Source organism: Candidatus Stoquefichus massiliensis AP9 (assembly GCF_000455285.1).
GTDB classification, from domain to species: Bacteria; Bacillota_I; Bacilli_A; order Erysipelotrichales; family Coprobacillaceae; genus Stoquefichus; species Stoquefichus massiliensis.
The window spans coordinates 249,766-293,029 of sequence record NZ_HG005288.1 but is presented as its reverse complement, the minus strand read 5'-3'; the positions used below and the strand labels follow the sequence as shown (position 1 = coordinate 293,029).

48 protein-coding genes are annotated in these 43,264 nt (G+C 28.1%); 38 read left to right on the top strand and 10 right to left on the bottom strand.

What is annotated here, in order from left to right; genetic code table 11:
* From BN350_RS09380 to BN350_RS09370, 3 genes are all read left to right on the top strand, one after another.
* On the top strand, positions 1–279 hold a 279-nt coding region (locus BN350_RS09380), incomplete at its 5' end, for a hypothetical protein (RefSeq protein ID WP_028043369.1).
* A gap of 88 nt (positions 280–367) precedes the next feature.
* Positions 368–1,996 carry a GH25 family lysozyme gene (locus BN350_RS09375; RefSeq protein ID WP_028043368.1) on the top strand — a complete coding sequence of 543 codons (1,629 nt, stop codon included), beginning with the start codon at positions 368–370 and terminating at the stop codon, positions 1,994–1,996.
* A 68-nt stretch (positions 1,997–2,064) separates the two neighbouring features.
* Positions 2,065–2,397, top strand: a complete 333-nt coding sequence (locus tag BN350_RS09370; RefSeq protein ID WP_147573559.1) for a hypothetical protein — start codon at positions 2,065–2,067, stop codon at positions 2,395–2,397.
* Between the two features lie 359 nt (positions 2,398–2,756).
* Here the strand turns inward: BN350_RS09370 and BN350_RS21660 are convergent, their stop codons facing one another.
* The gene (locus tag BN350_RS21660) at positions 2,757–3,140 is read right to left on the bottom strand and encodes an HAD family hydrolase (RefSeq protein ID WP_261797175.1); all 384 of its coding nucleotides are present in this window, start codon (positions 3,138–3,140) and stop codon (positions 2,757–2,759) included.
* A 14-nt stretch (positions 3,141–3,154) separates the two neighbouring features.
* Positions 3,155–3,607, bottom strand: a complete 453-nt coding sequence (locus BN350_RS21655; RefSeq protein WP_261797174.1) for an HAD-IIB family hydrolase — start codon at positions 3,605–3,607, stop codon at positions 3,155–3,157.
* A gap of 128 nt (positions 3,608–3,735) precedes the next feature.
* On the opposite strand from BN350_RS21655, the gene BN350_RS09355 reads away from it, so the two are divergent.
* Positions 3,736–5,091 carry an MATE family efflux transporter gene (locus BN350_RS09355; protein ID WP_044600228.1) on the top strand — a complete coding sequence of 452 codons (1,356 nt, stop codon included), beginning with the start codon at positions 3,736–3,738 and terminating at the stop codon, positions 5,089–5,091.
* A 6-nt stretch (positions 5,092–5,097) separates the two neighbouring features.
* Here BN350_RS09355 and BN350_RS09350 read toward each other — a convergent pair whose 3' ends face one another.
* Complete coding sequence (locus BN350_RS09350) at positions 5,098–6,009, bottom strand: 4-hydroxy-3-methylbut-2-enyl diphosphate reductase (RefSeq protein WP_028043364.1); 912 nt, start codon at positions 6,007–6,009, stop codon at positions 5,098–5,100.
* Positions 6,010–6,104: 95 nt separating this feature from the next.
* Between BN350_RS09350 and BN350_RS09345 the strand changes: the two genes are divergently transcribed.
* Positions 6,105–6,680, top strand: a complete 576-nt coding sequence (locus BN350_RS09345; RefSeq protein ID WP_028043363.1) for a MerR family transcriptional regulator — start codon at positions 6,105–6,107, stop codon at positions 6,678–6,680.
* Between the two features lie 56 nt (positions 6,681–6,736).
* Positions 6,737–8,314 carry a MutS-related protein gene (locus BN350_RS09340; RefSeq protein ID WP_028043362.1) on the top strand — a complete coding sequence of 526 codons (1,578 nt, stop codon included), beginning with the start codon at positions 6,737–6,739 and terminating at the stop codon, positions 8,312–8,314.
* Here BN350_RS09340 and BN350_RS09335 read toward each other — a convergent pair.
* Entirely contained in the window at positions 8,311–8,658 is a 348-nt protein-coding gene (locus tag BN350_RS09335) for a hypothetical protein (RefSeq protein ID WP_028043361.1), read from the bottom strand. The two genes, BN350_RS09340 and BN350_RS09335, sit on opposite strands and share 4 nt — an antisense overlap.
* A 232-nt stretch (positions 8,659–8,890) precedes the next feature.
* Here BN350_RS09335 and BN350_RS09330 point away from each other — a divergent pair, with 232 nt between their 5' ends.
* Both BN350_RS09330 and BN350_RS09325 read left to right on the top strand, forming a co-directional pair.
* A complete protein-coding gene (locus BN350_RS09330) occupies positions 8,891–10,264 on the top strand; it encodes a DEAD/DEAH box helicase (protein ID WP_028043360.1) in 1,374 nt (457 codons plus the stop codon).
* Complete coding sequence (locus tag BN350_RS09325; RefSeq protein ID WP_028043359.1) at positions 10,264–11,127, top strand: deoxyribonuclease IV; 864 nt, start codon at positions 10,264–10,266, stop codon at positions 11,125–11,127. Before BN350_RS09330 ends, BN350_RS09325 begins: the two co-directional genes overlap by 1 nt.
* Here the strand turns inward: BN350_RS09325 and BN350_RS09320 are convergent.
* Positions 11,100–11,360 carry a hypothetical protein gene (locus BN350_RS09320; RefSeq protein WP_028043358.1) on the bottom strand — a complete coding sequence of 87 codons (261 nt, stop codon included), beginning with the start codon at positions 11,358–11,360 and terminating at the stop codon, positions 11,100–11,102. The genes BN350_RS09325 and BN350_RS09320 overlap by 28 nt on opposite strands.
* Positions 11,361–11,504: 144 nt before the next feature.
* Here BN350_RS09320 and BN350_RS09315 point away from each other — a divergent pair, with 144 nt between their 5' ends.
* From BN350_RS09315 to BN350_RS09305, 3 genes are read left to right on the top strand one after another with little or no spacing between them, the layout of a single operon-like run.
* Positions 11,505–11,879, top strand: a complete 375-nt coding sequence (locus BN350_RS09315; RefSeq protein WP_028043357.1) for a GntR family transcriptional regulator — start codon at positions 11,505–11,507, stop codon at positions 11,877–11,879.
* Position 11,880: 1 nt separating this feature from the next.
* Positions 11,881–12,741, top strand: coding sequence for an ABC transporter ATP-binding protein (locus BN350_RS09310; RefSeq protein ID WP_028043356.1), 861 nt, complete (start codon positions 11,881–11,883; stop codon positions 12,739–12,741).
* Positions 12,738–13,382, top strand: a complete 645-nt coding sequence (locus BN350_RS09305; protein WP_028043355.1) for an ABC-2 transporter permease — start codon at positions 12,738–12,740, stop codon at positions 13,380–13,382. The genes BN350_RS09310 and BN350_RS09305 overlap by 4 nt, the downstream gene beginning before the upstream one ends.
* Positions 13,383–13,395: 13 nt before the next feature.
* Here the strand turns inward: BN350_RS09305 and ispG are convergent, their stop codons facing one another.
* Positions 13,396–14,454: a flavodoxin-dependent (E)-4-hydroxy-3-methylbut-2-enyl-diphosphate synthase gene (gene ispG, locus BN350_RS09300; RefSeq protein WP_028043354.1), complete on the bottom strand. Its 1,059-nt coding sequence runs from the start codon at positions 14,452–14,454 to the stop codon at positions 13,396–13,398.
* 173 nt (positions 14,455–14,627) lie between these two features.
* Here ispG and BN350_RS09295 point away from each other — a divergent pair, with 173 nt between their 5' ends.
* From BN350_RS09295 to BN350_RS20625, 5 genes are all read left to right on the top strand, one after another.
* Positions 14,628–15,140 carry an RNA polymerase sigma factor gene (locus BN350_RS09295; protein ID WP_028043353.1) on the top strand — a complete coding sequence of 171 codons (513 nt, stop codon included), beginning with the start codon at positions 14,628–14,630 and terminating at the stop codon, positions 15,138–15,140.
* Positions 15,133–16,329, top strand: a complete 1,197-nt coding sequence (locus tag BN350_RS09290) for a hypothetical protein (protein ID WP_028043352.1) — start codon at positions 15,133–15,135, stop codon at positions 16,327–16,329. The genes BN350_RS09295 and BN350_RS09290 overlap by 8 nt, the downstream gene beginning before the upstream one ends.
* 61 nt (positions 16,330–16,390) lie before the next feature.
* Positions 16,391–16,870: a DUF6512 family protein gene (locus tag BN350_RS09285; RefSeq protein WP_028043351.1), complete on the top strand. Its 480-nt coding sequence runs from the start codon at positions 16,391–16,393 to the stop codon at positions 16,868–16,870.
* 51 nt (positions 16,871–16,921) lie between these two features.
* Positions 16,922–18,058: a hypothetical protein gene (locus BN350_RS09280; protein WP_028043350.1), complete on the top strand. Its 1,137-nt coding sequence runs from the start codon at positions 16,922–16,924 to the stop codon at positions 18,056–18,058.
* Between the two features lie 171 nt (positions 18,059–18,229).
* A complete protein-coding gene (locus tag BN350_RS20625; RefSeq protein ID WP_155849099.1) occupies positions 18,230–18,385 on the top strand; it encodes a hypothetical protein in 156 nt (51 codons plus the stop codon).
* A gap of 108 nt (positions 18,386–18,493) precedes the next feature.
* Here BN350_RS20625 and pepF read toward each other — a convergent pair whose 3' ends face one another.
* Complete coding sequence (pepF, locus tag BN350_RS09270) at positions 18,494–20,269, bottom strand: oligoendopeptidase F (protein WP_028043349.1); 1,776 nt, start codon at positions 20,267–20,269, stop codon at positions 18,494–18,496.
* Positions 20,270–20,463: 194 nt separating this feature from the next.
* On the opposite strand from pepF, the gene BN350_RS09265 reads away from it, so the two are divergent.
* Both BN350_RS09265 and BN350_RS09255 read left to right on the top strand, forming a co-directional pair.
* A complete protein-coding gene (locus BN350_RS09265) occupies positions 20,464–21,297 on the top strand; it encodes a PD-(D/E)XK nuclease family transposase (protein ID WP_028043348.1) in 834 nt (277 codons plus the stop codon).
* A gap of 154 nt (positions 21,298–21,451) precedes the next feature.
* Complete coding sequence (locus tag BN350_RS09255) at positions 21,452–21,691, top strand: hypothetical protein (RefSeq protein WP_028043347.1); 240 nt, start codon at positions 21,452–21,454, stop codon at positions 21,689–21,691.
* A 105-nt stretch (positions 21,692–21,796) separates the two neighbouring features.
* Here BN350_RS09255 and BN350_RS09250 read toward each other — a convergent pair whose 3' ends face one another.
* A complete protein-coding gene (locus BN350_RS09250) occupies positions 21,797–22,174 on the bottom strand; it encodes a hypothetical protein (RefSeq protein WP_028043346.1) in 378 nt (125 codons plus the stop codon).
* 68 nt (positions 22,175–22,242) lie between these two features.
* The gene (rpsT, locus tag BN350_RS09245; protein WP_028043345.1) at positions 22,243–22,506 is read right to left on the bottom strand and encodes a 30S ribosomal protein S20; all 264 of its coding nucleotides are present in this window, start codon (positions 22,504–22,506) and stop codon (positions 22,243–22,245) included.
* A gap of 123 nt (positions 22,507–22,629) precedes the next feature.
* Here rpsT and gpr point away from each other — a divergent pair, with 123 nt between their 5' ends.
* From gpr to BN350_RS09155, 18 genes are all read left to right on the top strand, one after another.
* Positions 22,630–23,598, top strand: a complete 969-nt coding sequence (gene gpr / locus BN350_RS09240) for a GPR endopeptidase (RefSeq protein WP_028043344.1) — start codon at positions 22,630–22,632, stop codon at positions 23,596–23,598.
* 223 nt (positions 23,599–23,821) lie between these two features.
* Positions 23,822–24,766, top strand: a complete 945-nt coding sequence (locus BN350_RS09235) for a tyrosine-type recombinase/integrase (RefSeq protein WP_028043343.1) — start codon at positions 23,822–23,824, stop codon at positions 24,764–24,766.
* A 165-nt stretch (positions 24,767–24,931) separates the two neighbouring features.
* Positions 24,932–25,435: a transcription termination/antitermination NusG family protein gene (locus BN350_RS09230; RefSeq protein WP_028043342.1), complete on the top strand. Its 504-nt coding sequence runs from the start codon at positions 24,932–24,934 to the stop codon at positions 25,433–25,435.
* Positions 25,432–25,929 carry a transcription termination/antitermination NusG family protein gene (locus BN350_RS09225; RefSeq protein WP_028043341.1) on the top strand — a complete coding sequence of 166 codons (498 nt, stop codon included), beginning with the start codon at positions 25,432–25,434 and terminating at the stop codon, positions 25,927–25,929. The genes BN350_RS09230 and BN350_RS09225 overlap by 4 nt, the downstream gene beginning before the upstream one ends.
* A gap of 149 nt (positions 25,930–26,078) precedes the next feature.
* On the top strand, positions 26,079–26,312 hold the full coding sequence (locus tag BN350_RS09220) for a hypothetical protein (protein ID WP_028043340.1): 234 nt from the start codon (positions 26,079–26,081) through the stop codon (positions 26,310–26,312).
* Positions 26,313–26,324: 12 nt separating this feature from the next.
* Positions 26,325–27,548 carry a DegT/DnrJ/EryC1/StrS family aminotransferase gene (locus BN350_RS09215; protein ID WP_028043339.1) on the top strand — a complete coding sequence of 408 codons (1,224 nt, stop codon included), beginning with the start codon at positions 26,325–26,327 and terminating at the stop codon, positions 27,546–27,548.
* Positions 27,539–28,231 (top strand): sugar transferase, encoded by a 693-nt coding sequence (locus BN350_RS09210; protein ID WP_044600227.1) that lies wholly within the window; start codon positions 27,539–27,541, stop codon positions 28,229–28,231. Before BN350_RS09215 ends, BN350_RS09210 begins: the two co-directional genes overlap by 10 nt.
* Positions 28,232–28,239: 8 nt before the next feature.
* Positions 28,240–28,836: a GNAT family N-acetyltransferase gene (locus BN350_RS09205; RefSeq protein WP_028043337.1), complete on the top strand. Its 597-nt coding sequence runs from the start codon at positions 28,240–28,242 to the stop codon at positions 28,834–28,836.
* A 56-nt stretch (positions 28,837–28,892) separates the two neighbouring features.
* The gene (locus tag BN350_RS09200) at positions 28,893–30,029 is read left to right on the top strand and encodes an FAD-dependent oxidoreductase (RefSeq protein ID WP_044600226.1); all 1,137 of its coding nucleotides are present in this window, start codon (positions 28,893–28,895) and stop codon (positions 30,027–30,029) included.
* Positions 30,026–30,916 carry a glycosyltransferase gene (locus BN350_RS09195; RefSeq protein ID WP_028043335.1) on the top strand — a complete coding sequence of 297 codons (891 nt, stop codon included), beginning with the start codon at positions 30,026–30,028 and terminating at the stop codon, positions 30,914–30,916. Before BN350_RS09200 ends, BN350_RS09195 begins: the two co-directional genes overlap by 4 nt.
* Positions 30,917–30,919: 3 nt before the next feature.
* Positions 30,920–31,675, top strand: coding sequence for a glycosyltransferase family 2 protein (locus BN350_RS09190; protein WP_028043334.1), 756 nt, complete (start codon positions 30,920–30,922; stop codon positions 31,673–31,675).
* Between the two features lie 22 nt (positions 31,676–31,697).
* Entirely contained in the window at positions 31,698–32,558 is an 861-nt protein-coding gene (locus BN350_RS09185; RefSeq protein ID WP_028043333.1) for a Gfo/Idh/MocA family protein, read from the top strand.
* A 282-nt stretch (positions 32,559–32,840) separates the two neighbouring features.
* Positions 32,841–33,650: a hypothetical protein gene (locus tag BN350_RS09180; protein ID WP_028043332.1), complete on the top strand. Its 810-nt coding sequence runs from the start codon at positions 32,841–32,843 to the stop codon at positions 33,648–33,650.
* A 16-nt stretch (positions 33,651–33,666) separates the two neighbouring features.
* Entirely contained in the window at positions 33,667–34,710 is a 1,044-nt protein-coding gene (locus tag BN350_RS09175; protein ID WP_028043331.1) for a polysaccharide biosynthesis protein, read from the top strand.
* Positions 34,707–35,429 (top strand): NAD-dependent epimerase/dehydratase family protein, encoded by a 723-nt coding sequence (locus tag BN350_RS09170; RefSeq protein WP_028043330.1) that lies wholly within the window; start codon positions 34,707–34,709, stop codon positions 35,427–35,429. The genes BN350_RS09175 and BN350_RS09170 overlap by 4 nt, the downstream gene beginning before the upstream one ends.
* A complete protein-coding gene (locus BN350_RS09165) occupies positions 35,426–36,379 on the top strand; it encodes a glycosyltransferase (RefSeq protein WP_028043329.1) in 954 nt (317 codons plus the stop codon). The genes BN350_RS09170 and BN350_RS09165 overlap by 4 nt, the downstream gene beginning before the upstream one ends.
* Entirely contained in the window at positions 36,376–37,431 is a 1,056-nt protein-coding gene (locus BN350_RS09160; protein WP_028043328.1) for an EpsG family protein, read from the top strand. Before BN350_RS09165 ends, BN350_RS09160 begins: the two co-directional genes overlap by 4 nt.
* A gap of 639 nt (positions 37,432–38,070) precedes the next feature.
* Entirely contained in the window at positions 38,071–39,417 is a 1,347-nt protein-coding gene (locus BN350_RS09155) for an MATE family efflux transporter (protein WP_147573557.1), read from the top strand.
* Between the two features lie 135 nt (positions 39,418–39,552).
* On the opposite strand, the gene BN350_RS18895 is transcribed toward BN350_RS09155, so the two are convergent.
* On the bottom strand, positions 39,553–40,869 hold the full coding sequence (locus tag BN350_RS18895) for an ISNCY family transposase (RefSeq protein WP_044600247.1): 1,317 nt from the start codon (positions 40,867–40,869) through the stop codon (positions 39,553–39,555).
* 495 nt (positions 40,870–41,364) lie between these two features.
* On the opposite strand from BN350_RS18895, the gene BN350_RS09145 reads away from it, so the two are divergent.
* A complete protein-coding gene (locus BN350_RS09145) occupies positions 41,365–42,189 on the top strand; it encodes a hypothetical protein (protein ID WP_028043326.1) in 825 nt (274 codons plus the stop codon).
* 521 nt (positions 42,190–42,710) lie between these two features.
* Positions 42,711–43,264: tyrosine-type recombinase/integrase (locus BN350_RS20970; RefSeq protein ID WP_187117128.1), on the top strand; the 554-nt coding region annotated here is incomplete at its 3' end.

The following is a 43,264-nucleotide window of genomic DNA, read 5'->3' as shown; positions in this document are numbered from 1 at the left end:
GTTTATCTTGTGTATGATAGAGAAAAAGATAAGAAAAAAGTAGTTAAAAAAAATAGTCATATTAATGATTCACTGATGGATTTTGTTGGAGAATATTGTGAGATTGATTTAAAAGAATGGCTTGTGAGTCTTGATGATTGTTATGAAATTAATGGTTTCATTAAAGAAATGGATGATGAGTGGGTTCTTATTGAAACAATCAAGAAAGAAAAAACAAGGACAATCATTATAAGAAAATCTCTCATTAACAGTATTAAAATTGTAAAACAGAAAGTATAAAGGGGTTTGTCAAAAAACAAACCTTTTCTAGTTAAACTTCTCTTTTATAAACGAATCGTTTATAATAGATTTAAGGGGGAATTTAATGATGGACTTTATTAGAAATAATAAGAAATGGTTAATGATAGGATTAACTGGTATGACGATGCTCATAGTTGTTTCTTTATTCTTTCTTTTACCTCATCATGAAACAAAAGATAATGATGAAAAACAGATAGATACAACTTTAGTTGGTGATGCATCTATTGATCCAGAGAATGTTGACGAAATGGAAGAGGGGCAATCTATTCAAGCTAATCAATTAAATATGGTTCAAGGAAAAAGTAATGGAATTGATGTTTCCAAATGGCAAGGAAAGATCGACTGGAGTCAAGTCAAGAAAGATCGAATAGATTTTGCTTTTATTCGTATTGGCTATCGTGGTGAGAATGGTGTCATATATAAGGATGATAATGCTGATTACAATATTCAACAAGCCTCAAAAGCTGGAGTTCTTGTAGGCGTCTATTTTTATTCTACTGCTGTTAATCAGCAGGAAGCTATTGAAGAAGCTAAATGGACATTGCAATGCATCAAGAGTTATAGCATTTCATATCCTGTTGTTTATGATTGTGAAGGTTATAAACATTCATCAAGTCGTACATATAATCTTTCAACAAATGAACGTACAAAAAATGCCATTGCATTTTTAGATACAATTGCAAAAGAAAAATACGAAACTATGTTTTATACATCATTGAGTGATTTAGAATCACATTGGAATATCAATGATATAAAAAATAAGCATAAAATATGGATTGCTCAATATTCAGATGTTATCTATCCAAAGAAACAAACGCCTGATTATGATGGAACATGCCATGCATGGCAATATACAAATAAAGGTCAAGTCAAAGGAATCAGTGGTAATGTAGATATGGTTGTGTGTTATTTTAAAAATGAGAAATCAACTCCTAAGGACACCAATGCCTCAACACCTAAAGTATCTACACCATTAACTGAAGAAGATAAAATATATTCATCAGTTAATGAAAAGGTTACGGCTAAAGAGGTTACAAATTTAAGAACACTTGCTACAACAAAAAGTGATATCGTCACAACGCTTAAAAATGGAGAATCAATAACAAGAATTGGTGTTGGATCAAATGGCTGGTCTAAACTCAAATATAAAAATAAAACAGTTTATGCAATTACCAGTTATTTGACAACGGATTTAACTGTTAAAGAAAAGAAAACAGAAACAGAAGATATTGTATCAGGGCAAGTTTTTGATGCTAAAAAAGATAAAGTCACTGCTAAAGATGAGGTCAATTTACGCTCATTGCCTACGACATCAAGTGATATTGTCGGAACATTGAAAAGTGGAGCATTCTTAGAGCGTACTGCCATTGGACGTAGTGGCTGGTCTCGATTGATCTATAATGGTCAAAGTGTATATGCCATAACAAATTATTTAAGTAATGAAGTTGTCAAAAAACCTGAAACACAACCTGAAGTGTCAAAACCGAGTGATGGATTTAGCGATATCAATGAACAAGTCACAGCAAAGTCAGAAACAAATTTACGAGATAAGCCATCAATGGAAGGAAGCCAAGTTGTTTATACACTTAAAAATGGTGAGTATGTCAAACGTATTGGTGTGAATAGTAATGGCTGGTCAAAGATAGAATATAATGGAAAAGTAGTTTATGCTATTTCATCTTATCTGACTAATTAGGATTATCGAAATATGATAATCCTTTTTTTGATTATTTGTCATTTTTATATGATATGATTGTTATAAAAATGAGGGGAGGGAAAAATGCGAGAAATGATGAATTAGAAATTGTGTATCAGAAGTATTATCGTTCTTTGTTCTTGTTTACATTATCTTTTACTCAAAATCAGGAAGATGCTAAAGATTTATTTGAATTTGGTTCAAGTACACTAAAAGGAATAGAAGATTTACTAGATTCATCTCAATTTAATGTAACTATAACTTTTGATAAAGCATATATAGATATGACTGTATTATGGATGGCTATTGATAGTTATTTAATAGATTTATCACTTGCTGATGGAATCAGTTTATGGAAAAGTAGTATGTATGATTTGACGTTAGAAGCAAAGAAAAAGTAACCATACTTTTATATTGAGAATCAACAACAAATGACTCTTGAAGTCATTAAACAATATTATTTATCCCATTTAAAATTACTACTAGATCATCCAAAAGAAGTCAACATGATAGCAGAAATGTTGAATACAAAAGAAAACACTTCAAGTATAGAAAAAATATATGATTATGTACAAAACGATTTTCAGGTTATTGGTTTAAGAATAAATATCAGAAAAAATGAATGACCTAAAATGTTAAGTGAGAAAAATATACATTATATGTACATTCATGATGTAAAGTGAAGTTATTTGCAAGAATAATAATGCATTTCAACTATATATGAAAATAACGACTACCTACAAAGATAGTCGTTATTATTTTAAATAAGTCCATGTTTTTTCATAGATTCATAAATTGAGTCATCAGCAATATCACCAATGACCTCATCAGCAATATCTTTTAAACCTTGTTTCGCATTCCCCACAGCAATGCCATATTGGCAGTATTCTAACATATCAATATCATTTAAACCATCTCCATAAGCATAAGTATTTTCTCTAGGAATATTTAAATGTTTAATTAAAGCTTCAATTGCAGATGCTTTATTGACGCCAGGAACTGAAAGTTCACCACTTTCATCACCAAACATTGGAACAGTACAATGAATAACATTAAATTCTGACTCAAATTCTTTTTTTATATTTATAAAAGGGAACCCTTCTTTTTCTAAAAAGCAAATTTTATTTACATCACATCTATGCATATCATAACCAGTTTTTAATGATGGAATAAAATGACTTGGTTCTTTTTCTTTTTTTCTCTAGCTTGAGGGTCATTTTCTAAATCTCCATATATAATTGATTCTAATCTAGGAATAAGGTTTTGACTTGCATAGAGACCACCATTACTTTCGATATAGTAATCAAAATGATTTTCTTCAAAGTAATCAATGACATGATTGATTGCTTGACTTGAGACCATATGATGATAGAGCATATCATTACCAATTTCAACAAAACCACCACCAGCTCCTATAATACCATCAAAACCAACTTCTAAGATATGTGAATATATTTCAGCTTTACTTCTTCCTGTACATAAGAAGCAAAGATGACCATTTTGTCTTGCTTGTTGAACAGCTTGAATTGTTGACTCAGGAACATATTCTCGTGCTGGTCTTACATCTACAAGTGTTCCATCAACATCAAAAAATATAATACTTTTTTCCATAATTATCCTCCTCGTGATTGTATTATAACGAAATAATAAAGAAAATAAATTTATTTTCATATTCTGTAATTATTCTTTTCTTTTTCTTTAATTGGAGTAGAATAATGACTAAGTAAGGGGAAATGGTTATGAGGAAAAGTGAATCTAGTGATTTAATACATGGGAGTATTGCAAAATCAATTTTTTGGTTTTCGATACCTCTTTTGGTTGGAAATTTATTTCAGCAATTATACAATACTGTAGATGCGTATGTTGTTGGAAATTATGTGGGTAAAGAGGCTCTGGCTGCAGTGGGAGCATCTTCACCAATAATTAATATGCTCATTGGTTTTTTTATGGGACTAGCAACAGGTGCAGGTGTTATTATTGCCCAATATTATGGAGCAGAAGATAGTGGACGTCTTAAAAAAGCCGTCCATAGTTCTGCTGCTTTGACTTTAGTGATGTCCTTATTATTGACGGTTATAGGACTTTTGGGAACAAATCCAATGTTACATGCTGTGGGGATACCGGCTGATGTTTTTCCTGAATCATCTACATATTTATTAATTTATTTTGCAGGGATAACTTTTAATTTAATTTATAATATGGGATCAGGAATATTAAGAGCAATTGGAGACTCTAAGCGACCTTTATATTTCTTAGTGATTGCCTGTTTGATTAATATTGTTTTAGATTTCTTATTTGTTAAATTCTTTCACTGGGGTGTAGCAGGAGCAGGCTATGCAACACTTATTGCCCAGGCAATTGCTGCAGCATTGGTGACTATCGTATTAATGAAAACGGATGGATCACACCGATTAGAGATGAAACAGATTCGTTTTGATTTTCCAATTCTGAAGAAAATTATTATGATTGGGTTGCCTACTGGAATTCAACAGAGTATTGTTTCTTTATCTAATGTTATTGTTCAATCATATGTTAATGCTTTTGGATCAAATGTTGTTGCAGGATATTCTGCTTCCATTCGTATTGATGGCTTTGTTAATTTACCATTACAGAGTTTTAATATGGCTATTACAACATTTGTTGGACAAAATATTGGAGCAAAACAATATGATCGTGTTAAAAAAGGAAGTCGTTCAGCTTTATGGATGACAGTTGGCGTTATCGGGGCTATGGCTATTTCACTGTTCTTTTTTGGAGAAGAGTTTATAGCAATTTTCAATAATGAACCTGCTGTCATACAAGCAGGACGTACAATGCAGTTAGCATTTGTTCCATTCTATATTGTTTTACCTATTGTACAAATCTACAATGGTGTATTAAGAGGTGCTGGAAAATCTTCTATACCAATGTATATTATGGTTTTTAATTTTGTTATTTTAAGACAAATCTATTTATTCTTTGTTACACAAATAACAAATGAGGTTTTCTATGTCTTTCTAGGATGGCCAGTGACATGGATAACATGTGCTATTATGTTTATTATTTATTATCATAAAGTAAATTGGTTACCCGGATATGAAACAACAAAAGGATAGAGCAATCTATCCTAAAATTTGTTTTTTATCTATTGTCGGTTTTTGATGAGTTTTAGGTTTGTTTTCATCAAACTGTTTGAGAAATTCAATAACCTGATTTGTTAAATATGTTGGTGTTGAAGCACCTGATGATACTGCGACTTTCTTTTTGCCTTTTAAGGTATTGATATCTAAATCTTTGATACTTTCAATCATATAGACTTTTTTCTTGTTTCCTGCAATGGAAGCAAGTTTTTTTGTGTTATTTGAATGAGGGTCGCCAATAATAAAGACGATATCTATGTCTTCATCAATATTTTGAATGGCTTCCTGACGAACTTTTGTTGCAGTACATGTTTCTTTCTCTATTTCAACATGGGGTAAGACGTCTTTAGCATACTCACAAAGATCATAGACATCATATAATGACATAGTTGTTTGATTGGTCATAGTGTATGATTTTTGTGGATCTATTTGATCGATGTCATCTTGATTAGAAATGAGATGAATATGCTGACTATCAATAGAAATAGCACCTTCTGCTTCTGGATGCCCTTTTTTGCCAATATACAAAATTTCGTATCCTTGATTTAATTTATCTTTTATTAAAGTATGAGTTTTAATCACATCAGGACATGATGCATCAATGATATGAAGTCCTTTTTTCTTTGCTTTTTCAAAGACATTATCACCAGCTCCATGAGCTGTAATAATAACTGTTCCTTGATCTATCTGATCAAGAAGTTCCTCTCTTGTTTTATCTTTTTGATCAATGGTATGAATACCTAAATCTTCTAAAGCATTAACAATATATTGATTATGCACAATCATACCTAATATATAAACAGGCTCTTTTTCCTGACTTGCTTTTTTTGCTATCTCGATAGCTCTCACAACACCTTTGCAATATCCTCTTGGAACAATTGCTTTCACTTCCATGTATTATCACCTCATTGCTATTATAGCACAGAAGTGAATATTGTTTATAAGAAATAATTGGTATATAATGAGAAAAAATAGAGAGGTTAGGAATTATGTATATTCAAGAAATATCAAAAGAATTAAATATGTCAAGAAAGGCTATTCATGTTTATGAGGAAAAAGGAATTATTTTTCCTAAACGGGATACATTAGGATATCGTGTTTATACAGATGAAGATAAGCAAACCTTATTAAAAGTGAAGCAACTGAGAAATCTTGATTTTACAGTTCAAGAGATTAAAGAAGTACTCATTGATAAAAACTATCAAATATTTGATATCAAGAAAGATGAATATCAAAAAAAGATGTATGATTTAGAAACATCAGTTCAATTTATTGATGATGTTAAAGAATGTATTATAACTTCAAAAGATATCACATCAATTGCTCAAGATTTAGATGATATTTTTGCATTAAAAAAAGTCACTCCAGTTAAAAATCTTTCGATTGATTTTGATAAAGTTATTATGTGCTTAACAGTATTCGGTTTTTGTTTTGCTTTGAAAGCAGAAAATAATGAAATATTTGAAATCATTGCATGTTTATGTTTTGGTTTGATTTTAGCGCTTTATTATTCTTCTCAATTAAGACTTTTTATATTTCATTTACTAGAGAAATTTCAAAAATAACTTGACTACCCCTTAGGGATAAGCAGTAAAGTAAGTGTGTAAAGGGGGAAATGATTATGATATTTCTTGTTGCTGCTTTGATTTTAGTGGGGTTTGTTATTGCGATTATATGTGCACGATTTGTTCATAAGTGGATTGTTATTAAAAGGTTAATGCGATTATTTGGTTATCCAGTGAATGATGAGAGTTATTCATATTTAAATAAAGAGTATTTTCATAAATTATCTGAATATGATATCAATCAAACAACTGCTGATGATTTTGAATTAGATAAAATTTTTAATCTGATGAATAGAACGTATACTGATGTTGGTAGAGAGTACATGTATGCACAATTATTTACAAAAGAACATAATCATGAATTGTTAGAAAGTCTTATAGAACAATTAGGTACGCAAAAGATATTTGAGAATGTTATTTATGAATTGTATTGCTTAAGTCAAACTTATAGTGAATCGTTAGAGTTATTTGATGATTTGACATTTTTATCTTCATTTGATATGTTGATTGTTATCATGACATCTTTATGTCCATTTTTACTTATTGGTTTATCTTTTATATATGGATTACAAGTTCTACAATATCTTTTTATGTGGTTAGCAGTACAAGGTATGTTATATGCCCATTATACGAAGAAAACCAACCATGCCATGAGTAAAGCATTAAGTTATTGTTATTTAGTCACAACATTGGATCACCTCAATAATTTGCATGTATATCCAGAAAATGAATCAAAAAAAATTCGCCAAATGTCTCATCAGGCATTACGATATACATATATCAATAAAATATGTGATTCGATAGCTATTATTGACGTGTTTTATTTGATGGAATTAATTAAGGGTATCTTTTCTTTACCAATTTATCAATGTTATCTTTTATTAAAACATAAAGATGAATTAAAAAAATCTTATCTGGAAATGTATGAGTATGTTGGTATGGTAGATATGGCTATATCAATGATGTCAATCAGACAAAGTTATCAAACATGTATTCCTAAAGAATTGCAAACATTTGGAATAACATTTGAAGAATGTTATCATCCATTGTTAGAAGTTCCAGTAAAAAACTCTTTTTCAACAACATCATCTTGTATAATTACAGGCTCTAATGCATCAGGTAAGTCTACTTTTCTAAAGATGATAGGTGTTAATATTATTTTGGCTAAGGCATATCATACCTGTTTTGCTGATGCATTTTCTTATTATCCTTATCATCTTTGTAGTTCAATTCATATGAAGGATGATATTGAGTCTGGTGATAGTTATTATGTAAAGGAAATCAAAACATTAAAAGATATTTTAGATCAGGTACAGCAACAACAATGTATTGTATTTATTGATGAGATATTAAGAGGTACAAATGAAAAAGAAAGAGTATGTATTGCAAAAGTTATTTTAAAATATTTATTTGAATCCTCATCATTAATTTTTGTCACAACGCATGATTTATCAATTGTGAAGACTTTTGATGAGATAAATAAGTATTGTTTTAATGATTATGTTCATGGCGAAGAACTTTGTAGTGATTATAAGATTCATAAAGGTATATGTTCTGTTGGTAATGCAATTGCATTATTAGAAGTTTATGGATTTAACCAAGAAATTATAAAAGAACTGAAAAAGCCTAACTAGGCTTTTTCTTGTGGCATCATATTTTCAAAAACTTGGTTTGGCTCATTCACACTGTTATCAATTTCTTGATCTATATCATCAAAATCAAATTGTTTGACTGCTTTAACAACTCTAAAGGCTGTTTTTGCATTGTGTAATACAGGTCTTAATTGATTCACAATAGGAATGATTTGGTTCATTGTATAGAGTGTTTTTTGAGCAGTACGGATGGTTGATGACATAGACATTTGGTTCATTGAATATTTCATCGACTGCAACAAAGATGGTTTTTGGGGCATCATAGGATACATAGGTTGATTATAATACTGATATGAATATGGATCTTGAGGAAATTGTGGATACATAGTAACACCTCCTATACCAATATATGTCATTTTTCATAAGATGTTATTAGAAAAAAATTGTTTAGACTAAAATAATGACAGGAATATATTAATAAATTTATTCATCACTGAATCTTTTATGTTTATTTACAAATAATATTGGTATCATTAAAAAAGTGACTATTTAAGCAAAGTATTTTGCAATTTCATATCATTTATAGTATAATCAAAAGGCTTGAAAGGAGGCGTTATTATGAAATTATTTGAACAATATCAATTGAATCCTTTTGTTAAGGAAACATTAAGAGATTTAAAATTTGAAACACCTACAAAAATACAAAAAGAAATTATTCCACTTGTCTATAAGCATCGAGATTTAATTGGAATATCTCAAACAGGGACAGGAAAAACACATGCGTTTTTAATTCCTATTATGGATATGATAGATATAAATAGAGATTGTGTTCAGGCTGTTATTACAGCACCAACACGTGAATTAGCTACTCAAATTTATGAACATGCCAAATTATTTGTAGAAAACAATCCAGAGATACGTGTATCTCTTATTATTGGTGGAAGTGATAAACAAAAAGCTATTGATAAATTATCAGTGCAGCCACATATTGTGATTGGAACACCAGGGAGAATAAAAGATTTATCTTTAGATGAACATGCCTTAAAGATTACGACAGCTGATAAATTTGTTATTGATGAAGCAGATATGACTTTAGAATTTGGTTATTTAGAAGATATAGATGCAGTACTTGGAAAAATGAAAGAAGATTTACAGATGATGGTATTCTCTGCAACAATACCACAAATGTTAAGACCATTTTTACAAAAATATATGGATAATCCAAAGATTATTGAAATAGATGATGATTTAACAACATCTCGAAATATTTCACATTACTTAGTTCCAACAAAACATCGTAATCGTTATGAAGTTTTAAAAGATATTATGAAAATTATTGATCCATATATCTGTTTGATTTTCTGTAATAAACGTACAGAAGTTGCGGAGGTTGCTCATCACTTAAGAGAAGATGGCTATAAAGTTGGGGAAATTCATGGTAATTTAGAACCAAGAGAAAGACGTCAAATGATGAGACGTATTAAGAATATGGAATATCAATATATTGTTGCAACTGATATCGCAGCTAGAGGGATTGATATTGATGGAGCAAGTCATATTATCAATATGGAATTTCCAACTGAATTAGATTTCTATATTCATCGAAGTGGACGTTGTGGACGTGGTAAATATACTGGTGAATGTTATAGTATGTATGATACAACAAATCAAAATATTGTTGAAACATTAGAGAAAAAGGGAATCACTTTTGAAGTGAAAGAGTTAAGAGGAAATCAATTTGTTGAATCTCAGAGTCGTGAGAAACGTAAATCTAGAGAAAGACAACAAACGGATTTAGAAAAGAAGATTAATTCAATTGTGAGAAAACCTACAAAAGTGAAACCAGGTTATAAAAAGAAAAGAAAAAGAGTGATTGAGAAAATGGTTAAGCAAGAAAAACGTGCAATTATTAAACAAGATATTAAACGCCAAAAGAAAGAACGTGCGAAACAATCACAAAGGGAAAAACGTGAAAGAGAGGCTCAAGATTAATGTTAAAAATTGGTAGTCATGTTTCTATGAGCGGAAAAGAAATGATGTTAGGTTCTGTAAAAGAGGCATTATCTTATGGTTCTACAACATTTATGTTTTATACTGGTGCACCTCAAAATACAGCAAGAAAACCAATAGATCAATTACGTATTGATGAAGCAAAAGAACTTATGTCACAAAACAATATTGATATTAATGATGTTGTGATTCATGCTCCCTATATCATTAATTTGGCTAATACACTCAAACTTGAAACGTTTGATTTAGCAGTTCGTTTCTTAAAACAGGAAATTGAACGTTGTGAAGCGATTGGAGTATCTAGACTTGTCTTGCACCCAGGATCACATGTGAAGGCAGGCGATGAAGCTGGACTTCAGCAAATTGTCAAAGGTTTAAATGAAGTATTAACAGAAAATCAGAAGGTACATATTGCACTTGAAACAATGGCTGGAAAAGGTAGTGAACTTGGTAGAGATTTTGATCAAATTCAATATATGATTGAAAATGTTAAATATAATCATTTATTAGGTGTTTGCTTAGATACATGTCATTTACATGATGCTGGTTATGATTTAACAAAATTTGATGATTTATTAAATGAATTTGATGAAAAAATAGGAATAGATCGTTTATTGGTTGTTCATGTGAATGATTCTAAAAATGAGCAAGGTGCTCATAAAGATAGACATGAAAATATTGGATATGGATATATTGGTTTTGAAACATTGAACACTATTGTTCATCATCCTAAATTAAAAGATGTTCCTAAGATTTTAGAAACACCTTATATTGGTGATCATGCACCCTATAAAGAAGAAATTGAAATGTTTATCAATCAAACTTTCAATAACGGTTTAAAATAATTGTTTAATAAAATAATTATCTTTTGACAAGTGAATTCACTTGTCATTTTTTTTATATAATTTTCTATAATAAATTGATACTGATCATGGACTAATGCAAATTGATTATTTTTAATAATAGATAAAACCTGTCTTTGCATGTCTTCGTCTAGTTCAATATCAAATTCTTGTAATAGAATCTTAAAATCATCTAACTTTAATTTTGATATATATTCATTGTTTTGATCTCGCATTATCTTTCCTCCTTACCTATAAAGTATGAAGGTTTTCTCAAAATAATGACTATAAAAAAGATATTTATGAAAATAGTTGTTGACATACTGTACTTATAAAGTATATACTGTACATGTAAGGTGAGTACAGTTAGGAGGGGCATATTGGAAATTATATTAAGTAACAGTTCTCCAAAACCAATTTATGAACAAATTACATCACAGATTAAAGCAATGATCATGAATGGAACATTGAAGCCTGGTGATGCATTACCTTCTATGCGTATGCTTGCTAAGTCATTGCATATTAGTGTCATTACATCACAACATGCTTATGAGGATTTGGTAAGAGAAGGTTTTATTGAAACTGTAGCAGGTAAAGGAACGTTTGTTTCCAATCAAAATAAGGATTTTATTAAAGAGGAACAATTAAGAATAATAGAAGGAAAGATAGAAGATATTGTTGAACAGGCAAAAATAAATGACATTGAATTATCACAATTAGTTGATATCATGACAATGTTTTATGAGGGGGATTAATATGGATATGATTTTAGAGTTAAAGAATGTATGTAAAAGTTTTGATGATTTTCAGTTGAAGAATGTCTCTTTACAGGTGCCAAAAGGGACAATTGTTGGATTGATTGGTGAAAATGGTGCTGGTAAATCTACAATTATCAATATTATAGAAGGGTTATTAAAAGAAGATAGTGGTGAAATTTATGTTTTTCATCAGAATATGCGAGAACATGAAAAAGAAATTAAACAAGACATTGGAATTATCTATGATACTTGTCATTATAATGAAAAATTTAAAGTTAAAGATGTTGGAAAGATGTTAAGTCTTGTTTATAGAAATTGGGATCAGGAAAAATATATAGAGTATATTGAAAGATTTCAGTTACCTAAAAATAAAAGTTTAGATAAATTTTCTAAAGGTATGAAGATGAAGTTATGTTTTGCAGCAGAACTATCACATCATCCAAAACTTCTGATTCTAGATGAAGCGACAAGTGGTTTGGATCCTATTGTTAGAGATGAAATCTTAGAAATTTTACAGGAATTTATTATGGATGAAGAACATGGGATTTTGATTTCTTCACATATTACAAGTGATTTAGATAAGATTGCAGATTATATTACTTTTATTCATAATGGTGAAATCTTATTAACAAAGACATATGATGATATTCATAATGATTATGGAATTATTAGATGTGGTCAAAAGATATTTGAAGCTTTACCTAAAGATGAGATTGTTGCTTATAAAAAAGAAGAATTTGAGTATAAGGTTTTAGTTGAGAATCGTCATGACTTTGAAAAAGTTTATCAGGATTTAGTCATTGATAAAGCAACTATAGAAGATATTATGTTGATGTATGTAAGAGGGGTAAGAGTATGAAAGCATTGATTTATAAGGATATGTTCGTATTAAAACAAAAAGGACAAATTTTTTCGTTTTTATCCAGTACTATAATAGCAATTATCATTGGTCTATTTTTTAGAAATCTTTATGGGTTAGCGTTAATTGTTGTTTTATCTATACCTATTGGAGGTTGTGGTTTTGTCCAGATTGTTATGGAAAAAGAAGAAAGAACTAATTTTGATAAAAGAGTTATTTCTTTACCAGTCACAAAAAAAGAAATTGTTTTAGCAAGATTTATCACATCCTTTATTTTCCTCATGATTAATATGCTCATTGCTCTTATTTATGCCCTGGCACATGTTTATCTATGGCATATCGTAACACTTGATGTTGCTTTATTACTATGGGTGATTGGCGTATTACTTGGATTTTTCTTAATTGGATTAAATTCTATTGGTTATCATTGGTTAGGTGCAAGAAAGGGAACTTTTCTTTATCTTGTGGTTGTAGGGTTATCAATTGTTGTTTATCTGCTTATTTTCTTAGGACTTGATGTAGAACAATTCTTAAGTTTAGGTTCAACTATTCTCTTTCTCATAGGTTGTGTATTCACAATTCTGACTTTATTCATTAGTTATTTTGTTTCACTCAAGATATTTGAAAGAAAATATTCATAATAAAAATGGCAAGTTATTCGCTTGCCATTTTTAATATCTCTTCTTTAAGTACTTTGACCATATCTTCTTGTTTGACTTTTCTAATAATTTCACCTTTTTTAATTAATAATCCCTCATTCACACCACCAGCAATTCCAATATCAGCATGTTTTGCTTCTCCAGGGCCATTAACAGCACAACCCATAATAGCAACTGTAATATCTGCATGAATGGTATTTAAGAAGTCTTCTATTTCACTTGCTATAGGAATTAAATCATATTGAATACGTCCACAAGTCGGACAAGAAACAAGCGTAGGAACATTTGTGATTAATTCCAACTCTTTTAATAATGTTTTTGCAACCTTGATTTCTTCAACTGGATCAGCACTAAGTGATACACGAATGGTATTTCCTATACCCTGATATAACAATATACCAAGACCCAAACTTGATTTAATTGTTCCTCCAAGTTTAGTTCCTGCTTCAGTCACACCAATATGTAAAGGACAATCAAAAGTCTCACTAGCTAGTTTATAAGCTTCAATTGTTAATAAAGTATTTGATGATTTCAGTGATATTGCATAATCATGAAAATCAAGCGATTCTAAAATATCAATATGTTTTTGAGCACTTTCAATCATTCCTTGTGCTGTGGGTTTTCCATACTTTTCTAATATATCTTTTTCAAGAGATCCACCATTAACCCCAATACGAATAGGAATATGTTTTTTCTGACAAGCTTCTACAACAGCTTTAACCTTTTCTAAAGAGCCAATATTGCCAGGATTAATTCTAATTTTATCTATACCATTTTCAATCGCAATTAATGCAAGTTTATAATCAAAATGGATATCAGCAATTAATGGAATATGAATGTGTTGTTTGATTTGTGAGATAGCACGAGCATCTTCTTCATTTAATACTGCCACTCTCACCATTTCACAGCCAGCATTTTCTAATTGATGAATTTGTTGAACTGTTGCTTCAATATCTTTAGTTTTGGTATTACACATAGATTGAATAATGACATGATTATTACCACCAAGTGTTAAATTTCCAACTTTAAATGAACGTGTCTGATTTCTTAACATAATATAACCTCATTTCCTTTTTTATTATACCATAAATTATGAAAACGCCTAAAGATATAAGATAGAAATGATGAAAAAATTTTATTAATTGTTTTTGTGTTATTTATAAAGGATAATAAATGTGAGGGATTTTTGTTTTTGGTGTGTATATAGAAGTGAAGGAGGGGATAGGGATGGATAATCTTATTATTGAAAAAATGAAACAACATGATGAATCTGGAATAGTTCTTTTAAAAAACATTTACCTCCCACTTATTCTCTATATCCTTCAATCATTTCCACTTAATCATCAAGATCATGAAGAATGTATCAATGACATTATATTAAAAGTTTGGAATTCTATTGATCAATATAATTATCAGTTATCTTTAAAGAATTATATTGCATTAATTACACGTAGGGTTGCTCTTAATTATGTCAGAAAAAAGAATCAATATCCTTTATCATATGAAGATATGGATATCTTTGCAAGTGATGATCAATATGAGAAAATACCTTGGGATCATATTTTGAAGAAATTAAATCATAAAGAAAAGATTCTTTTCTATCGTCGATATTATTATTTTCAAAGTATTGAGACAATTTCATTAGAATTAGGAATGACATATAAATCAGCTGAAAGTCATTTGTATAGACTAAGAAAGAAATTACAGAGGTTCATTAGAGAGGAGGGTTATGATGGATGAATATAAATCTAAAGAACTTATGAAAGCTATGGATATGATTAGTCCATTTCAAAAAGTGATTGACTTCTTTATTGTTGGGTTTATTGTTTCTACTATTCAGTTTGATGTTGGTTATTTGCCTATATTAAGTACATTGGTATCATTACTTTGCTTTTATTTAGGATTGAGAATGGTAAGAAAAGAAAATAAAGCATTCTTTTGGGCCTATGTCATAACAATTATTTTAATGATCAAGACCTTTATTCAGGCAGTGATTCTTGCGACAACTATGGAATATCCTTCAGTGTTTTATTTCACATTTATCTTTCTTAAATTTTTACAAGTTATACTTATTTGTTCTGGCTTGAAACAATGTATTCCTTATCAAAAATATCCAATGTATATATTGTTAAGTTATGTGATGATGCAAGTAGGTTTGTGGATAGATATCAATGAGATAACTTTAATCTTATTTATGATTGGGTTTATTTCATTATTATATCATTTGTTACAATGTCAAAAGTATCTTGTGACTTATCAATATCAGTTGAAATTAGCACCTATAAAGATAGGTGAAAAACTTATGAGTTTTTGTTATATTGGTATAACAGTTATAATTGTTATGAGTATAACAGTTATTTCGCCATTTTTGAATTACGAGTATGTTGAAAGAACTGTTCCAGAGTTTTCTTATCATGTTTTAGATTATCAAGAAAGGAGTCATTCTGATTCACTTATAACTCAGGAAAAAGAACAGGTAACCATTTATGAATATGATCAAGATCATTATTTGTATGTCTATCATTTTCAGTTTACAGATATTCAGCAACTGATGACATCACTCGTTGTTTCTGTTGAACAGCAGCAAGGGAATACTGAACAAGTTGTACAGGATATCTGGGTGGGAGATGGAAATAAACAATATCAAATTCAAAGTGAGAAAGAAATTGAACACAGATTACCACCACAGTTTAATAGTTTTGGTTATGCTAATGATTATTATGTTGTCGATGTCTCACCTCTTGTCCATGATTTAGATATAACGATTAGTATTTTAGTCAATAAAAATGAAGATTCTACACAGAGCGAATATAATTTTGTATTCTATTTCCAAAATGGTTTTGGTTATCCTTATTCCCCAGATCGAGGTCTATGTATTAGTAGAGGTTTTCATTCAATTAATGGAAGTTGGGGTTATCATGAAGAATAGTGATGTTAAAGGAGGGTTATATTTTGATGGGATTTGTCATAATATACATTGGTGATAATATGTGGTTTGGATAGTTAGTTTTTTAGAATTTCTTTTAGGCTCACTTATGCATTTTGCATATAATGTTTTTCCTTACACATTTGTTGCAATACTGACCCCTATTCATGAAAGCATTTTTGAGCATTTAAAGTTAGTTTTATATCCTATGCTAATATTTGATATTATCTTATGGTATAAGTATTATCATAAAGATTTGTCAGCTATTGCACCAATGCTTATTGGCATCATTGTTGGCTGTTTGAGTATTGTTTTGATTTATTATTTCTATCATTGTGGTTTAGGTGTTAATAGTTTGATTGGGGATATTTTCTTATTGTTTGTTGGGATATTATTAGGAAATATTATGATGATCATGTTTTATAAATTTCATTGGACTATGAATTGGAAAGTTAGCTTATTGATTTTGGTAAGTATAATCATTATATTTAGTTATTGGACATATTGTCCACCAGATGTTCCTTTATTTATTGATTATAGTTAGTTTTATTTTTAAGATTCAAATAGAAATATGCTATAATGGAAAGAGAAAGGGATGGTAAAGATGTTAGATCATTCAATGAAATCTGCGATGAAATTTTTAATCACTGGTTATATTCTTTCATCAATAATTATTCAGATTGGCTTTATTGCTGAAATCCAGGAATATCTTTCTGTTTGGTGTTTTCTGTTTGGACTTTATATTTTAAGAAAAGAAAATCGAATCTTTCAATTAAGTTATGCTATGCAAATTGTTTTCATGTTCATGTTTATATTTTCTAAAATACTCTTATATATAACACCATTACAAATTCCTTTAAGTTTAACATGGATTATTTTTACAATACAAAGTATTCGTAATTTGATAATTTTATATGGCTGTCATTTATATTTGCCATCAATAAATTTAGTTATTGTCATGGTGTGTGAAATGACGTTAATTGTTTTAAAGATATTTTTCCAAAGTGAGAATATCCACATTGTCTTTGCACTCATCATTATTTTATTGATTATCACTGTAGGATATCAGTTATATAAAGGTCTTAAAGAAGCTGAGCATTGTTCACTAAAAAATAATGTATCAAAGATACCTATTGGTAAAATGGTCAGTATTTTCTTGATTGGTGGATTGGCTATAAGTATTGCAACGCTTTATATATGGCCATATCTGGTTTATAAGTATACAGATGAAAAACAAGAGTTAACTGTTGATTATCAATTGACTGATACATTAACTTTATCTAATGGCTGGAAAGGTGATATTTATCAATATAATGAGAATGCTAATGTTTATGTATTTCATTATAAAGGGAAACTCCCTAAGAAGTGTTCTTATATTGAGATTACACCACCTTATAGAGCATATGGTGGATATCTTTCATTAGATTATGCTTATTTTGGAAATGGATCAATGAATTATCACTATGATGAGAGATATTCAAATGGAGCTAATGATTTTTTGACTTTTGGACAACAGTTTGCTGGTTATCGAATATATATCAATCCTTCAGATGATACTTTTGAAGCTATACTTCAATATAAGGAAAACTTTGAAGAGGAAAGTAAATATCGTTCAGAGGAATTCGTATTTAATGTTTGCTACTATGAATATGGAAAAATAAATAAAATTTCTCAACAACAAGTAATTTTTCAGTTAGATAATCTAAAATGGCGACCAGAATTAACAGAATAATAGTAGAAATATTATGATAATGATTGATTTAGTTATCTCATCTTCTAAAAATGGTTATGTCTGTGGACTGTGTGTAACGGCCACATATAAAAAAACAATCTTACACATTGGTATGAAAAATTCTCCTTTTTAAGAAGGAGAATTTTTAGTTTAAAGAGAGGATGGGATTTTATGAGATTTAAAAAATTAAAAGACTCATACTATGAAGCTATAAAATTAGTTGATCATGAAGTTTTACATAATGATAATGGAAAGAGACCATATATTATTCTTGTTGATTTAATGTATAAAGGGAAAATACAAACTTTTGCATTATTGTGTAGATAAATAGTTGAATAATGTGTATTTTTCATAATATCACCAATAAAAAAGCACCTGTATAAGGTGCTCAATACTGTTAAGATGTTGTCTTTTCTACAGGTACCATTTTAAATGCTATGTATTTTCAATAATGTTTTCAAATTCATTCAATATTTTTTCAAAATATTGGAAAGCATCATCATATAATTGATCTTCTAATGGATTTACAAGAGCATCTTTTAACAAATCAACTGGATCCTTGCTGCCACCAGATTTTAAGAATTGTAAATAAGCATTCTTTTGTTTTTCATCACCATTTAAAATACGAGAAACAATAGCTAATGCAACAGTCATTCCTAATGTATATTTATAAACATAATAATTATAGTAGAAATGTGGAATATAATAACAAGAATAACCCACATATTCATCCATAGTGACGTCAGATCCATAATACTCTGCATTTTTTTTGTGATATAAATCTGTAATCGTTTGAGATGACATAGGTTTACCTTCTTTAGCCCAAGTATGCAGAATATGTTCAAAATCAGCATACATAGGCTGTCTAAAAATTAAGCCAACACAATTCTCTAAGAGTTCATATAAGAAGTAAGCTTTTTCTTCTTTTGAAGAAGCGTGTTCTAACATATAATTGATTAAGAGTGTTTCATTCACTGTTGATGCAACTTCAGCAACAAAGATACGATAATCACAATTCACAGGTGATTGATTGTGACATGATAAGTAAGTATGTGCACTATGTCCTAGTTCATGAATCATTGTAGATAAAGAATTATAATCTCCAATAAAGTTCATAAGAATATATGGATTCGTATCATAACATCCACTAGAATAAGCACCAATACGTTTACCTATATGAGGATAATAGTCTATCCATCTTTCATCTCGTGCTTTCTTAATAATATTAACATAGTCATCACCAAAGACTTTGACAACATCAAGAATAATATCAAAGCATTCATCAATTGTATATTTTTTTGTTTGAAATTGCACTAAAGGAACACTTAAATCATAATTATACATACAATCTAATTGTAATATTCTTTTCTTTAATGCGTTATAGCGATGAAATAAAGGACGATATTCTTCATTGGCCTTTTGTAATATTTTAAAGAATAATGAAGTTGGTACATTATCATCAAATAGGCTTGCTTGTAGTGGATCATCAAATTTCTTGACATCTGCATAAAAAGCATCTTTTTTCATAACTCCTGATAATGTAGTCGCAAAAACATTTTCAAATCTCTTATATTCTTTAAAGAAATGATGATATGCTTCTTTTCTGACTTCTGGATTCTTATTCTTTAAAAACTCAGTTAATGTTGCACTATTTAGGAATTTCTCTTCACCATCAATATGAACAGGATCATAGTCTAATCTTAAAGCATCAAAAACTTGAGATGAGACATCAGAAATCGTTGATGTTTTAGATATTAATGTTTCAATTTCTTGTGAAAGAACATGTTTCTTTTGACGTAAAATTTCTGAAATAGAATAACGATAATCAGAGAGTCTTTCATCTTGAATATATTGGTTGACTTTCTCACTTTCGGCAATCATCGTAACAGTATAAAAGTCTAATGAAGATGTGACTTGATCATAAAATGTAAGTATAGATGAATACATTGTTTGGTACTCTTGTTGGTTAGGTTCTACATCACAATGAAGATGAGCAAAACAATGTAATTTTTGAATATAACGAGATAACATAATATAATCTTCATGAAATTTTAAGAAACTATCTGTATGATTTAAGAACGTTTCTTTTTGTTTGATTAACTGATTTAATAATTCTTTGGCTTTATCTAAATCATTATAAAAATCTTGTTGATCATTATAAATATATGATAAGTCCCATGTATCTTTTTTATCAATGCTTGATCTTTCCATAATTTCCTCCTTATATTTCTATATGATATGTCTTTCAATGATTTTTGTCAATAAAGATAATATTTGCTTATTACAAATATTCTGTATTTGTTGTAAAATAATTTAAAGAAATTGCAAATAAAAAAAGAAAAATAGAAAATTTTTGCGTATATAGAAGTAGAAGTAAGTTTTTAGACTCTAGAAAGGATGGTTTTATGGTAGAGAGTACTTCTTGTGTTCCTATGTTCGCAAAGGACTATTTTTTCCATTATTTGCTTTATAATTCTGCTGAAGTGAGGTTGATGATAGGCAATTATTTAGCTGAGCATCCTGTTCAATGGACAAATGTATTGTCAAATGATGAATATGGTCCAACAGATGATGCAAAGAAGATGATTTTAGATGTCGTTTTTAACGATGATCTTGATTATCATTATGATGTAGAAATGCAGAATGGTGATATTGGTAGAGAGGAACTTGTTCGTTTTATATGCTATGCATCTCAATTATTGGAGAAGGAGGTAAAAAAAGGTGAAAATTATAATGTGAAAAGTATTCGTATGCTGATTATTTACACGGGGAAGCCCATTGAAAAATTTAAGCACTTTACACATCATATTGAGTTTATGGAAAAAGAAAGTTGTATTATTTTGGAAGATGGTCCAATACATATTCAAATTATACAGACACAAAGATTGGAGGAGTTACCAATGGATGTTATAAGAAAGAATTCGTTTTATCAGTTTGTTCATTTGTTTGAAAATGAAGAAAATCATTTGGAGGAACAAAGTGATTCTGTTTGTAAAATAGCAGTTGAAATGTATAGAAGATATTTAAATTCTGATGATATTATTAAATATTATCAGATGGAGAGAGATCGCAGATATGTCAATACTGAAAAAGATAAGTCTAAAAGAGAAGGAAAAGAAGAAGGGATAGAAATAGGAAGAGAAGAAGGTATAGAAATTGGTTTAGCAAAAGAGAATGAGGAATTAAAAAGTAAAATACAAAAGTTGATTCAAGGTAGGTATCAAGATGATGCTAAGTAGGTTGAACAATGTACATCTCAACAGATTAACAAAATATTTGAATTATTATATGATAACCTTAGTTATCAGGAATTTAAGAAGAAAGTACTGGAGGAATAGAGATGGATATTCATTTTAAAGATACACATGTTTATCGTATATTACGTCAATATATATGTTTTTTAAAGATGGTCAAAATTTAAGTGAAGAAGAAATGGATCAAAGATGTCGTGATATAGTCACAAACATTCTTGAAAGTTCTGATTCTGATTTGGAATCAGGTATTAAGTTTATGCAAATAGAACGTGATGTAAGATATATAAATACTGAACTTGACAAAGCGAAAAGAGAAGGATATCAAATAGGATTGGAAGAAAGGTTAAAAGAACTAGATAAAATGTTATGTGAAACTTAATTTAATATAGTCTAATATTCGTTAATGGACATTTGGAAGATAACTGACATTCTTAAACAATAGTAAGAATATAAATAGGTGAACAAGTTTGAATACTTTGTTCACCTATAATTTTGTGTTATAGATTGTCAGCCAAAAACATAATGTAATAAGGAAAAGTAAAGGAGCCATAAATTGTTTCTTTTCTTCTGTATGTGATTGACAGTTATATATTGTAATAACTGTGAGAATAAATGCATAAATAATGCATATAATATGAATAAAGAGATAGGGTATAGGAGATTGTATAATGTGTCCTTCTATTAAAATACATACAATAGCAAGGATTTGTAAACAAAATGCAATGATATATCCTTTTTTTAGTGGAATAAGATATTTAGGAATAATAATCATATAATGAGCTAAAGGATATTCAAGAATATTCATAAAAGTAATAGCGACAACATAAATTAATAAAAAAGCACCAATGAGACTACAAAGCATTGTATCCCTCCTTGATGCTATTTTATCATTAATTGTATGTATAATTTGTCAAAAAAAATCTATCACAATTAAGCGATAGAATTAACTAATTTTGCTAATCTTGATTTTTGTCTGCTAGCATAGTTCTTATGATGAATTCCTTTGCTTACTGAAGCATCTAATTTAGATGCAGCAACATTGTAAGCAACGATAGCAGCTTCTTTATCTCCAGCTTCAACTGCAGCTCTTACGTTTTTAATTGCTGTTTTTAAAGCACTTTTATAAGAATTGTTGATTGCACGTTTTTTGTTATCGTTTTTATAACGTTTGATTTGTTGTTTCATGTTTGCCATTGTTCTTTCACCTCGCTTTTGTCTTTCGCCTAGTTATTCTATCAAAAATAGACGATAAATGCAATGTTTTATTGTGAAATGATTATTTTTTTTTAATTTGTCAATGCTTAATGTGGTGAGAACATGAAGAAATATTATACACGAAGTGATTTAGCAATAGAATCCTTAGCATTAGCTACACAAGATAAAGATTATAAACGTTTCGAGAAAAAAGATGGAAATATTACAATTGAAACATTTGAAATATTACAAACAAGTGATCTTTATCCTCATGAAATAGGACAATATGTAGAAATAAGTTTTCCAGATTATCAGGATGTTTCTACTATCGCCAAACATTTTGAACAACAATTATCTTTATTTATTAAAGAAAAAACAAAGAAAATAGATCCTTTAATTCTCTTTGTAGGCTTAGGAAATGAAACATTAACAAGTGATGCTATTGGTCCCAGAACAATTAAACACTTACGAGCAACACATCATTATCCATTAGATGAAAGACATCATCAACAATATTATGATAGCTTATGTATTGCACCAGGTGTTATGGCACATACAGGAATGGAAACAGCAGATATTGTGAGTTGTTTAGTGAATGAATACCGTCCTGATTTAATTATTGCCATTGATGCATTGTGTGCTCAAAGTTATGAAAAAATCTGTCATGTGATTCAAATGAATAATGTAGGAATATATCCAGGAAGTGGTATCGGAAATCATCGTAAGAGTATTACAGAAACATCGATGGGTGTGCCAGTCATTGCGATAGGAATACCAACAGTTATTCATGTATCAAGTCTTGTTAGTGATGTTTATAATCTGTTAGAAGGATACTTTAAAGAATCATTAGATCCCTCAACAGCATTAAAAGTAGGAAAACGTAAAAGATATGAAGGAAGACTTAATGAAGTCCAAAGACGTTTAATCTTAGGAGAAATCGGACAATTAGACGAACAAAAAAGAATACAATTACTCAATGAAGTCTTAAATCCTATAGAGGATCAGTTTGTCATGAGTGACAAACAAATAGATTTTGATATAGAAATGATATCAAAGATACTATCAACAAGTATTAATAATTTAAGATATTAATTGCAATAAGAAATAATATAATTATAGAAAAGGTGTTCATACCAAATGAACACCTGTTTATTAAAAATATTTTTCGCAGAACTACTTATTCTGCGAAAAAATTATAACACATATATGCTAAAAATCAACCTGAAAAGACAGATTTATTCATTATTAAGATGTAATTGAAATATATATAAGTCGTATTATTGATTTAATATTTGAACAAAGGAAGGGTCTATGAATGGAAAAAAATTGTATGACATTTCAAAATTTATCAGAAGAATGGTTGAATCTAAAAAAGATGTATGTAAAATATTCCAGTTATTCTAAGTATGAAAATATTGTTTATTTACATTTAATACCATTTTTTGAAAAATATATATTAAATGATATAGATGATAAGTTAATTGTTACTTTTCTAACAGAAGAATTACAAGGTAAAAAACTATCCAATAGTTCTATGAAAACAATATTATTTACAATTCAATCTATTTTTCAATTCGCAGAAGATAAATATCATATTCATCACATTAATTTAAATTATTTTAAACTTCCTAAAAGTAAAATTAAATGTGATGTATTAGGAAATGATGAAAAACAATATTTAGAAAGATATAGTTTATTACATTTAGAATCAATATCTGTATGTATTTTACTAGGATTATATGCAGGACTTAGAATAGGAGAAATTTGTGCCTTACAATGGGAAGATATTGATTTAAAAGCAGGAACAATTGAAATAAAAAAGACTGTTCAAAGACTTAAAAATAAAGAAAATAACGCTTCTAAAACAACTCTTATTATATCTGATCCAAAAACAATAACATCACAAAGAATTGTACCAATTCCTTTATTTCTTAAAGAATATCTTTGTCAATATTACAATATAAATAAAGAAAAAAATGATCAATATTATGTTGTATCAAACTCATTAAAACTCGTTGATCCAAGAACTGTTCAATATAAATTTCATAAATTATGTCAGCAATATGATATTCATATGAACTTTCATGCATTAAGACATACATATGCAACAAATTGTGTTATGTCTGGTGTAGATGTGAAATCATTAAGTGAAATATTAGGTCATTCTAATATTTCAACAACACTTAATTTATATGTTCATTCATCATTAAAATTTAAGATGAGTCAAGTTGATAAAATAGAAAAACCTATGTTGTCTTAGTTCCTTACCTATTTTAATATAGATAGATGAAGAAAGAGTCAAATGCTTATGAATTTAGGGATTTTACTCTTTCTTTTATTTTATAACTTTAATTATCTATTTATTTTCAAGTAATTTATCCTAGAATAAGTAGTTCTGCGAAGTAAAAACAGGGAGGAATGACGTATGGATTGGTATATAGTGCATGTTAAATCAGGAAAATGTCAAGAAATTATTGATTATTTGAATGATAATCAAAATATTTATGCATTTTTACCAAAGATGGAGAAATGGTTCTCTAATTCTAGAGTTAAAGAATTTCAGACATCCTATATGTATCCTGACTATATCTTTATTAGAACATCTTTAAAACATGATGAATTTCAGAAGAAATATGAAGATTTCTTTTATTCAATTAATCATGTTGCTCAATTATTAGAGTATGAAAGTATTTTTTCATTAACTTCAATGGAACAGGTTCTTTTGGAAAAGATGTTTGATAATCAAGGGGTAATAAAACATTCTACAGGACATATTGCTGATTCTCGTTTAATCATAAATGATGGACCGCTGATTGGTCTAGAAAAAAGTATTAAAAGAATAGATAGACATAAAAGAATGGCTATTTTGGATTGCAATATATTAGGTAGAATCATGAAAGTTCCTTTAGAGGTTGTAAGCAAATCATGAATTGGTATGTTTTATATGTATTAAGTCATAAAACAAATAAAATACTTTCTAATTTGAATCAACAAAAAGAACTTATTGCTTTTATTCCTAAAAGTGAAGTTTTTCATAGGGAAGCAAAGAAAAAAACAGTAAGAGATATGTTTAATAATTATATCTTTGTAAAATCTTATTTAAATCAAAATGATTTTAATGATCTTTTATTATCTATGAGAGATAAGAACGAAGGACTCATTAAACAATTAGAAAATGCTGAAGTATCAGCATTAAGAGACAAAGAAATAGAATTCTTTAATAGTGTATTAGATGATGAATATGTTGCGAGAGTATCTGTTGGTTATCAAGAAAATGGTAAGACAGTTATTACAAGTGGACCATTATTAAATTATCAAGATCATATTATTAAAGTTGTTAAACATAGTTGTATTGCACAGTTAGATTTACCTTTTTTTGATAGAAAGATAGTTCTTGGTGTAGAAATTAAAAGCAAGAATTAAGTGTTACGTTGGTTAACTGGCTGACACTTTAATTTGGAACATAGAGTCTTGTTTATTTGGGGTAGGGGAGACTGTATCTTCTCACATATAAATAAGGCTTAAACAGGCGATGAACCTGTTTTTTTTATTAGCATAAGGAGAGTGAAATTATGTTGGAAATATTAACAAAAATAGAGTCAGAAGTCACATGCATAATTGATGATAAGCAATATCATTACCAACATGGTAAAGATGCTTATCATCAATTATTAAACAATTACTCTATTCATTCTATGAAAGCAGTTAATAATCAAATCATTATTAACTTAGAATTAAAAGAGAATAGTAAAGATTGGGAAGAAGATTATAAGAAACAGTTTGGTGAAGAACCAAGTTTCTTTTAAGGGGGATAAATAATGAATGAATGCAAAACTATGAAAAGAGTCATTCCATTTTCACCACCAGACATAGGTGAAAATGAAATTAATGAAGTGATTGATACATTAAAATCTGGTTGGATTACAACTGGGCCCAAAGTCAAAGAATTTGAAAAAGAGATTGCAAAATATGTTGGTGTTAATAAATGTGTATGTCTTAATTCTCAAACGGCATGTGCAGAAATGGCATTGCGTATTTTAGGTATTGGTGAGAGAGATGAAGTGATTGTTCCAGCTTATACATATACAGCAAGTGCTGCTGTAGTGTGCCATGTAGGAGCTAAACTTGTTATTGTTGATGCTCAAAAAGATAACGTAGAGATGGACTATGATGCTTTGGCTCATGCGATTAATGAAAAGACAAAAGCTATTATACCAGTAGATCTAGGGGGAATACCTTGTGATTACGATAAACTCTATGAAATAGTAGAACAGAAGAAACATTTGTTCAAACCATCTAATGATATTCAAAAAGCAATTGGAAGAATAGCAATATGTGCTGATACAGCTCATTCGTTTGGTGCTTCATGGAACAATCAGATGGTTGGCTCAATAGCTGACTTTAGTTCTTTCTCATTTCATGCAGTTAAGAATCTGACAACTGCTGAAGGTGGAGCACTTACATGGAAAACAATTCCAGGTATTGATGATGAGGATATCTATCATCAGTTGCAGTTATTATCATTACATGGTCAATCTAAAGATGCTTTAGCTAAAACAAAATTAGGGGCTTGGGAATATGATGTTGTTGCTCCCTTGTATAAATGCAATATGACAGATATCATGGCTGGTATTGGCTTAGCTCAATTCAAAAGATATCCTGAAATGATCAAGAGAAGAAAAGAAATAATCAACAAGTATGATAAAGCATTAATACCTTTAGGAATACAAGTATTAGATCATTATAGTGATGCTCATCAGTCTAGTGGACATTTATATATTACAAGAATTCCTAATATAACATCAGAACAAAGAAATATGGTTATAGAAAAGATGGCAGAAAAAGGTGTTGCATGTAATGTTCATTATAAGCCACTTCCAATGCTGACAGCTTATAAGAATTTAGGCTTTGAAATTACGGACTATCCCAATACTTATAATTTATTTGTTAATGAGGTAACATTACCACTTCATACAAATCTCACTGATGAAGATGTTGAATACATTACTAATACCTTTAAGGAAGTATTAGAATGCTTATAAAGAAGTGGGAAGACCTTCCTGAATATATGCAAACTGATGAAGTCAGACCTTATTATGAAATATTAAGAAAAAAGAAGTTTCAGTTAATATTAAAGAGGTTGTTTGATATTATTGTTTCCTTCATATTGATTATTCTTTTGTCTCCAGTTATTCTGTTCTTTTCTATATGGATTAAGATAGATTCAAAAGGAACAGTCTTTTATAGACAGGAAAGAGTTACACAGTATGGAAGAATATTTAAAATATTCAAATTTAGAACAATGATCAGCGACGCTGATCAAATAGGTAATCTAGTCACATCTAAGAATGATTCTAGAATTACACGTGTAGGTGAAAAGATACGAAAGTATCGCATAGATGAGATACCACAACTATTTAATGTTTTAATAGGAGATATGAGTTTTGTAGGAACAAGACCAGAGGTTAAGAAGTATGTAGATCAATATACAAATGAAATGTATGCAACATTATTATTACCTGCAGGTGTCACATCATTAGCGAGTATTCAGTTCAAGGATGAAGATGAGATTATAGAGAAGTATGTGTCACAGGGAAGAGAAACAAATGAAGTCTATATCAATGAAGTACTGCCATTAAAGATGAAATACAATCTAGATGCAATGACTTCTTTTTATTTTATGAAAGATATCAGTGTGATGATAAACACTGTAGTGAAAGTGTAGGTGGAAGAATGAAAATATTAATACTTACTGATAAAAAATATATAGATGAAATAGTTCATATTCATCTACAAACATTTGATGGCTTCTTTTTAACATTTTTGGGAAAAGGATTTTTAAAGCAGTTATACCTTGGATTTATGGAACATGAAAATTCTAATATTATTGTTGCATTAGAAAATGATAAAGTTTTAGGATTTATAGCATATTCAGAAGATATGAGTTCATTTTATAAATATTTAGTGAAAAGAAAATTATTATATTTTGGCTGGTATGCATTTATAGCATTTGTTAAAAAGCCAACAGTTTTAATAAGATTGTTATCAGCATTTAAAAAATCTGAGGAAGTCCAACGACCGGAAAAATATATTGAATTGGCATCAATAGGTGTAATGCCAACTGAAAAAGGTAAGGGTATTGGGTCACAGATGATCAGTTATTTAAAAGAAAATATTGATTTAAACAAATTCAAATATATTTCTTTAGAAACAGATGCTAAAAACAATGAATATGTGAATAAGTTTTATTGCCAAAATGGTTTTATATTATGCAGAACATATGAAACTAAGCAAGGAAGAAAAATGAATGAATATCACTTGAGTGAGTAGTAATTATAAAGTATCAAATACGGATAAATCACAATAGAAAGGTAGGGTAAATATAAATGAGATTTATACATAGTAATGTGCAAAAGTATGACAAAATAATTATAGGTGCAGGATTATATGGCATATATGCTGCATGGTATAGTGGCTTAAAAGGAGAAAAAGTCCTTGTATTAGAAAGAGATGATGATCTTTTTCAACGAGCAACATATATTAATCAGGCAAGAGTTCATATGGGATATCACTATCCTCGGTCTTATTCAACGGCTATAAAATCAAAGAATTATTTTGATAGATTTGTGGATGAATTTCCAAATTCCATATATTCAGAGTTTAATCAAATTTATGCAACTTCTAAAAATTTTTCTTGGACAAATAGAGAACAATTTATAAATTTTTGCAGAAACACAGGAATTCAGTGTGACGAAATATCAATAAGCACCTATTTTAACAATGATGTATGTGATGGTGCCTTTATGACAAAAGAATACACATATGATGCTAACGAATTAAAAATTGATTTATTACATAAAATTCAAGAGATGAGTAATGTGAATATTTTATGTAATCACGAAGTGAAAACAATTGAAAAAGATGATAATTATTATTATATTTCTGCTAATGATAAAGAATATAGAACAGAATTTCTGTTAAATGCTAGTTATGCTTCAATTAACCAAATATTGGATATGATTGGTTATGAAAAGTTTAAAATTAAATATGAATTGTGTGAAATAATATTGTGCAGAATTAATAAAAATCTAAAAAATGTAGGAATTACAGTAATGGATGGACCTTTTTTTTCTATTATGCCTTTTGGGAAAACAGGATATCATTCGTTAACATCAGTAACATTTACACCACATAAGGTATCAATGAATGATTTGCCTACTTTTTCATGTCAAAATGATAATGAAAGTTATTGTAATTATAAATCGCTAGGTAATTGTAATAATTGTATGAATAAACCAAAGACTGCATGGATATATATGTCAAGTCTTGCAAAAAAATATTTAAGAAGCAATTTTGAATTTGAGTATGTAGATTCTTTATATTCAATGAAGCCTATATTAAAGTTATCAGAAATTGATGACTCAAGGCCAACGGTTATAAAAAAATTTTCTGATAAACCTATGTTTTATTCTGTCCTATCTGGGAAAATTAATACTGTATATGATTTGGAGGAAATTCTATGATGATAAAAGAAAAAAAATTTATTTCTATTGTTTTCAGGGTCAGAAATCATGAAAAATATATAGAAGAGTTCTTAAATCAAATAATACCTCTATTTGAAAAAAATTTTGAAAATTATGAATTAATATGCGTTAATAATGAATCAACAGATAGTACAATAGACAAGTTGAAAGCAATTTGTAAATCTAAATTTTCACATGTTACACTTAACATTATTAGCTTAGCTTATTGTAAATCTATTGAAGAGGCAATAGCAGCTGGAATTGACTTTGCTATTGGAGATTTTGTGTTTGAATTTGATGGGATTATAATAAACTATGATTTAGAATCACTTATTAAGACGTATGCTATTGCATTGCAAGGGTATGATATTGTCTTATTTTCGCCATGTAGAAAATCGAGTATATCCCAAAAAATGTATTATGCTTTGTATAATATAGGTGTTATAAAATCACAAAAAATTTATCCAGTAACGGTTAGAGTGCTTTCGAGGAGAGCAATTAATAGATTAAATAATTTTGCAAAATTGTATTCCAATGATTTATCTAATATCTTGTCTTGTGGGATGGATGTAAAAAGAGAGAAATATATCCCTTTATCTAAGCAAATAAAATATGATAAAACTGAAAAACGCGAAAGAATATATAAGGCAATTGAAAGTTTCATTCTTTATACTAATACTATTCAGATTATTGGTTTGCTTTTTTCAGGATTATCATTAATATGTGGTGTACTTTTTATTGGTGATTTATATGCTTGTTTTTTATGTTTGATTTTATTTGTACTATTTATTATTAGTGTAGTAATTACACAGTATATACGTGCACTAATAAATATAAATATAAAAAACGAAATCCATTTAATTAAAAATATTGAAAAAGGAGAATAATAAATGGAAGAAAATTTAGTTTCTATAATTACTCCAGCATATAATGCTGGAAAAACTATTAGAGAGGCAATAGAATCGGTATTAAATCAAACTTATCAAAATTGGGAATTATTGATTGTTGATGATTGTTCGACGGATAATACATATGAAATAATTAATGAATTTGAAGATCTTAGAATTAGAGTGTTTAGACATGAAAAGAATATGGGAGCAGCAATTGCTTGGAATACTGCTTTCAAACATATGCAAGGTAGATATGTTGCATTTATAGATGCAGATGATATATGGACTGATAATAAATTATCTTTACAATTAAGATATATGAAAAAAAACAATTATGAATTTACGTATACATCATATGATTGGATAGATGATAATGGATTATCATTAAATAAAATTATTAAAGCTCCTAAAACTCAAACTTATGAATCATTTTTAAAAAATACTAATATGGGGAACTCAACTGTAATTATGGATAGGAAATATATAAACATATTACCTGTCCAAAAAGTGGACATGAATTGGGATGGAGCTTTAAGATTTCCAATTTTAAAACAAGGGCATACTGCACATGGAATGGATGAAGTATGTATGCATTATAGAGTAAATAATAATTCAGTATCGAGTAATAAGATAAAAGCTGCAAAAGGGTTATGGAATTTATATAAAAACATTTTGAATATACCATTTTTTCCACGCTGCTATTATTTTGGGTGGTATGTTTTTAATAGCTTAAAAAGATATTATTTAAATATATGATTCTAAATGAAAGGTGTAGAAAATGAAAAAAAATTACCATGTAATTATATATGGAAATGGATATTGGTCAAAAATATTACAGCAGCATATTAAATCATATTCTTATATATTGAAAATTATAGGTATTGTCGATATTGGAACAATTAAGCAAAAAGAAGAAGAGATGCTTGAGGAAGCAGATTTGGCATTTGTTTGCACTCCAGTTGCGACACACTATTCGATTGTTAAAAAATTGCTTTTAAAAAATATTCATGTTTTTTGTGAAAAAATATTAGCACAAACCTATGAAGAAGCGATTGATTTATATGATTTGTCATATAAACGAAACTTATTGTTATTTGTTGATTATACATATCTTTACTCACAAGGAATTAATTATATAAAAAAAAATGTTTCTTTAATTGGAACTATAAAAAGTGTCAATGGTGAGATAACCCAGTATGGGAAATTTTACCCTAATGGTAATGCTGTCGAGACGATAGGTGTTCATTTGTTTTCAGTTCTTAGATATATTGTTAATAGGGAAAATAATTATACAAAAAATGAAATAATTAAAATGAATAACTACAAAGAAATAAACAATTATTATTATTCTGGGAGATTAGGAAACATAGATATTCATATACATTGTTCATTATTATCTGCTACAAAGAGAAGGTATATTGAATTTGTTGGAACAAAAGGAATCATATCATATGATATGTTATCCAAGAAGACAGTGAAAATAATAATTTATGGAGAAGATGAAAAACATATTTCCTTTGATGAGTCAAGTAATTTAGATAATGTAATTAAAGCAGTAATACACCATTTGTATAATAAAGATTATAAGCAATACAATAATATTGGATTAAAAATACAAAAAGATATTGATTGCTTATAGAAAAAGATACTATTGATTATTTACTGACTTATATAGCAATCAAAATTCAATTATTATTTTTTGAGAAGTAGATTTATAATTTAAATGACTTTATTGTAACTGGGCTTATTATTTTTGTTGATACGATTTTTATTATAGTCATATGCGGTTATAAATAAAATATTTTTCAATTAATTAAGTGGCCAAAATCAACAAGGTACTAATTGTAGGTATGAAATAGGTGAATTAATTATATCATGTAAGATATTTATAGACAAAAACTGTTTAAGGAGTGAGGTTAAAATGGGAAAAAATATAGCGGTATTTGTAGATTCATTTGATGGATATTCTGATATTTGGTCATCATTTTATGAGATTATGAATCAATATTGGGCTAATATATCTTTTAAATCATATCTTGTGAGTAATTTTAATAATTACAATAAAGAAAATCTTACTGTTTTAAAAATGGGGAAAGAAATAAATTGGTTTGATAGAACAATTAGAGCATTAGAATTAGTTGATGAAGAGTATATCATATTTTTTTTAGAAGATTATTTCATTAGTAAGAATATTGATGAAAATGAAATATTGCATATAGTTCAACACATGAAGGATGAAGAAATATTTTTTTATCAGTTGTCTAATAATAAGAGATTTATTCAAAATGAAAAGGAAATTAAAGTACCTAGTAATACTGAATATCCAATCAATTTACAGTTGGCAATATGGAACAGACTCAAGTTTCTTTCTATACTGAAAAAAATGAATAAAGAAGGTGCAATTTCTCCATGGGACTTTGAGCGCTTTTTTGTGAATATATATAAAAAGAATGGAAAACCAGATGAATATATTGATGGAATAGAGTATGACACAAGGGATTTGTTTGGGTATAAAAACGGGGTGTTACAAGGAAAATGGATAAGAAAAACAATTAAATTTTATGAAAAAAACGGAATAGTGATTAATACGGGAACAAGGGAAACTATGACATATAAGAATGAGATGTTATATAATATAAAGGTTTATTTATCAATAAAATTATCAGGTAATATAAAAAGAACTATCAAGAAAACACTAAGAAAATTAGGGTTTGAATTTATGACAGAGTAAAAGGAGAAATATAAATATGTGTAATTTTGAAAATAAAACATTATTAATTACTGGGGGTACGGGATCATTTGGTAATGCGGTGTTGAACCGTTTTTTAAATACAGATATAAAGGAAATAAGAATATTTAGTAGAGATGAATTAAAACAAGATGATATGCGTCATGAGTATCAAGCAAAATATTCTGCAATCTCTGATAAGATTAAGTTCTATATTGGTGATGTAAGAGATATAAACTCAGTTAGAAATGCTATGCATGGTGTAGATTACATCTTTCATGCAGCAGCATTAAAGCAGGTGCCTTCTTGTGAGTTTTTTCCTATTGAAGCAGTTAAGACAAATGTTTTAGGAACAGAAAATGTATTAACCGCAGCCATAGAATGTGGTGTTAAAAAGGTAGTGTGCTTATCTACAGATAAAGCAGCCTATCCAGTCAATGCAATGGGAACAAGCAAGGCAATGATGGAAAAAGTCATTGTTGCAAAAAGTAGAACAGTCGATCCAGAAAAAACAAGTATTATGTGTACACGATATGGAAATGTTATGTGTTCAAGAGGTTCAGTTATACCTCTTTTTATTAACCAGATAAAAGAAGGAAAACCATTGACAATTACAGATCCTCATATGACAAGATTTATTATGTCATTAGATGAAGCGGTAGATCTTGTTATATTTGCATTTGAGCATGGAGTAAGTGGAGATATTTTAGTTCAGAAAGCTTCAGCAACAACAGTTGAAGTTTTAGCAGAGGCAATAAAGGAAGTGTTCAATTATAAAAAAGAAAATAAAATTATTGGGATTCGTCATGGTGAGAAAACATATGAAACTCTTTTAACTAATGAAGAATGTTCAAAGGCTATAGACATGGGAGACTTCTACAGAGTTCCAGCAGATAAAAGAGACTTAAACTATGATAACTATTTATCTAAAGGTACCAATAGAAATGGATTAACTGAATTTAATAGTGATAATACTCAACTACTAACAATTGATGAAACAGTAGAAAAATTATTGTCGTTAAAGGACATAGTTGAAGAAAAGGAAAAATGGGAAGATCAATGAAGATATTAGTTACAGGAAAAAATGGTTTTATAGCTAGAAATCTTATAGAATTTTTAGAAGATGATGGATATGAAGTTCTTTCTGTTTCTCATGAAGAAGACGAAAAACTTAATCAATGCTGCGAGATATGTCATTTTGTCTTTCATTTAGCTGCTGTTCAACGTTCTGATGATGATAAGAATTTTATTGAAGGAAATATTTTGTATACTCAAAAACTTATTAATTGTTTAGAAAAACATCAGAATAGGTCAAGTATTATTTTTTCAACATCAACAGCTATAGAGTTTAATTCTATTTTTTCAAAGACCAAAAAAGAAGCTGAAAAATTATTAAGAGAACATTGCACGAAAGAAAATGCTAGATTGTATGTTTTTAAACTGAATCATGTATTTGGTAAATATGGAAAGCCGAATTTTAACAGTGTTATCTCAACTTTCTGCTTTAATTTAGCGAATAATATACCAATTATCGTTAATGACCCAAGTCATAAGATTACAGTTACATATATCAATGATCTTTATGAGGATTTTAAACAATATTTAAATAAGGACATATATTGTGATGACTATATATTACCATCAGTAAGATATGAAATGACATTAGGTGAATTATTAAGTATCTTAGGAAGGATTAAGAATAATGAGTTTGATAAGTATGATATACTGCAAAATCAATTACATAATACGTATAAATATTATAAGGATGAGGAAAAAATATGATAGGTATTATTATATTGAATTACAATACATGGATTGAAACAAAAAAATGTGTAGATTCAATTAAGAGTCATGTAAGCATAAAAGATACTTATAAAATATATATTGTAGATAATTGTTCTACAATTCAGATAAGTAGTAGAGATAAGGAAGAATATGAAAGGGATGAAAAAATAGCATTATTGTTTTCAAAAGAAAATAGGGGATATTCCGCAGGAAATAATATTGGCATTAAAAAAGCAATGCAAGATGGGTGTCAATATTTTTTAATAAGTAATAGTGATATATTAATTGTAGATAATTCTATTAAAGTTATGAAAGAATATTTGAATGATAATGTAAATACTTTAATAGTTGGACCGGAAATATATAATGCAGAAAATGAATTTCAGTATATATATATGTTAAAAAGGTTAGATGCAGTGGGGAAACTTAAAAATATGATGTTAAGTACACCTTTTAAAGTCTTTTTTAGGAAATTTGAAAAATCTTTTATCAGAAAAGAATCTTTAAAATTGCCAATAAAAGTATTTGGGGTTAGTGGTTGTTGTTTTATGATATCTAAAAAAGGAGTAGATTTATTATATCCATTAGACGAAAGAACATTTTTATATGAAGAAGAATATATAATTGGATCAATAGTTGAAAAAGCAAATTTTGATATCTATGTTATACCCAATACACATGTAATTCATGCGCATGGAGTTTCGACTGGAGGAATGACACCATATACATATACTTGTTTGGTTAATAGTGAACAGTTATATTTGAAAGAATATTTAAATGAAAAAAAGATGATGTGCAAATTATTAGTAAGAATAAGAAAGTTGAGGTATTTGATTCTCTGTATAAGTAAAAAGAATTACAGAGTGTTTTATAAAAAGTTTAAAAATCTCATTAAGGATTATCAAGATGAAGTACTTGATTTTGCAAAGCAGAGGAAAAAAATATGATTTGGTTTCTATACTTTACTGCAATCATATTTGGATTGTTAGCAAAAAAAAATAAGATAGTTACCATATATATTATTGTTATTACATCAATTATTTTTGGGTATGCTAGTGGTATCCCGGATTTAGAAGGCTATAGAGGAGTCTACAATTGTGCAGGGAATATAAATGATATATATTATTCATACTATATGAATTTTGAAGTAGGATATAGATATTTAGGATTAATTTCCTATAATTTAAATTTAAGTTTTGAAAGTTTTAGGATGTTATTATTTATGGTTTTATTTACTATAATGGCATTATCAATTTATAAATTATCAAATAAACCTAATGTCTTATTGGCATTATATATGATTTATCCTTTTCCTATTGAGGTAATACAGGCGAGAAATGGATTAGCAAGTTGTATTGTAATATCAGTGATGTGTAATTATATTTTTAGAGATAGAAATGTGTTTAAATATAATATGGGAATTTTAATTGCTTCATTATTTCATTCATCAGCTTTAGTATATCTGATTTTTAATTTTATCTATTTAAATGAAAATACTTTCAAAAAAACATATAAATATCTACTGTTAGGTGACTGTATATTAATAGGTTTGATTTATTTTAATATTTTTAATTTACAAAAAATTAGTGGTTATTTTCAAACAAAAACGAGTTTTATAACAGTAATAACTTTTGTAATACTGATTTTTTGTTTGTTTATTTTTATACTGTATTCTAAAAAGAATATTAGGTTAAGAGATAAAATAATATTAATAACAAAGCAAGCTAATATAATTTATGAAAATAGATTTATGTTTATTACTTTCTTATTTGTCCCATTATTAATTTTTCATTTTGACTATTTTAGAATTATAAGAAATGTATTAATATTAATAAATATGTTAATTTTTAAAAATTTAAATAGTAAGAAGATAAATTATTTGATTAATGTAAGTGGAGTTTTGTTGATATTATGTATATTGGTTTATAGAACGTGTATATATACTTATAGTCCATCACTTTTAGAATTAGTTATGGAAAATAATATATTATTTAAATAAAGATATATTTTTAAAATATTTATGTGATATAAATAATGTTTATTTGTTTAGTACATTTTGAGGCATATATTATTTTATATTAATACTAATGATAGTTCTTGATTACCCCCTATGACACAGGTTTGGTAAAAACAGGTTCTGATAAATCTAAAATATAGGTCAATGTCTTTTCAGCCACAGGAAAGGACATTGAAATATATTGTTTGATTCTATTCATGACATTATTGCCTATATTTCTATGATTAAATTGCTATTCCTGTTTATTTAAAAACAATGGCAGACTTCTTTTTGGTATACCATGATATATTCCTGTTATGTTATTCTTGATATTTGCAACAATGACATTTAGTCAATTACTAAATGATTTTTGATACCTATGTCATAGGGGTAGTCGAATGATAGTTTAATTGTTTTTGCTATTGATTAATTTTAATAATATAAGGACTTATATGTTAATGCAGGAATGAAAATTATATAAATAGGTTCACTTAATTCATTATTAACTACAAGTTTTATTGTTTATAGAAGTGAAATAAGTCAATAAACTTGAAAATATAATCTTTTCAAAGTTTATAAAAAATAAAAGAGAGGAGAGGAAGTATAAGAATACCTAGTATCTGGTATCATTATACGTTTATAGTGAAAAATGACATTATTAAAGTGTTTCGCAGTAATTTTATTAAAGTTTTTTCTACACTAATAGTTACTTTTTTTATTCCAAAAATACTCTCTATAGATAATTACGCTTATATTAAATTATATCAGTTATATTGTTCTTACATAGGGGTATTTCATCTAGGCTATTGTGATTCCGTTTATATAAAATTTGGAGGAAAAAAAATAGATGGAAATGTAAAAAATGATTTTTTTATTTTGTTTTTATTTCAAATGATATTATCAGTTTTTATTCTTATTTATGCTATAATAAAAAAGGATTTTGTTGTGTTTTTTTGGGCACTCAGTTTTGTGCCAACAATTTTAACAACATATTTATCTCAGTATTATCAGTCAATTGGTAATTTTTCTAAATATAGCAGAATTTTAAATAACACTTCTTTTTTTGATTTATTATTAAATACAATATTATTATTTGTTTTAAAGATAAGAGATTATAAGATTTACATAGCTTTTTATTGTTTTGTATTATATTTAATTTTAATCATGTCTATATTTGATTTTTATAAAGAATATTTTAAAATGAAAGTAACTAGAAAATGTAGCATATCATTGTTACCAATTAATATTAGGATAGGTTTTTTATTAATGATAGGTAATTTTGGATATGCAATTTTTTCTGGAATAGATAAGTGGTTTGTTAAATTATTATATCCTATTGAATCTTTTGCAATATATTCATTTGCATGTCAACTTCTATCAACTGTGAATATGATTACAACACCTATTGGTTTAACTCTATTTAGTTATTTTAGCAAAAATAAAAGTAAGCAGTTTGAAAAAATAATCTCAAATGGGTTTATAATAATATTGTTGGGAGTATTATCTTTTTCATTTCCAATAGTATTTTTTATAGAATCTTTTCTTACAACGTATAAATCATCTATTATGTCATTTCGTATATTGTTAATTGGCCAAATATTTTTAGTCTATAATACAGCAATTATAGTAAATTTATATAAAAGTTATTCGTTACAAAAAGAGTATATTATTAAAATGATAATAGTAATAATAACATCTATAATTACAAATTTTTTATTTAATTTAAAAATGAATTTTATAGAATCTTTTGCAATTGCAACAGTAATAAATATGATTTTTTGGACGATCATTAATTTAAATTCATTTAAACATTTACTCCCCACCAAAATTACAAGTTTATATATTTTACTGCTTATTACTACTTACATAATACTTTTTGCATTTAACTCAGTAGTTGGTTTTTTTATATATTCATTTATTTTCTTTATTTTAACCTTATTATTGATGAAAAATAATCTAGCAAGTCTCATAAGAGTATTAAAAAAATAAAAAAGTTATTAAAGATCATGCTTGTTTATAGATGGGTGTCAACCAATTTTGAAAATGTCCTGATTTTTTCTAAACATGAGCGTTTTCTTGACGATGTTTCATGGTTGCAAGATAGTTAAGATAGGAAGCATGTTTTCATGGATGACTCATTGGTGGAATATACTGCTTCTTTTTCTTTGGTTTTGCTTTCCTATCAAAATCAAAATTTCTGGAATACTCTTCATAGTTTGGTATTTCTTCCATAATATAGATTTGATCAAGCACATTCACATATTGTCTACCATCAAATGCTTCTATGACCATACAGTCGCTCTTATTCTTGAAATAGACTCTTGATCCATCACTGTTTACAGGAATATAGTAATTGTTCATATATTTAATGCAATGTCCATTATTGATTTTTCTGGGTGTAATGATGGATAGCGTTCTGTTTATTAATTCAATATCTGGTTGCTTTTCATATACAGATCTGGTACTATTCAGATGTAGAGCGAACTGATGATTGAATTCTTTTAGGTAGTGCTTTAAGAATTCATTGGCATCCTCTATATTTGTAATGTTGGCACGTCTAAGCTCAATGGGCAATCGGGATTGTAGAGTCTGATTCAAACGTTCAACACGGCCCTTGGCTTGTGCCGCACTTGTTGTTTTGATTTCAACACCTAATTGATGACAGGCATAGGAGAACTGTGTAAAGGTATCCTCGTTATCAAAAACGGTGTTTTTTCTTTTGTATTCAAAGACAGTTCTTCTATCAGTGTAAAACAGGGCAGGAATACCATAAGTCGTAAGAATCTGATAGAAGACATGATAGTAAGCCTTAAGTGTTTCCTGTGCATCAAAATAAGCACCAACAACTTCACCAGTGGCATCATCAATAGCGACATGAAGATGCCATATTTCATCTTTAATCCAGTTATAGCTGCTTGCATCCATCTGAATCATTTCACCAGCATATTTGCATCTGGGACGCCTGGGATGGGCATCCTGGCTATCAATGATGGCAATAGCCTCTCTGATATTGTTTTTAATTTTTTCAGAAGAAACATTGTCAAGCTGAAGCTTTAATTGCATCTTCATATTTTTCTTTGTCTTTTTTCTAGCCTTGGGAGAGAGAATGCCTTCGTTTCTCAGCCAGATATTAAGAGTTGTATCACTCACAGAGATACCAAGATCCTGTAGAACAATTTCAGAGAAATGACGAAGATTGGCATCACCATAATCATTCATATAAAGCTCAATGATTTTAGATTTTGTTTCATCAGGAAAAGAAGTGGCAGGGATACGACCTCTATTACCATGGATAAAGCCAGTTTTTCCTTGATTTTCATATTTCGTAATAAGTCTGTTAATCGTTCTGATAGAGCAATTGAGTTTATTGGCAGCTCTTTTTTTATTGCCATTATTGTCAACAAGATTTTTAATAATATCATATTTATATTGTTCATTCATTCTTAATTCAACCTTTCTCATAGGGAACCTCACTTTCATAGAAGAGGTTCATCATAACATGATTTATAAATAATTTAATTTCTTTTGGGACATTTTTAACTTTGATATATTAAGACATTATCATATTTGATTCACATAAAGATCATGCTTGTTTATAGATGGGAATTAAAAATGTCGAGGAGAGGTATATAACAGATATAGATGCAACAATGATAGAATTAATAAAAGAGTTTGTATATCAAGTACTAAGTATTGGTAAACAATAACTTGATGATTTATTGATAGATTGTTATAACAATCAATAATGATAAAGAATCCATGTAAAATTCATTGCTATATGGAAAATAACAAATAATTTAATTAAAACTTGTAGTTCTGGAGCAACCAGTAAGAATAACTATAAACATAATAAATAATAATGATAATGGAATTTCAATATCTGACTATGCGATGGAATAGAGAAGAAACTTGTCAAATAAATTTGGAGGTGAAACAATGCAAATTAAAACGACATCATATCAAGATATATTAGAGTCATTATGTTCTGCATTAGAATTAAGTGAACAAGTGATTCTTGATATTATAGATTCAGGATATCATATGTTTCAACAAGATCATCAAGTATTATATATTGATGAACTATATGAATGTTATTTCAATATAGTAAAAAAGAATTTTAAACATAGTATTGAACAAGTACCTTTCTATAGTATATCTAGAAGATTAAATGGTTCTGATAATGATGGTTTAAGTCTGTTAGAATTACTAACAGAAAATAATAGTTTTTCAAATTATTTAAAAGAGTATGGACTAACATTTAAATATAATCAAGAGATTGAAATGTATGTTAATAATAACAAAGTTAATATTCCTGATAAAGATAATTATAAAGATTATCTTAAATATAGATTTACATGTGATTATTCTTTTAAAGGATATGCTTTTTGTGATCAGTTAATGAATAATGATATATTTGAAAAAGTAAAATATGGTCCTGAGTTCTTTGGTCATCTTTATGAGTATGTAGATAATGATGATGAAATTATGGATAATTATTATGAACATAGTAAGTTATATATGTTTGAGTACTTAGTATCCATTGATGAGATTTATTTTGAAAATTATGAAGAATTAAGTAATGAAGAAAAACAATATCATATTCTTGCTATGATGATGTTAAGATTATATTTTTATAAATATGATCAATATTTTATTGGAGTAGATGAACTCAACCCACTTATGGGTGTAGTTAATAATGGTTCACTTTCTCATAAGCATCTTATAAATAAAACTGAATTAGATGAAATGACACTAAGTTAACAAGTAACTTAGTGTTTTTTGCAATCTTTTTATAAGAAGTTGGTACAATATAATAATTATAAAAACCATTTTTTATTAGCAAAATCGTGTAAATAAATATAACATATCTATAATATGTAATATGTTTTTGACTATTTATACTTGAACATGAGATATAAATAGCATTTCATGCGTTTGGTTTAATACGATAATATTGTTGAATTTGTTTTAATAAAATATAACTATATATTATCTATATGAAAAAGTTATGTTTACTGTTGATATCAAATATAATCCTTCTCATTGTAATGTTATATTATATAGAGGAGGATTTTTTTATGGACAAAATAACTGTAAATAAAGTATTAAAAAAGTATTATGAAGATTGCAAACTAAGAAAGAAACTCAATGATAAGACATTGTAAGCATATCGAATAGATATAAAACAGTATTTAGAGTATGTTAACTATCAGATAGAAGATTATCATGTGATTAATGATTATATCCACTATTTAAATAAGATATATGATAAGGTTAAAATTGTGAAAAGAAAATTAGCAAGTATTAAAGCATTTTATACATATTTAGAGTATCAGGAGATTGTAGAAGTAACACCGTTTAGAAGAATAAGAACAGAAATTAAAGAACCAAAAATATTACCAAAAGTCATACCCACTCATTTAATGAATGAGATATTAACTTGTTTATATATAGATATTAAAGATGCTCAAAATGATTATCAGTATAAACAAGCAATACGTAATGGGGCTATTATTGAATTATTATTTGCTACTGGGATAAGAATATCAGAACTATGTTCTTTAAAAAATGAAGATATTGATCCAAAAGAAAGAATGATTAAAATATTTGGAAAAGGTTCTAAAGAAAGATATATTTATTTAGGGAATGAGCAAGTTGTTAATATGTTGGTTAAATATAAGAAATTAAATGAATATGAGCAATCAGAATATTTCTTTATTAATAAATATCATAAAAGATTATCTGAACAATCAGTACGTATATATATTCAACAATTAGGTCAAAGATTATCTCAACCTATTCATCTAACACCACATATGTTCAGACATACTTTTGC

Coding starts and splice junctions, on each gene's coding strand:
- BN350_RS09375 (WP_028043368.1), top strand. CDS start 368: ATGGACTTTATTAGAAATAATAAGAAATGGTTAATGATAGGATTAACT.
- BN350_RS09370 (WP_147573559.1), top strand. CDS start 2,065: ATGAGGGGAGGGAAAAATGCGAGAAATGATGAATTAGAAATTGTGTAT.
- BN350_RS21660 (WP_261797175.1), bottom strand. CDS start 3,140: ATGCATAGATGTGATGTAAATAAAATTTGCTTTTTAGAAAAAGAAGGG.
- BN350_RS21655 (WP_261797174.1), bottom strand. CDS start 3,607: ATGGAAAAAAGTATTATATTTTTTGATGTTGATGGAACACTTGTAGAT.
- BN350_RS09355 (WP_044600228.1), top strand. CDS start 3,736: ATGAGGAAAAGTGAATCTAGTGATTTAATACATGGGAGTATTGCAAAA.
- BN350_RS09350 (WP_028043364.1), bottom strand. CDS start 6,009: ATGGAAGTGAAAGCAATTGTTCCAAGAGGATATTGCAAAGGTGTTGTG.
- BN350_RS09345 (WP_028043363.1), top strand. CDS start 6,105: ATGTATATTCAAGAAATATCAAAAGAATTAAATATGTCAAGAAAGGCT.
- BN350_RS09340 (WP_028043362.1), top strand. CDS start 6,737: ATGATATTTCTTGTTGCTGCTTTGATTTTAGTGGGGTTTGTTATTGCG.
- BN350_RS09335 (WP_028043361.1), bottom strand. CDS start 8,658: ATGTATCCACAATTTCCTCAAGATCCATATTCATATCAGTATTATAAT.
- BN350_RS09330 (WP_028043360.1), top strand. CDS start 8,891: ATGAAATTATTTGAACAATATCAATTGAATCCTTTTGTTAAGGAAACA.
- BN350_RS09325 (WP_028043359.1), top strand. CDS start 10,264: ATGTTAAAAATTGGTAGTCATGTTTCTATGAGCGGAAAAGAAATGATG.
- BN350_RS09320 (WP_028043358.1), bottom strand. CDS start 11,360: ATGCGAGATCAAAACAATGAATATATATCAAAATTAAAGTTAGATGAT.
- BN350_RS09310 (WP_028043356.1), top strand. CDS start 11,881: ATGGATATGATTTTAGAGTTAAAGAATGTATGTAAAAGTTTTGATGAT.
- BN350_RS09305 (WP_028043355.1), top strand. CDS start 12,738: ATGAAAGCATTGATTTATAAGGATATGTTCGTATTAAAACAAAAAGGA.
- ispG (WP_028043354.1), bottom strand. CDS start 14,454: ATGTTAAGAAATCAGACACGTTCATTTAAAGTTGGAAATTTAACACTT.
- BN350_RS09295 (WP_028043353.1), top strand. CDS start 14,628: ATGGATAATCTTATTATTGAAAAAATGAAACAACATGATGAATCTGGA.
- BN350_RS09290 (WP_028043352.1), top strand. CDS start 15,133: ATGGATGAATATAAATCTAAAGAACTTATGAAAGCTATGGATATGATT.
- BN350_RS09280 (WP_028043350.1), top strand. CDS start 16,922: ATGGTAAAGATGTTAGATCATTCAATGAAATCTGCGATGAAATTTTTA.
- BN350_RS20625 (WP_155849099.1), top strand. CDS start 18,230: ATGAGATTTAAAAAATTAAAAGACTCATACTATGAAGCTATAAAATTA.
- pepF (WP_028043349.1), bottom strand. CDS start 20,269: ATGGAAAGATCAAGCATTGATAAAAAAGATACATGGGACTTATCATAT.
- BN350_RS09265 (WP_028043348.1), top strand. CDS start 20,464: ATGGTAGAGAGTACTTCTTGTGTTCCTATGTTCGCAAAGGACTATTTT.
- BN350_RS09255 (WP_028043347.1), top strand. CDS start 21,452: ATGTTTTTTAAAGATGGTCAAAATTTAAGTGAAGAAGAAATGGATCAA.
- BN350_RS09250 (WP_028043346.1), bottom strand. CDS start 22,174: ATGCTTTGTAGTCTCATTGGTGCTTTTTTATTAATTTATGTTGTCGCT.
- rpsT (WP_028043345.1), bottom strand. CDS start 22,506: ATGGCAAACATGAAACAACAAATCAAACGTTATAAAAACGATAACAAA.
- gpr (WP_028043344.1), top strand. CDS start 22,630: ATGAAGAAATATTATACACGAAGTGATTTAGCAATAGAATCCTTAGCA.
- BN350_RS09235 (WP_028043343.1), top strand. CDS start 23,822: ATGGAAAAAAATTGTATGACATTTCAAAATTTATCAGAAGAATGGTTG.
- BN350_RS09230 (WP_028043342.1), top strand. CDS start 24,932: ATGGATTGGTATATAGTGCATGTTAAATCAGGAAAATGTCAAGAAATT.
- BN350_RS09225 (WP_028043341.1), top strand. CDS start 25,432: ATGAATTGGTATGTTTTATATGTATTAAGTCATAAAACAAATAAAATA.
- BN350_RS09220 (WP_028043340.1), top strand. CDS start 26,079: ATGTTGGAAATATTAACAAAAATAGAGTCAGAAGTCACATGCATAATT.
- BN350_RS09215 (WP_028043339.1), top strand. CDS start 26,325: ATGAATGAATGCAAAACTATGAAAAGAGTCATTCCATTTTCACCACCA.
- BN350_RS09210 (WP_044600227.1), top strand. CDS start 27,539: ATGCTTATAAAGAAGTGGGAAGACCTTCCTGAATATATGCAAACTGAT.
- BN350_RS09205 (WP_028043337.1), top strand. CDS start 28,240: ATGAAAATATTAATACTTACTGATAAAAAATATATAGATGAAATAGTT.
- BN350_RS09200 (WP_044600226.1), top strand. CDS start 28,893: ATGAGATTTATACATAGTAATGTGCAAAAGTATGACAAAATAATTATA.
- BN350_RS09195 (WP_028043335.1), top strand. CDS start 30,026: ATGATGATAAAAGAAAAAAAATTTATTTCTATTGTTTTCAGGGTCAGA.
- BN350_RS09190 (WP_028043334.1), top strand. CDS start 30,920: ATGGAAGAAAATTTAGTTTCTATAATTACTCCAGCATATAATGCTGGA.
- BN350_RS09185 (WP_028043333.1), top strand. CDS start 31,698: ATGAAAAAAAATTACCATGTAATTATATATGGAAATGGATATTGGTCA.
- BN350_RS09180 (WP_028043332.1), top strand. CDS start 32,841: ATGGGAAAAAATATAGCGGTATTTGTAGATTCATTTGATGGATATTCT.
- BN350_RS09175 (WP_028043331.1), top strand. CDS start 33,667: ATGTGTAATTTTGAAAATAAAACATTATTAATTACTGGGGGTACGGGA.
- BN350_RS09170 (WP_028043330.1), top strand. CDS start 34,707: ATGAAGATATTAGTTACAGGAAAAAATGGTTTTATAGCTAGAAATCTT.
- BN350_RS09165 (WP_028043329.1), top strand. CDS start 35,426: ATGATAGGTATTATTATATTGAATTACAATACATGGATTGAAACAAAA.
- BN350_RS09160 (WP_028043328.1), top strand. CDS start 36,376: ATGATTTGGTTTCTATACTTTACTGCAATCATATTTGGATTGTTAGCA.
- BN350_RS18895 (WP_044600247.1), bottom strand. CDS start 40,869: ATGAATGAACAATATAAATATGATATTATTAAAAATCTTGTTGACAAT.
- BN350_RS09145 (WP_028043326.1), top strand. CDS start 41,365: ATGCAAATTAAAACGACATCATATCAAGATATATTAGAGTCATTATGT.